The 56363-nt window shown below is 46.2% G+C and carries 33 protein-coding genes; 22 read left to right on the top strand and 11 right to left on the bottom strand.

Annotated features, from left to right (window positions below; all coding sequences use genetic code 11):
- Nucleotides 1–248: 248 nt before the first annotated feature.
- Nucleotides 249–641, bottom strand: coding sequence for a DUF1573 domain-containing protein (locus B5F78_RS04150; protein WP_022038991.1), 393 nt, complete (start codon nucleotides 639–641; stop codon nucleotides 249–251).
- Nucleotides 642–840: 199 nt separating this feature from the next.
- Nucleotides 841–3057, bottom strand: coding sequence for a RelA/SpoT family protein (locus B5F78_RS04145; RefSeq protein WP_087213018.1), 2217 nt, complete (start codon nucleotides 3055–3057; stop codon nucleotides 841–843).
- Nucleotides 3058–3261: 204 nt separating this feature from the next.
- Between B5F78_RS04145 and B5F78_RS04140 the strand changes: the two genes are divergently transcribed.
- On the top strand, nucleotides 3262–4785 hold the full coding sequence (locus B5F78_RS04140; protein ID WP_087247907.1) for a DUF4301 family protein: 1524 nt from the start codon (nucleotides 3262–3264) through the stop codon (nucleotides 4783–4785).
- A gap of 208 nt (nucleotides 4786–4993) precedes the next feature.
- On the opposite strand, the gene B5F78_RS04135 is transcribed toward B5F78_RS04140, so the two are convergent.
- From B5F78_RS04135 to B5F78_RS04110, 6 genes are all read right to left on the bottom strand, one after another.
- Nucleotides 4994–5482, bottom strand: coding sequence for a hypothetical protein (locus B5F78_RS04135; protein ID WP_087247909.1), 489 nt, complete (start codon nucleotides 5480–5482; stop codon nucleotides 4994–4996).
- Nucleotides 5483–5647: 165 nt separating this feature from the next.
- Nucleotides 5648–7279: an RluA family pseudouridine synthase gene (locus B5F78_RS04130; RefSeq protein WP_087406104.1), complete on the bottom strand. Its 1632-nt coding sequence runs from the start codon at nucleotides 7277–7279 to the stop codon at nucleotides 5648–5650.
- A 22-nt stretch (nucleotides 7280–7301) separates the two neighbouring features.
- On the bottom strand, nucleotides 7302–8126 hold the full coding sequence (ispE, locus tag B5F78_RS04125) for a 4-(cytidine 5'-diphospho)-2-C-methyl-D-erythritol kinase (protein ID WP_087397675.1): 825 nt from the start codon (nucleotides 8124–8126) through the stop codon (nucleotides 7302–7304).
- Nucleotides 8127–8248: 122 nt separating this feature from the next.
- On the bottom strand, nucleotides 8249–10597 hold the full coding sequence (locus B5F78_RS04120; RefSeq protein WP_087406103.1) for a glycoside hydrolase family 3 N-terminal domain-containing protein: 2349 nt from the start codon (nucleotides 10595–10597) through the stop codon (nucleotides 8249–8251).
- Between the two features lie 272 nt (nucleotides 10598–10869).
- The gene (locus B5F78_RS04115) at nucleotides 10870–13884 is read right to left on the bottom strand and encodes a glycosyl hydrolase family 95 catalytic domain-containing protein (RefSeq protein WP_087406102.1); all 3015 of its coding nucleotides are present in this window, start codon (nucleotides 13882–13884) and stop codon (nucleotides 10870–10872) included.
- The gene (locus B5F78_RS04110; protein ID WP_087406101.1) at nucleotides 13881–15443 is read right to left on the bottom strand and encodes a glycoside hydrolase family 43 protein; all 1563 of its coding nucleotides are present in this window, start codon (nucleotides 15441–15443) and stop codon (nucleotides 13881–13883) included. The genes B5F78_RS04115 and B5F78_RS04110 overlap by 4 nt, the downstream gene beginning before the upstream one ends.
- A gap of 196 nt (nucleotides 15444–15639) precedes the next feature.
- Here B5F78_RS04110 and B5F78_RS04105 point away from each other — a divergent pair, with 196 nt between their 5' ends.
- From B5F78_RS04105 to B5F78_RS04085, 5 genes are all read left to right on the top strand, one after another.
- Nucleotides 15640–16395, top strand: a complete 756-nt coding sequence (locus tag B5F78_RS04105) for an SGNH/GDSL hydrolase family protein (protein WP_022038983.1) — start codon at nucleotides 15640–15642, stop codon at nucleotides 16393–16395.
- 293 nt (nucleotides 16396–16688) lie between these two features.
- Entirely contained in the window at nucleotides 16689–19865 is a 3177-nt protein-coding gene (locus tag B5F78_RS04100; RefSeq protein WP_087406100.1) for a SusC/RagA family TonB-linked outer membrane protein, read from the top strand.
- 24 nt (nucleotides 19866–19889) lie between these two features.
- Complete coding sequence (locus tag B5F78_RS04095) at nucleotides 19890–21620, top strand: RagB/SusD family nutrient uptake outer membrane protein (protein ID WP_204428995.1); 1731 nt, start codon at nucleotides 19890–19892, stop codon at nucleotides 21618–21620.
- A gap of 119 nt (nucleotides 21621–21739) precedes the next feature.
- Nucleotides 21740–23545, top strand: coding sequence for a hypothetical protein (locus tag B5F78_RS04090; RefSeq protein ID WP_087406098.1), 1806 nt, complete (start codon nucleotides 21740–21742; stop codon nucleotides 23543–23545).
- Nucleotides 23546–23617: 72 nt separating this feature from the next.
- Nucleotides 23618–25405 carry a cellulase family glycosylhydrolase gene (locus B5F78_RS04085; protein WP_239473380.1) on the top strand — a complete coding sequence of 596 codons (1788 nt, stop codon included), beginning with the start codon at nucleotides 23618–23620 and terminating at the stop codon, nucleotides 25403–25405.
- Nucleotides 25406–25929: 524 nt separating this feature from the next.
- On the opposite strand, the gene B5F78_RS04080 is transcribed toward B5F78_RS04085, so the two are convergent.
- Nucleotides 25930–26895 (bottom strand): FimB/Mfa2 family fimbrial subunit, encoded by a 966-nt coding sequence (locus tag B5F78_RS04080; RefSeq protein ID WP_087406096.1) that lies wholly within the window; start codon nucleotides 26893–26895, stop codon nucleotides 25930–25932.
- Between the two features lie 244 nt (nucleotides 26896–27139).
- Between B5F78_RS04080 and B5F78_RS04075 the strand changes: the two genes are divergently transcribed.
- Entirely contained in the window at nucleotides 27140–28018 is an 879-nt protein-coding gene (locus B5F78_RS04075; RefSeq protein WP_087248009.1) for an Rpn family recombination-promoting nuclease/putative transposase, read from the top strand.
- Nucleotides 28019–28107: 89 nt separating this feature from the next.
- Here the strand turns inward: B5F78_RS04075 and B5F78_RS17940 are convergent, their stop codons facing one another.
- Nucleotides 28108–28239, bottom strand: coding sequence for a hypothetical protein (locus B5F78_RS17940; protein ID WP_255376587.1), 132 nt, complete (start codon nucleotides 28237–28239; stop codon nucleotides 28108–28110).
- A gap of 490 nt (nucleotides 28240–28729) precedes the next feature.
- Here B5F78_RS17940 and B5F78_RS04070 point away from each other — a divergent pair, with 490 nt between their 5' ends.
- The 15 genes from B5F78_RS04070 to glmM all read left to right on the top strand — a co-directional run bounded on the left by B5F78_RS04070 (nucleotide 28730) and on the right by glmM (nucleotide 55956).
- Entirely contained in the window at nucleotides 28730–32740 is a 4011-nt protein-coding gene (locus B5F78_RS04070) for a hybrid sensor histidine kinase/response regulator transcription factor (protein WP_087406095.1), read from the top strand.
- A 147-nt stretch (nucleotides 32741–32887) separates the two neighbouring features.
- Nucleotides 32888–35770: a glycoside hydrolase family 31 protein gene (locus B5F78_RS04065; protein ID WP_087406105.1), complete on the top strand. Its 2883-nt coding sequence runs from the start codon at nucleotides 32888–32890 to the stop codon at nucleotides 35768–35770.
- Between the two features lie 147 nt (nucleotides 35771–35917).
- Nucleotides 35918–38425, top strand: coding sequence for a glycoside hydrolase family 2 TIM barrel-domain containing protein (locus B5F78_RS04060; RefSeq protein WP_087406094.1), 2508 nt, complete (start codon nucleotides 35918–35920; stop codon nucleotides 38423–38425).
- A 19-nt stretch (nucleotides 38426–38444) separates the two neighbouring features.
- Entirely contained in the window at nucleotides 38445–40667 is a 2223-nt protein-coding gene (locus B5F78_RS04055; RefSeq protein WP_087406093.1) for a glycoside hydrolase family 3 C-terminal domain-containing protein, read from the top strand.
- 151 nt (nucleotides 40668–40818) lie between these two features.
- Nucleotides 40819–42381 (top strand): replicative DNA helicase, encoded by a 1563-nt coding sequence (dnaB, locus tag B5F78_RS04050; RefSeq protein WP_087209908.1) that lies wholly within the window; start codon nucleotides 40819–40821, stop codon nucleotides 42379–42381.
- Nucleotides 42382–42518: 137 nt separating this feature from the next.
- The gene (locus B5F78_RS04045; protein WP_022040175.1) at nucleotides 42519–44186 is read left to right on the top strand and encodes a formate--tetrahydrofolate ligase; all 1668 of its coding nucleotides are present in this window, start codon (nucleotides 42519–42521) and stop codon (nucleotides 44184–44186) included.
- Between the two features lie 189 nt (nucleotides 44187–44375).
- The gene (locus tag B5F78_RS04040; protein ID WP_087406092.1) at nucleotides 44376–45626 is read left to right on the top strand and encodes a peptidoglycan DD-metalloendopeptidase family protein; all 1251 of its coding nucleotides are present in this window, start codon (nucleotides 44376–44378) and stop codon (nucleotides 45624–45626) included.
- Between the two features lie 224 nt (nucleotides 45627–45850).
- Nucleotides 45851–46285 carry a BT0820 family HAD-type phosphatase gene (locus tag B5F78_RS04035; protein ID WP_022040172.1) on the top strand — a complete coding sequence of 145 codons (435 nt, stop codon included), beginning with the start codon at nucleotides 45851–45853 and terminating at the stop codon, nucleotides 46283–46285.
- A gap of 77 nt (nucleotides 46286–46362) precedes the next feature.
- Nucleotides 46363–47160, top strand: coding sequence for a polysaccharide biosynthesis/export family protein (locus tag B5F78_RS04030; protein ID WP_022040171.1), 798 nt, complete (start codon nucleotides 46363–46365; stop codon nucleotides 47158–47160).
- A gap of 33 nt (nucleotides 47161–47193) precedes the next feature.
- Nucleotides 47194–49635 carry a GumC family protein gene (locus tag B5F78_RS04025; protein ID WP_087406091.1) on the top strand — a complete coding sequence of 814 codons (2442 nt, stop codon included), beginning with the start codon at nucleotides 47194–47196 and terminating at the stop codon, nucleotides 49633–49635.
- Nucleotides 49636–49749: 114 nt separating this feature from the next.
- Nucleotides 49750–50997, top strand: a complete 1248-nt coding sequence (locus B5F78_RS04020) for a nucleotide sugar dehydrogenase (protein WP_022040169.1) — start codon at nucleotides 49750–49752, stop codon at nucleotides 50995–50997.
- A 70-nt stretch (nucleotides 50998–51067) separates the two neighbouring features.
- On the top strand, nucleotides 51068–52156 hold the full coding sequence (gene gmd, locus B5F78_RS04015) for a GDP-mannose 4,6-dehydratase (protein ID WP_022040168.1): 1089 nt from the start codon (nucleotides 51068–51070) through the stop codon (nucleotides 52154–52156).
- Between the two features lie 107 nt (nucleotides 52157–52263).
- Nucleotides 52264–53364, top strand: coding sequence for a GDP-L-fucose synthase family protein (locus B5F78_RS04010; RefSeq protein WP_087248021.1), 1101 nt, complete (start codon nucleotides 52264–52266; stop codon nucleotides 53362–53364).
- Nucleotides 53365–53708: 344 nt separating this feature from the next.
- Nucleotides 53709–54404, top strand: a complete 696-nt coding sequence (locus B5F78_RS04005) for a DUF4827 domain-containing protein (RefSeq protein ID WP_087397706.1) — start codon at nucleotides 53709–53711, stop codon at nucleotides 54402–54404.
- Nucleotides 54405–54570: 166 nt separating this feature from the next.
- A complete protein-coding gene (glmM, locus tag B5F78_RS04000) occupies nucleotides 54571–55956 on the top strand; it encodes a phosphoglucosamine mutase (RefSeq protein ID WP_087406089.1) in 1386 nt (461 codons plus the stop codon).
- Nucleotides 55957–56117: 161 nt separating this feature from the next.
- Here the strand turns inward: glmM and B5F78_RS17050 are convergent.
- On the bottom strand, nucleotides 56118–56363 hold a 246-nt coding region (locus B5F78_RS17050), incomplete at its 5' end, for a hypothetical protein (protein ID WP_162608479.1).

Raw genomic sequence — 56363 nt, 5'->3', positions numbered from 1 at the left:
CCTTTTCGCTCCTGTTCTTCGTCAGATAGCCCGCTATCTTCCTCATCACAGAAGCGAAAATGCCTCAAAAACTCATCCCAAATCATCGCACGATAAATTCAAAACAGCTAAATTATACAGATTGTTTTCTACAAGCACTACTACTTTGTGTTTTCCTCCAAAGGCTGCTTTGGGGTATTCCAAAAACGTATGTTCCGGGAACGGTGTTTTGCAGAAATCAGATACGTCTGCAAATACATTTGTAATATTTATTCGTTGTTGGAAGGAGTCATTTCGCCTTCTACGTAAAGGCGTACTACTTCTTGTTTAGCATTGGTTCGCAGGGTGATTGATTTGCGGAAGTGTCCGGGGAATTTGCCTGCTCCGTTATAAGTAATGATGATTTCTCCACTTTCACCAGGTTTGATGGGTTCTTTAGGATATTGTGGGACGGTGCATCCACACGATGCGATGGCTTGATGGATGACTAACGGACCGTTGCCTGTATTGGTGAATTTGAATTTACAGGTTACCTTCGGGCTATTTTCAGGAAAAGAACCGAAATTGTGTGTCGTTTCATCGAATTTAATATCGGCAGTACCTGCTGCAATGGCAACTATTACCATCGCTACAAAACATAAGGTGGTAAGAATCTTTTTCATGGAATTTGCTTTATTTAAAAACGTTACAAAGTTAGGTTTTTTTCTGTTATCTGGATGTGTGTTAAGCGTTATAAAAATGAAAAATGCATATCTCACTAAATTTGGGTCTCACTAAATTTGTGGGATTGGCAATTGAAAATGAATGCGGGACGGGAAACACAGAACCTGTTTAATGTCCTGTGTTTCCCGTTCCATGATGTTATCCGCGGCTGATTTGTTTTACCCCTTTTACCGTTTTTATTTTCTTGATGAGTGCCTCCAGTTTATTGGTGTCGTCTACCATTATTGTAAGCATTCCTGAGAACAATCCATCGTTCGAATCGATGCTGATGGAACGCAGCAGGATATTGTCTTCTTTGTTAATGATAGAAGTGATGTTGGTCACGATACCTATGTCGTCGTGCCCTACGATGCGCAGTGTGATAGGGTATTGTTTCCCTTGACTTTTTCCTGCCCATCGTGCACGTACGATGCGGTAAGGGAACCGTGCTTTCAGTTCAGGAGCGTTCGGGCAGTCGCACCGGTGTATTTTGATGCCTCCCGAGATGGTAACGAAACCGAATACCTCATCACCGTAGATTGGGTTGCAGCAGCGTGCCAGCTTGAAATCGATGCCTTTCAAGTGCTGGTCGATGACCAGAACATCATCTTTGTACACGTTCTTTTCGTCTGTAGCTTGCTGTATGTTGAAATTTTCGGCACTTCGGTAAATCACTTCTTCGCGTTGATCGGTTTCTTTCCGTTGCATTTCCAGATAGTGATCTATCAATGTGTTGATATCTGTCGTTTCGTTGGCTATGCTTTGATAGAAATCGGTCACGGTTTTGAACCCAGATTTCTTGATGAGGCGCATCAGGATGGCTTCATCGTATTCTATTTTCCGGTTTTTGAATTTACGCTCCAAGGTTTCTCGTGCAAATTCGGTTTGTCGTGCCACCAGTTCCTTCAAGGCTTGGCGTATTTTGTTTCGGGCTTTCGAAGTCGTGACAAAATTCAGCCAGTCGCGTTTGGGTGTCTGTGTGGTAGAAGTCATGATTTCTACCTGGTCACCGCTGTTCAGGCTTTGTTTCAGTTGTACATTCCTGCCGTTTACTTTTGCTCCTACACAATGGCATCCCAAGTTAGAGTGAATGGCAAAAGCAAAATCCAGCACAGTGGCTCCTTGCGGGAGTTTGTACAAATCTCCTTTAGGACTAAACACGAATACTTCATCCTTGTACAGGTCCAGTTTGAACTGGTCGATGGTTTCGGCATCGTTGTCAGCATTTTCCAGTGTTTCCCGGATGGAGTTCAACCATTCGTCCAGTCCGCTTTCACCTTTGATACCTTTATATCGCCAATGGGCAGCAAGTCCTTTTTCGGCTATTTCATCCATACGTTCGGTGCGTATCTGTACTTCCACCCATTTGCCTTCGGGTCCCATTACTGTAATGTGGAGTGACTCATATCCATTGCTTTTGGGCACGGAAAGCCAGTCGCGCAGACGTTTGGGGTTGGGAAGGTACATATCAGTTACGATTGAGTATACCTGCCAGCACTCTTGTTTTTCTTTATCCAAAGGTGAGTCGAGGATAATCCGGATGGCAAACAGGTCGTACACACCTTCGAATGGACAGCCTTGTTTCTTCATCTTCTGATAGATGGAGTGAATGGTTTTTGTACGTCCTTTGATGTGGAATTTCAGCCCGCTCTCTTCCAGTTTTTTACGTACCGGTTCGATAAATTGCTGAATATAACGGTCGCGTGCAGCCTTGGTTGCATTCAACTTTTCCTTGATATGATAATATATGTCGTGCTGCGTGTACTTTAATGAGAGGTCTTCCAATTCTGATTTCAGTTTGTACAAGCCAAGCTTATGTGCCAATGGTGCATACAGATGGGCAGCTTCGTTGGACACGGCAAGCCGTGCCTCTTCGTTGGGACTTTCTTTGATTTGTCGCATTAAGTTTACACGGTCGGCGATCATGATGAGAATGACGCGCATGTCTTCGGCAAACGAAAGCAACAGATTCCGGAAGTTTTCCGATTCGATAGTTGGACTTTTTTCGTAAAGTTCATTTATTTTTACCAGACCTCGTATGATTCCTGCTACGTCTTCTCCGTAATTCTTTTGTACGGATTCAAGTGTGCATAAGTGGTATTTTACAGATTCATGCAGCATGATGCCTAGAATGGAGGCACGCCGCATACCGATTTCTTCTGCAACAATGATGGCTGTCTGCATATCTTTGATAATCGGGTTCATATTGAATGCGTTGCGGGGAATGCTTCCTGCCGACATGCTTTGGATCAGTTGCTTTTTCACGTTGCGGCAGTCATCTTTCTGTAAAGTGTCGCCAGACAATCGTAAAAGTCGTCTGTAAAGTGGCACAAGTTGTTTGTGCTCTTGTGGGGTAAAGAATGCTTGCTCTTCCATAATTTTATTAACATTAAGGAGGGAGAATGAAAGATGAAGTGTGTCATTGCGTAACAGTTTCTTCATTCTTTATTCTTAAATCTTCATTATTTCTTCGTAAAGTTACTTTTTTTCTTTATTATCTGTGCATAGTTGATGGTTTTTTTATATTTTTGGGGTGTGAATGCTTTATGGCAACTTATTCATTACTTAAATTTATCATATATGTTAACACACGAAGACAAAGAATTGTTGGCGAAGAAAGGCATTTCTGAGCAACAGATTGAAGAGCAGTTGGCTTGTTTCGAACATGGGTTTCCTTTTTTGCGTCTTGCAGCCGCTGCTTCAGTAGAAAATAATGGTATCATGGTAGCCGATGAGGCCATGCAGAAAAAATATCTGGCTGCATGGGATGCTTATAAGGATGGTGACCGCAAAATTGTGAAATTTGTTCCTGCATCGGGTGCGGCAAGCCGGATGTTCAAGAATATGTTTGAGTTTTTAGGAGCCGATTATGATGTGCCTACTACTGACTTCGAAAAGAAGTTTTTCGATCATATCCATAATTTTGCTTTCTACAATGATTTGAATGCAGCGTGTCTGGATAACACGGGAAAAGATATCAACGCATTGCTGGAAGAAAAAAATTACAAGGTTATTGTTTCGAATTTGCTTGAAGCTGCCGGACTGAATTATGGTTCACTTCCAAAGGGCTTGTTGAAGTTCCATCGATATGCTGACGGGGTACGTACGCCATTGGAAGAACATCTGGTAGAAGGTGCTTTGTATGCTGCCGGAAAAACCGGTAAGGTAAATGTACACTTCACTGTTTCTACCGAACATCGTGCATTGTTTGCCAAACTGGTGGATGCCAAAATCGGTGAATATGCGAAAAAGTATGAAGTGGAATATAATATTTCGTTCTCCGAACAGAAACCCAGTACAGATACTATCGCAGCAGACATGGACAACAAACCGTTCCGCGATGATAAAGGGAAGTTGGTATTCCGTCCGGGTGGTCATGGAGCATTGATTGAAAACCTGAATGATTTGGATGCCGATATTGTGTTTATCAAGAACATTGATAACGTGGTTCCGGACCGGTTGAAAGAAGATACTGTGACCTACAAAAAATTGTTGGCAGGTGTGCTGGTGACGCTTCAAAAACAAGCATTCGATTATTTGGAATTGCTGGATAGTGGTCATTATAGCCATGAACAACTTGAAAGTATTATTCGTTTCGTCCAGCAGCAGTTGCGTTGTCGCAAGGAAGACATCAAGGATATGGAAGATGCCGACCTGGTAATTTATCTGCGTAAGAAGCTTAATCGTCCGATGCGCGTGTGCGGTATGGTAAAGAATGTAGGTGAACCGGGTGGAGGACCGTTTCTGGCTTATAATCCGGATGGTACTGTTTCGTTGCAGATTCTGGAAAGTTCGCAGATTGATATGAAAGATCCGGAAAAGAAGGCGATGTTCGAAAAGGGAACACATTTCAATCCGGTGGATTTGGTATGTGCTGTGCGTGATTACAAAGGCAATAAGTTCAATTTGTTGGAACACGTCGATAAGGCTACTGGTTTTATCTCATACAAGTCGAAGAACGGTAAAGACTTGAAAGCGCTGGAGCTTCCGGGACTTTGGAACGGTTCGATGAGTGACTGGAGTACGGTATTTGTAGAAGTTCCGCTCAGTACCTTCAATCCGGTAAAGACTGTGAACGACCTGTTGCGTGAACAGCATCAGTGAAATCCTGCAGTTAGGGTTTACAGGCAAGACGAAAGCGATGTTGTTGCGTGGATCTTTTTGTAATTTGTAAGAAATAAGAGGCATCAGGACACGTATGTATCTTGATGCCTCTTTGACTGTTTATGGAAACTTTGTATGGGAAATGACGTCCATATCATGTCATGTGGCTTGTTTGCAGGAGTGTCTGTCATTTCCCTTGATTTTGCTGTTAACGGATGAGCTTTTCGGCAGGCAATGGGGCTTTTATTGGAAATTTTTCCGGACTAATCCGATGATGAGGTTTCGGATTTGGGCGAAAACAGAAGACTTTCTCTACCTGACGCATTGTCAAGATTTCTTTGAATTTCTTGTAATAAGTCTCTTGAATCTCAAGACATTTCTTTCTGCATTCAAAACGTGATAGCATAAATTTGTCCAGTTCATCATCGTTCAATTCTTTTTCACGAGCTCCTTTGGGGGCAGGCATGTCTTGTCGGCATTCTGCCAAGGCTGTAAGGTATTCTTTGTATAAGGGAAGGAATTTGGCTGAAGTCTTATCGTCCAGTAGCAGTTGCTTATCCATTTTTTCCACCTGACGCTCAATGCGTTGTTCGGGAGTCAGTCGTTTCCCACGTTGGGGCTTTTCCTGAGCAAATAGAGAAGAACTGAAAAGTAGGGCACTTGTCAAAAGAATGTAGCAAAAATTAGTTGTTTTCATCTTGTCTGGGTTTTAAGTTATACATAACAACACGTATCAAGCATGAAGCCTCCCGGTACCGATTGAAAGCCGTACGCTTTTCGTGTCTTTATTTATCAGACAAGCTGTACAGGCAAAAGTTTACTGTCTGTTCAGTCATTTAAGCTTAAATTGTGTCATCGAGCTTTAAAATTCAGCTTCCTTGCAGAAGGTTATCAGTTGACCGGTTGCCGGATGCTCGAATGACAGTTCACTGGCATGCAGGTATAGGCGGTCGGCTTTTTTCCCATATAGCTCATCGCCTATGATGGGGCAATTCAGTCCGTCCGGATGAGCCGCATGGACGCGCAGTTGGTGAGTGCGTCCGGTGAGGGGATAGAATGCAATGCGGGTTTTTCCGTCTTTCCGTCCGAGCACTTTATAACGGGTAACGGCTGGTTTCCCGTATTCGGAATGCACCATTTGATAAGGACGATTGTCATAGTCGGGGCAAATAGGAAGGTTGATGATACCTTCATCTGTGGTTACGATGCCGTTCAGCCATGCTGTGTATCGTTTTTGTATCCGTCGGGAAGCGAACATTTTTTGTAGTGCATAATGGATTTCTTTGGTTTTGGCAACCAGCAACAATCCGGATGTAGCCATATCAAGGCGATGGACAATAAGTGGGCCTGTTGCGGTAGGATAAAGTGTATGCAGACGGGTATAGACCGAATCTGTGGTCAGTTTGCCAGGTGTGGAAAGCATGCCTTCAGGCTTATTTACTACAATTAGCCATTCGTCTTCGTATACAATTTCCAGTTCTTTTTTCTTTGTCTCTCTTCCTGCCAAGGGATTGGGCTCTACCTGTAATCCGATAAGCATGTGTTTCAGTATGGGTTCACATTTATTCTTGCACGAGGGATAGAAATGTCCTTCGTGTCGGATTTCTTCTTTGGGAGATTCGCCGATCCAAAATTCTCCCATGGCTAAAGGGTGAAAGTTATGTTGGTAGGCGTATTGCAGAAGTTTGGGCAAGGCACATTCGCCGGCTCCTGCAGGTGGTGTGCCTTGTGGGGTTTCATGAAAGATTTGGCAAAGGTCTTTTTCTTCTCCTTGAGCATTGAGCATGCGAAACTGTTCGAATAGTTTTTGCTGGAGTGCCGCCGAGCGGGTTTTCCGTTCGTGTTTCAGGGTTTGTATCTGATTCTCGAACACCACAAGCGAGTTTTTCTGTTCTTCTTCCTGCGCTTTCAGCCTTTTCTCCAAGCGTTTGTATTCGGCTTTTTGGAACTGGCTTTCCTTGATGAGTGCGACTTCTTCTTCGGGCGAAATCCCTTTCTTCCGCTTTTCTTCACGCAACGATTTGGCTTGTTTCATTTCCTCTTTGGCTTTTGCCAATATCGTCCGACAGGCTTCCGCACCGATTTGGTATGTGCGTTGCAGGTGCAGATAATCTTCGTCTGTTTCCAGCAATTCGATGCGTCGGTTGATGGCGGATATCTCACTTTCCTCTTGCTTGAAGAAACCGTCCGGACACAAAAGGTCATACACCGGAGGTACGAACCCACGGTGTAGGTTGCTTCCGTCAAGATTTCCGGAGAAAGCCGCCAAATAGCCTACATATCCTTCCGTATCTTCTATCAGAAGCACACCAAACATCTTCCCTTTCTTCAGTTCTTCTTCCCATTCGGGACGAGTGCGGAGATAAGCCCGCACTTCGTGTGCCGCCGTCTGCACCAATGGATGTGGGGTGTAATGAAACGGGTATGTGAAACCTGAAGGGAAGGGTATGTCCTCAACAGAAGATGCGAAACGATGGATATTGGGGTCGGTCATGGTTTGGTTTTCTGATAAAAAATCAAATCATTTCCCGCTGGCGGCAGAAGTATCCGCTGAAGATAGCATCGACGTTTTCAATCCGTTCGCGGAAGATACCATAGACGGCTGAGCCTGAACCGGTCATCGAAGCATATACGGCTCCCAAGTCGTACATTTTGTCTTTGATGGCGGCTATTTCGGGATAGAGGGCGAATACCGATTCTTCAAAATCGTTTCTTAATTCGTCTTTCCAAGTCTCTACGGGCTGGCGGATGATTTCTTTCACCGATTTTTCCGGATAATGCGGCTTGATGCGGCTATAGGCTTCGCTGGTCGAGATTGCGTTTTGCGGTTTGACCAATACCAGCCGATAATCGGCAAGTGTGCAAGTGACAGGTTCGAAGATATTTCCGATGCCGGTGGCAAATACGGGTTGGTTGCGCACAAAGAAAGCGCAATCGGCTCCGATGCGTGCGGCATATTCTTCCATTTCCTGAACGGTCAGTCCGATTTGGAATTTTTCGTTCAATAGCTTAATCATGAAAGCTCCGTCGGCTGACCCTCCTCCTAATCCGGCTCCGGTAGGGATATGTTTATATAAATGAATGTCGACAGGAGGCAACTGGTATTTTTCGCGAAGCAAAAGGTAGGCTTTTACTACAAGGTTATCTTCGGGGGCACCATCGAGCAGAGTGCCTTTGACACAGAGGCGGAAAGGTTCGCTTCTGTTCTCCAATCGGTTTACTTCGAGTGCGTCTTGCAGGTTAATCGGATAAAAGACGGTTTCGATATTATGGTATCCGTCGGCACGTTTTTCTACAACGTTGAGGCCTAAGTTTATTTTGGCGTTAGGGAATGTTATCATGATATGATGTTTTTGATTAATGTTTTGCCAAAGATACGATTTATTTAAACACAAAGACACGGAGACGCAGAGTTTTTTATTTTTTTTCTCCGTGTCTCCGTGCCTTTGTGTTCGATTATAGTTTATCGGTTAGGGGTATCCCACACCTTGGTTTGTGTGCATTGCAGGTCAATCCACTGGTCGCCGCACTTCACTTTGAAGTCGCCTTTTTCCAGCGTCCATTGCCCGTAATAGTTGACGAAAGCCAGGTCGCTTCCTTTCAATTTCATCGTGACGGTCTTGGTTTCGCCCGGATTCAGGGAAATCTTCTCGAAGTTGCGTAGGCGGATGTTGTCGGGCGTGCTGCTTGCCACCAGGTCTTTCGAGTAAAGCAATACGCTTTCCTTGCCTGCCACGCTTCCCGTGTTGGTCACATCTACGGTGAAGGTCAGTTCGTCATCGGCGGTGAATTGGGCTTTGTCTACCTTCAGGTTGCTGTATTTATAGGTAGTATAGCTCAGGCCGAATCCGAAAGGCCATTGGATATCCATAACCGAGTCATAATTGTAGTTCCCGCTCATTTGGCCGATGTTTTCGCACGGCTTGTAGTCGTAGGTAGCAAGGGCATTGATGTGTCTCGGATAGGTATAGGGCATTTTCGCACTGAAATTGGCATCTCCGGCAAGCAGGTTTGCCAAGGCATCTCCCCCGTAATTGCCCGGAAGCATTATGTTTATTACGGCTTTAGCCAGCGGCTCGATGTCCTTGATGAGACGCGGACGTCCTTCGTTCAGAATCAGGATGACAGGTTTCCCGGTCTCGGCCAATGCCTTTACCAGGTCCTGCTGGTTTGCGGAGAGGTTCAGGTCGGTCAGGTTTCCCGGAGTCTCGCAATAGGAATTCTCGCCGATGCAAGCGATGATGACATCGGCATTTTGAGCGGCGGCTACGGATTTCTCTATCTCCGGTACATTCTCTTCCCACCAGTTGTCGTTCTTGTAGGGAGCGTAAGTCACGCCCGGTTCGTAGAGGATGTTCTCCTTTCCGAACTTGTTGCACAGGGCTTCGTAGATGGTGTTGTATGCCTGGGCACATTCATCGGCACGGTGTCCCTGCCAGCTATACGACCAGCCTCCGTTCAGGCACCGCATGGAGTTGGCGTTCGGTCCGGCAAGCAGTATTTTCTTTCCTTTGGCAAGCGGAAGGATGCCCCCTTCGTTTTTGAGCAATACTTCCGATTCTTCGGCGGCTTGGAGAGCCACTTGGGCGAACTCTTCCGAGCCGAACTTCGGATAGTCTTCGGTGCTCCAATAAGGCTTGTCGAAGAGTCCGAGGCGGTATTTCAGGCGCAAGACGCGTGCTACGGCATCATCGATGCGGCTCATGGGCACTTCACCTTCTTCTACCAGTTCTTTCAGGTAATCGCAGAAGCTCACTTCGTAAGGCACCATCGACATGTCGATACCGGCATTGATGGCTATCTTGATGGCTTCTTTCTTGGTGGCTGCAATGTGGTCGCGCGTGCAGAGGTTATTGATGTCCGCCCAGTCGGTCACCACCAGTCCGTCCCAGTTCAGGTCTTCTTTCAGCCATTGGGTCAGGTATTCCTTGTTGGCATGGAAGGGCATGCCGTTGTCCACACCCGAATTGACCATGACGCTCAATGCTCCCTGGCGGATAGCGGCAAGATAAGGCGCGAAGTGCTTTTCGCGCATGTCGCTCCGCGAGATGGAAGAGGGCGTACGGTCCTTGCCCGAAACCGGAACGCCATAACCCATATAGTGTTTCATACAGGCGGCTACGTTATATTTGCCGATGTGGTTCGGGTCTTCGCCTTGGAAGCCGATGACCGACGCTTTGCCCATTTCCGCATTCACGTAGCAGTCCTCTCCATAGTTCTCCCACATGCGCGACCAGCGCGGGTCTCTTCCCAAATCTACTACGGGAGCATACGTCCAGGGGATGCATCCCGCTTTGGTTTCGTATGCCGAGATTTCAGCTTCACGCTTTACCAGGTCCCGGTTGAATGTGGCTCCCATGTTGACACCTTGCGGGAACAGGGTTCCATCAAGCGTATAAGTGGTTCCGTGTATCTGGTCTACGCCATAGATGCAGGGGATTCCGATTTCCTTCATCGAAAGTTCCTGAATCTGCCTGATGGCTTCCGCCCATTTCTCTTTCGGCTGGGCAATGCTCAGGGGAACGTTCAGGAGCGAGCCGACCTTGTATTTCCCGATAACGGTATCCAGCTTGGCTTTGTCCAGGGTGAACCCGTCCTTTTGGCTTGCTTCGAAGTCGGTCACTACATCAATGGTGATTTCACACATCTGACCTATCTTTTCCTCGATGGTCATTTTCTTGAGCCAATTTTGGATGTTGGCTTCGATTTCGGGGTCAGAAGGGATGGCAGGCGGGACGGTTTGTCCTTCTGCACTTAAACAGGTTCCTGCACACAAAACAGAAGCCAGTGCAATGTTTTTTAGATGTTTCATGATATATTTGTTTATTGGTGTTGTTCAAAGATAAATCGTTCTTTTGTTTTTTCCAAGTAATGTCATTAGGGGTATTATCTTTTGATAAGATAGTATTATTGTATATGAATGTCCGCATTTAGTCAATCTCTCTGAGTTGAAAACGCAGTAGTACTGCATCTGCCGATGAAGTATATATCCGTAAGCGAATGCAGTATATATTCAACCGCGTATGCAGTATATATTCATTTTTCAGGGGTATGCATTGGCTGTTTGCAGACATTCATTTGGTTTTAAAAGCGCAGTCTTGCTATTTCCCCTTCCGGCACCGTAAGTTCCACAAACTTTTCCGCTTTGCGTTTCTCTCCGTTCACCGAAACTTCGGTTATGCCTTCCGGCATCTTAATCTTGACATTCGGATTCCAGCCTCCGGTAAGAATAACTTCTATCGGCTTTCCTTCTTTCCATTTCATGCTGACCATAGCGCCTCCACGTACTTTGAATCCGTATAAGTTTCCTTCTTTCCACGAGTCGGGCAGGGCAGGGAGCAGGTTGATGAATCCATCCTGGCTTTGTATCAGCATTTCACTGATACCCGAAGTGCCTCCCCAGTTCCCGTCTATTTGGAAAGGCGGGTGCGAACAGAACAGGTTGGGAAAAGTCCCGCTTCCGTGTTCATTGGGGTTTTCTTGGGTATAGGCAGGATAAAGCAGGTTACGGAATAAGGTGTATGCCCGGTTTCCGTCACCCAGTCGTGCCCAGAAGTTTATTTTCCATGCGCGGCTCCATCCTGTTCCTCCGTCTCCTCTTCGTTCTAACGTAACTTTACATGCTTCTGCCAATTCGGGTGTATAATAAAGCGAGATTTGGTTTCCCGGATGCAAACCATACAGATGCGACACGTGCCGGTGATGTACATCCGTTTCTTCGTAGTCTTTGAGCCATTCCATCAGATATCCCTTCTTGCTGATCTGGTGTGGAGGAAGTTGGGCGCTTGCTTCTTTCAATTGATTGGCATAAAGAGAGTCTGTATGCAGGATGGATGCGGCTTCAATCACATGGGTGTAAAGTTCCCTTACCAATTGGATGTCCATCGTGGATCCCATGCATACGCTGATAGGGGTCCGGTCTTTCTTTGATACATAAAACTCGTTTTCGGGAGAGGAAGTGGGAGCCGTCACCAACCATCCGTGTTCCGGTTCACGTACCATGGTAGAGTAGAAGAACTCCGAAGCTCCTTTTAATAGGGGATAAATATCGGCAAGGTATTGTTTGTTGCCCGTATACAGATAGTGCTCCCACAGATGTGCGCAAAGCCATGCGCCTCCTGTATTGGTCGCTCCCCATGAAGGATGTTCGCCCGGTGCGGTATAGTTCCATACGTTGGTCATCATGTGGAGCACCCAGCCTTTTGCTTCGGGACCATAGAAAGCCTTTGCGGTTTCTTCTCCACTGGGTACCAGTCTTTTTATCAGGTCGACGAGCGGTTGATACAATTCCGACAAATTGCAAGGTTCTACCGGCCAGTGGTTCATCTGGACATTGATGTTGGTATGATAGTCTCCATTCCACGGAGTCATTACTCCGTTCGCCCATAGCCCTTGCAGGTTGGGAGGCAAGCTTCCGGGGCGGGTACTGCTAATCAGCAGATAGCGTCCGTAATTGTAATAAAGGGCAGCCAGAGAAGGGTCATCCTGCGTTTGGAAAGCCTCCAGCCGCTTGTCGGTGCTTAATTGGGACACGGTTTTATTTTCGGGTAATTCGATGCCGGCACGGTGGAAGAGCTGTTGGTATTCACCGGTTGCTTCTTGTTTGGCTTGTGTCAGGTCGGAAGCCAGGGCTTGGTCGAGCAGGCGTTGGGTTTCGGTCTGATAGATTCCGCCTTTCATATACGAAGTGTTCGCCGATACGATAATCCATGCCTCGTCAGCATCCGAAACTTCAATGCCATCTGCATGAGTATGCATCCGGCTTTTCTTGCCCGATAGTTTTACACCGGCTATGGCAGCATAGCGTATGCCTTCTTGCCGTTCATTTCCGCTATCCAGTGTTCCCGTTATTCCCAGTTTCCCTTCGCTCAGTTTCCGCACATGTCCCCGTTCGGGACGGCTCAAAGTTAAATGGAATCCAAGTGCGTCCGGACGGTCTGCCTGCAGGTGAATCAGCATTACATCTTTGTTTCTTGACACGAAATATTCGCGGATATAGCGCGTAGCGTTTTTCGTGAAGGTGGTATATGCCACACCTTCATCCAGATTGAGCCAGCGCAGGTAATCTTTCGCTTGGCTTATCGTATCAGGGAAGGTATAGTTGATGTACATATCGGCAAGCATTTGGAAACATCCGAATGTGCCTCCTTTTTCAGGCTTTTTGGGTACGAAGCTTGTGTACATCAATTCTTGTGCTTCTTTGTTTTTGCCTTCAAACAGGAGTTGGCGGATGCGGGGAAGGCTTTCGGCGGCTTCCGGGTTGCGGTAGTCTGCTTCCGAACCGCTCCACATGCTGATTTCATTCAGTACGATGTGCTCTTTCGTGGTGCCTCCGTCGGGCATCATGCCCAGACGTCCGTTGCCCAGCGGAAGGGTTTCTTCCCATTGTTTTGCCGGTTTGTCATACCATAGGGTCTGGTCGGCTCTGCCTGGTGCAGGCACGGGTTCTTTGCCAGTCAGTGCCTTGTAGATATTTTCGGCTATTACGATGGCGCCGTATTTGTTCGGGTGCACTCCGTCGGTATATTCTTTCGGATAATAAGGAAGCATCGGCGTGTGCAGGTCGATGACGGGCAGGTTACGTTCGTGTGCCACTTCGCGGATGCGTGGGATGATGCCGTCCACGATGGTACTGTCGTTGATGCCCCAGTCTTTCCGGTCGGACGGAATGGGCAGGCACAGGTAGATGCGCGGATGCGAGGGGAGTGCTTCGAAGGCATCTATCATCGTGTTCAAGTCTTTCTTGAAGTCTTCCTTGTGTGCCCAGTTCATGGGTTTTGAATCGTTGGTTCCCAGCTTGATGGTCACGATGTCGGGCAAGAAGGCTTGTGCGTCCTTGAAGGGTTGTTTGCTCATGTAGGGCAGGTTGCCTTTCATCATCAGGGTATGGGCGGTAAGTCCGAAGTTGCCTACTTGATACCCGTCTCCCAGCAGGCGTTGGAGTACGGCGGGATAGCTTTCTGTTTCCGGATGTGCCAGGGCAAATCCTTCGGTGATGCTGTTCCCTACGCAAGCCACCTTGATGGGCTTCGCCTCTTTTTGCGCAAGGAGCATCAGAGGGAAGAGCAGAAGTAAGAGAATGAATAGGTTTCTTTTCATGGTCGTTGGTATTTGAAGTAATCAAAATCGGCAAATGCTTTCGATTCGGGAGATGCTGATACGGCGTACAGTCCCAACATCACTCCCGTAAATCCTCCTGCGGTTTCCGAACTCAGGTAGCGTGTGTTCATTTTACCTAATTCGTGGTATTTACCGTCGATGGTATATCCGAAGCGGTAGACGTTTATGTCCGCTTTCAGGTTCAGTATCACAGGGCTTGTATCGGGAAGTGCCACCTCTTTTTCGATGTGCTTTAATTCACCCAATTGGTAGCGGAGCACGACGGATTGCTTTCCGTTTGCTTCCTGGCGCACGAATAGGTCATAATGGGATGTAAAATCCATGAACGCCGTGATGCCGGCTTCATCTCCTGGCTGAGCCTGCCGGAGTGCTACTTTTGTGGAGGCATCCATATCAAACTGATCTTGCCGGAGCGCGACGAATGTAGGGCTTTTCCCGTCGCTCAGGGTCGTGTTTGTTGCGCTCAGGCGTAGCTTTCCGTTTTCGAAGGCATAGTTTTCCGGTATCGGGTTTTGCAGGTATACCCATTCGGGCGATAGCTTTTCTTCTTCGAACTCGAAGGTATCGGGTTGTGGTTTGGAAGGAGTGAGAGGAAGTGTGGGCACGTCCATGTCTATCGCTATGGTACCGTTTCCGTTTACTACCGGCCATGCACCTTTGTCCCAGCGCACGGGTGCCAGATAGGTTTCACGCCCTAACGTATGGTGTGTGCCCGGCATGATGCGGTAAGCGAGACAGACCATCCACCACGAGCCGTCGGTTCCCTCTACCAGGTCGGCATGTCCCGTCCCTTGTATCGGGCTGGCTTGTCCTGCCACGCAGGCATGTGTCAGGATGGGGTTGGCAGGATTCGGTGTGTAGGGACCTTCAATGAAGGCGCTGCGTGCGATGGTGACGCTATGTCCTGTTTCGGTTCCGCCTTCCGAGATAAGCAGGTAGTACCATCCGTCTTTCTTATAAATATGAGGACCTTCGGGATATCTGCCTCCTGTGCCGCCCCATATCTTGCGCGAGGGAGAGAGTTGTTCTCCGCTCATCGGGTCTATTTCGCACAGGGTGATGTAATTGTCGGGGTTGCTCACCATGTAGCATTTCCCGTTCTCGAAGTAGAGCGAAGGGTCGATGCCTCCTTGCTTCAGCCATACGGGGTCCGACCATCCGCCGCGCGGGTCAGTGGTATGCACCAGAAAGTTTCCTTTTCCCGAAACGTTGGTGGTTATCATGTAAAATGTTCCTTCATGATAACGGATGGTAGGGGCATAGATGCCTCCCCAGGCATTGGCTCCTGTCAGGTCGACTTGTGAGGGTCTGTCCAGGCAATTGCCTATCTGTTCCCAATGGACAAGGTCCTTGCTATGGAACAGGGGGACACCGGGAAAGTATTGGAACGAACTGTTCACCAGATAATAGTCATCTCCAGCCTTGCAGACACTGGGGTCGGGATGAAAACCCGGGATGACCGGATTCTTGTATCCTTGTCCGAATGCCTGTGAAAATAAGGCAAGCAAAGCAAAGGTCAGTATGTTCTTGTTTCGCATGGTATGTGTGTTTAGATTTGAAGTTGGATTTTCTTTTTTGCAAAGATAATCTTTTTTCAGTCTCTTGAAGGGTATTCTCAGTATTTCCTATGGGCAGGATGTTTTTAAATGGGGTATGAAATGTTGTAGGATGCGATGGAAGTCTTGCGTGAAACAGGAGAATCATTACTTTTGCGTGACTTTAATCTGATAAGATATGAAACGAATATGGATTTGCCTGCTTTGGCTGGCTTGCCTTTGCCCCATGTATGGGCAAGGGCTTCGGATATTGTTTATCGGCGATTCTATTACCGACGGGAATTGGGGAAATAGCGATGGAAGTGCGATGCCTTCCGCCGGGCGGAACTTGTGGGACATGAACCACATCTACGGAAGCGGGTACATGTATCTGTGTGCCTCGTATTATCAGAGCAAATATCCCGGCAAGGGATACGAGTTCTTCAACCGGGGCATCAGCGGCAATGCGCTTGCCGACCTTGAGAAGCGGTGGGAAGAAGATGCCATAGCCTTGAAGCCCGATATACTTTCTGTATTGGTAGGTACGAACGATATACATTATTATATAGGAGGACCGCACGCCGAGCCTTTCGATACCTTGGGGTGGGAGAAGCGTTACCGTGCCTTGCTCGACCGTTCTTTACGTGCCAATCCCAACCTGAAGCTGGTGCTGGGTGCTCCCTTTACGGCTTTCACGGGTTCGATGAAGGAATCGGAAGGATTTGCCTTGCGTGATAGTCTGGTGCATACCCTTGCCCGCATCGTGAAGCGGATAGCCGTTGAGTACAAGGCGGTGTATTTGCCATACGATGAAATGTTCGAAACCCTCTTGCGTGAAGAACCTTCTTCGCGGGACACATATTGGATATGGGACGGCATTCATCCCACACCTGCAGGACACCGGCGCATGTCGGAGCTTTGGATAAAAGAAGTAGAGCGTGCTGGAATCTTGTGACAAGATGCCGTTTCCGTGCCGGTAAGTTCGCATATATAATCACCGGCTTGTGCAGGTATCATCATCGGCACTTGCAAATACGTGCGTGGGCGGATGCTTATATATGTGTTGTAGGGATTGAAAAGTTATTAAATAGGTGAAAAAACAAATCATATCCTATCGGGAAACAAATGCATCCCTCCGTTTTTCATAATATGCAATACATTTGTGGTGCTCTCGATGCAGAAAGCGTATGTGTGCGATTCTATCGGGGCATATAGAATAATGTAATTTTAACTATTAAACAAAGTACCATGAGTAAACACTTATTCAGAAAGTGCACATTCGTGCACATGTGTTTTCTTGCTATGGCGATGCTTCTATGCTTCCCTGCAAGTGGTGTGAACGCCGCTCCGGCTTCACAAGAAAATCTAACTGTTTCGGGTGTTGTTACTTCGGCTGCTGACCAGTTGCCGCTTATCGGCGTCAGCGTGCAGGTGAAGGGAACATCCAATGGAGCCATTACCGACCTCGATGGAAATTATTCGGTCAGTGTAGCTTCCGGCCAGACGTTGGTATTCTCTTACATCGGGTTCAAGACCCAAGAAATTCAAATTACCAATCAGAAAACCTTGAATGTGGTGATGGAAGAAGATTCGGAAACTTTGGATGAAGTAGTCGTAGTAGGTTACGGCGTGCAGAAAAAGAAGCTGGTCACCGGTGCCACGGTGCAGGTGAAAGGCGAGACGCTGGCGAAGATGAATACCAACAGCCCCTTGCAGGCGATGCAAGGACAGACGCCGGGTGTGAACATTTCGTCTACCTCTGGTCAGCCGGGCGAATCGATGAAAGTAAGTATCCGTGGTTTGGGTACGGTGGGAAATGCTTCTCCTCTGTATCTGATTGATGGAGTAGGCGGTGATATCTCTACGTTGAATCCGGCCGATATCGAAAGCATCGATGTGTTGAAGGATGCTGCATCGGCTGCTATCTACGGTGCACAGGCTGCCAACGGTGTGGTATTGATTACCACCAAGAGCGGTAAGGCAGGCAAGGCGCAGATTTCGTTTGATGCTTACTATGGCTGGCAGACCCAGGCACGTAAGGCGGACATGCTGAACGCACAGGAATATATGATGATTATGGACGAACAGGCGATTAATTCGGGCAATGCGCCTTACGACTGGAGTTCGTTCGAAAGCATCTACGACGCGAACGGCAATGTGTATGATACTGACTGGGTGAACTCGATGTTCCAGAACAATGCCCAGACGCAAAGCTATACGCTGGGCATTACCGGAGGTTCGGAAACTTCTACTTACGCGATGTCGTTGGGCTATATGAGTCAGGAAGGTATCGTAGGCGGTAAGGACGTATCGAATTACGAACGTTACAACTTCCGTATCAATTCCGAACACAAGCTTTTCAAGGATTCCGACTTGTTGAAGGTAGGAGAGCAGGTCAGCTTCGTTTATAAGATGAACAACGGTATTTCAGTAGGTAATCAATATAATAATACATTGCGTGGTGCGTTCGGTACTTCCCCGTTGGCGCCTATTTATAGCGACAACAACATTTATGATTCACCTTATAACGATACGACCAACTCGGATTGGTATAATGCAGATGGCAACCCTTACGGAAGCATGATGACCAACAGCAATAACGAGAATAAGGACGTGACTTTCTCGGGTAATGTGTATGCCGAATTGCAACCCATTAAGAACTTGAAGTTCCGTACCGTATTCGGTGCTGTATATACAACGAACGAATACCGCAGCTTCTCTCCGTTGTACCAGTTCTCTATTTATAGTTTCAACAATACACGTACCAGTGCTGCCCAAAACATGTCGCACGGCTTGACGATGACATGGACCAATACGGCAACCTACGACTGGACGGTGGGCGAACATGCGTTCAACGCTTTGTTGGGTATGGAAATGAGCCGTTATTCAGGTACTTACCTGAGAGGAACTACCGGTATGTTGCGAGATGGGTTTGATGATTGGGATCATGCGTACCTCGACAACGGTACAGCTACCAGTGCGGATAACGGTTTGGGTGCGGCAGGTCATCCGAATGATGAGACACGTACGGTTTCTTATTTCGCCCGTTTCGGATGGAACTGGAAAGAAACGTATATGATTAACGCTACGGTACGTACCGATGGTTCTTCCCGTTTCGCTCGTGGAAACCGTTATGGCGTGTTCCCTTCAGTATCGGCAGGTTGGACGATTTCAAACGAAGCTTTTATGGAAGACACACACGATTGGCTGGACTTCTTGAAACTCCGTGTCAGCTGGGGTCAGGTAGGTAATCAGAACATCGACAATTACCAGTACACTGCTCCGATTACTTCCAGCAACACGCATTACATTTTCGGTAATCAGGTAGGTGCAGATGCGCAATCCGGTTTCTGGGGAGCTTATCCCAGCCGTCTTGCCAATGAAGACGTTACATGGGAAACATCTGAACAGACCAACATCGGTATTGATGCACGTTTCTTGCGGAGCCGCTTGAGTTTGACCGCCGACTTTTATATCAAGAAGACTAAAGACTGGCTGGTAGAAGCTCCGATTCTTGCTACGGCAGGTACGGGCGCTCCGTATATCAATGGCGGTGATGTAAAGAATACCGGTATCGAATTAGCATTGACTTGGAACGACCAAATCGGAAGTGATTTCCAGTATAATGTAGGTGTCAACGGTGCGTATAATAAGAATAAGGTGGGAAATATACCGACTGAGGACGGTATCATTCATGGCGATGTGAATATGCTTTATGACAATACTCCAGAATTTTATCGCGCTTCTAACGGTCATCCGATAGGTTATTTCTGGGGATTTGAGACAGCTGGCATATTCCAGAACCAGCAACAGATTGATGATTGGCTTGCAGCCGGAAATGGCGTTTTACAATCGGATCCGCAACCGGGTGATGTCATTTATGTAGACCAAGACCATAACGGAACTATTGATGATAACGATAAAGTGGATTTAGGTAATGGTACTCCCGACTTTACGTATGGTTTCAATCTCGGTTTCAGTTATAAGAATTTCGACTTTGCATTGAATGCGTACGGTGCGGCAGGTAATCAGATTGTACAGTCATATCGTAATCATGCCAACAGCAAGGCGAACTATACGTCGGCAATCTTGGGGCGTTGGACCGGTGAGGGTACCAGCAACCGCATTCCGCGTGTGACGGATACCAATATCAACTGGCAGTTCTCTGACCTGTATATTCAGGATGGCGACTATTTGCGCATCAGCAACATCACCATCGGATACGACTTTGCGAAACTCATCAACCTGAAGGCTATTAGCCAGGCCCGTTTGTACTTCCAAGTACAGAATGCCTTTACTTTTACCAAGTATGACGGCATGGATCCGGAAATCGGTTACGGTACTTCTGACTGGGTATCGGGCATTGACTTGGGCTATTATCCGCGTCCGCGTACGTTCTTGGTGGGCGTAAACTTGAAATTCTAACGAATCATCTTAAAATCGAAGAATATGAACAACTATAAAATCTATATAATGGCATTGGGATTGGCTGCTACGAGTTTGGCTTCGTGTACAGCCGATTTCCTGGATGTGGAGTCGAAAGTAGAATCGACAACCGATAATTTCTATCGGACAGAGAGTGATGCCTATCGTGCCTTGATAGGATGTTATGACGGTTGGCAATGTACTTCTTCCAACCCGGGCAATATCGGAGGCTTTTATATGGCATCCGAGCTGATGGCAGATGAATGTTTCGGAGGTACAGGTATGTCGGACGTTGGTAATTATCAGGTAGTGGACAGGTTCGACCAGTCACAGGCTCCTTCCGAATTGAATATCTATGAACAAGATTGGATTTCGTATTATGCGGCTGTGTACCGTTGCAATGAACTGATTGCGCACGAAGACCAGATAGCATGGAACAGCGAGGAGACACGAGGCACGTATATGGGTGAATGCCGTGCGTTGCGGGCATTGTGCTATTTTGATATGGTCCGTTTGTGGGGGAATATTCCGTTGTTTACCGAACCGGTGAACGAGAACCGTCCGCAAGTCGATCCGGATGAAGTGTATAATGTCATCTTCAGTGACCTGCTGTATGCTGCCGAAAACATTCCGGCTTCAGCTTATCCGAAGAGCGATGCGGCAAACAATGACGGACATATCACGAAGTATGCGGCGGAAGCTTTGCTGGCTCGTGTGTATCTGTTCTATACAGGCTATTATGGCAAGGAACCCAGTGTGGAAGGTGTGACTCGCCAATCCGTGTTGGATGGTCTGGAAGATGTCATTGCTTCGGGTGAGTTCAGCCTGGTTCCGCAATTCAAGAACTTGTGGCCTGCCGCTTCCACTTCGTGGGAAGGCAATGCTACTACAGGATATACCCAAACTTCTACTTATGCCGGACGCGGCAATGCAGAAACTGTGTTGGCGATGAAGTTCAATTATACTTCCGACTATAACGGCAATGCAGATGGCAACCGTTGGCTGGTGAATATGGGTATCCGTAGTATCAATGTTTATTGGACTCCTTACGGAAGAGGTTGGGGAGCTTGTACCGTAAATCCGAATATGTGGATGGCTTACAATACTGGAGATACACGCCGCGAAGCATCTATCATCAATTTGGTAAGTGAAGGGATAGCTGATGACCCTAATTATGAAACAGGCTATTTGGAACAACGTGACTATACGGGATATACGGTCAAGAAATACACTACCTTGTCGAAATGGGAACAGAATGAAACGACTGGTGAATGGGCTTTGACCGATGAAGTGACCGGACTGGGAAGTGGCGGTGACTACATGATTTCGCAATACCAGGACTTTGTGGTGATGCGTTATGCCGATGTATTGCTGATGGCAGCCGAATTAGGAAGTTCCAATGCCCAGGAATATTTCAATCAGGTGCGTGAACGTGCCTTTACAGAAGAAGATGAAGAAGGCAATTTGACATTGTCTACTTATTATCGTGAATTGACGGCTACCCAAACCAATATCATGAACGAACGGCGTTTGGAATTTGCTTTCGAGGGCCAGCGTTATTGGGACTTGCTCCGTCAGGGAGTGGATTATGCTGCTTCGCAAATAGCCGGCAACACTTCGGTAGAGAATGGAGGAAACCCGGGTACGGTAAGTATCACAGCTTCGAACATTACGAGCAAGCAGGGCTTGTCGCAGATACCGAACAACCAAATTACTTTGTCTAACGGCGTATTGGTGCAGAACGAAGGTTGGTAATTTAGTTAGTTTTTAAGTTCTTCAGTTCTTTCGTTTTTAAGGTGAGCATATCCATAAAGAACCCAAGAACTTAAAAACTCAAAAGCTAAAAAACATACGAACTTAATAAAAGAAACATTATGAATAAACTGATACATACATTGCAAATGGCGCTGCTGGCGATGCTGATGGGTATGACAGCTGCCTGTACGCCCGATTCATACGACTTGGAAGCTCCGGATGTAGCTTCTGAAGATTTGGTAGAAGGCATTGCCTATACCATTACTCACGATTCGGAAAATCCGAATATCGTTTATTTGAGAAGCCTGATGCCTTCCAGTTATCAGGTATGCTGGGAACATCCGCAAGGGCGTGCACAAGGAGCCGAAGTGACTTTGCAGATGCCTTTCGAAGGAGAATACGAAGTGCGTTTCGGTGTGCAGACCCGCGGTGGTGTGGTTTATGGTCCTACTGCGACTTTTACCATTGACGACTTCTATGCCGGCTTTGTGAATGATGACCTGTGGACGTATCTGACCGGAGGGGTAGATCAGGAGAAAACCTGGATTTTCGATAACGGAGAATACGGATTTGCAGCCGGTGAACTGACATACGCTGACCCTTCGGGTACGGTGACTTGGAACAACTGGACTGCCAATTGGGATCCGGGAGTGGGACATACGGGCGATGATGCCATTTGGGAAAGCACCATGACGTTCAACTTGCAAGGCGGTGCAAATGTAACGGTGTATAATTCTTCATCGGATGAGACTCAGACCGGTACATTTATGTTGAATACCGACTCGCATACCATTACCTTTACCGATTGCGACTTGTTGCACACGCCAAGCTGGAGCGACCGTACGACCAACTGGCGCAGAGACCTGCAACTATTGGAACTGGACGAAAACCACCTGCGTATCGGTGTGATGCGTGACAACAGTGAAGGACCCTGGTGGCTGATATGGAATTTCGTATCGAAAGAATATGCTGACAATTATGTGCCCGAAGACCAGCCCGACCCCGAACCTACTTTGCCCGACGGCTGGCAGGATATGGTTTCAGAAGTGGTTACAAGCGAAATCAAGTGGACCATGTCGCCTGATGTGCCGTTTGACTGGGCTAATCTGGACGGAAGTCTGATGAACAACTTTACCGCAGGCAATTATCCCGACTGGGCTACGGTAGTAGACGGATTGGAAAACCTGAGTATGACACTGAACTCGGCGGATATGACTTATACGTTCGAAATGCCGGACGGAACGACTACCAGCGGTACTTATACCTTGGATGAAGACGGTATCTATACGTTCAGTGCCGGTGTGCCGACTTATCATATCGGTGGCGGTGACATCATGTTCAGTGCTACGGCAGAAAACCAATTGCGTATCTTGAGCATTGAGACGGCAGGAAACAGCGTGATGGGTATGTGGTTAGGCAACCGCAGTACGGAGAAAGACGAATACTTGGCTTACCACTTCTTGCCGAATGCCGGTAGCGGAAGCGGTACGCCGACGGCTACGGAGATTGCCGTAGACAATAGCAAAATTGTTTGTGGGCATCTGGAAGAAGCTACGAATAATTTCCGTATCGAATTGTATAACATGTATGGTTCCACGGCTTCCAACCAACCGTTTGACCCAGCTTCCATTGTGTTCGATTATTCAATGGAGCTGACGTTTACAATCAGTGGACTGACCGGTGCGGCTGCAACCAATGCCTATACCGCCCAACTGATGTGTACGGCTGACGGCTGGTGGCCGTCGGTAGGCGAAGGTCAAGGTACGACAACCGTACAGGGTGACGGTACTTATACGATTCGCTACAGCCCTTCGGCAGCTTACAATGGTGTCATTGTGTTCTGCATTGATTTTCAGGAGATGTTCAGCGATATAGAAAATCCGGATGCCGTAACGGTTACGATTGATAATCTTTCTATTCTGTAATATTTGTGGGCGCAGGTGTATGCGGATAGAACTGCATGGGCCTGCGCCTTTCTACTAATCAATGATTAACCTATGAAAACTATGCGAAATTATCTGACATTATTCTTTCTGTTACTGACGGGGATAGCCTTGTTTGCTTCTTGTTCGGATGACGAAGGCAGAGGCTATACGGGAGAAACGCAAATTTCTGCTACGGAAATGACTTTCCCTAAATCCGGTGACACACTCACGCTTTCTGTCTTGTCTTCGGTTGAACCACAAGTGATCAGTAATCAGACTTGGTGCAACGTGTCATTCGTGAGTGTAACCGAAAGAGGGACTTATACCTACAATGTAACGGTAGATGCTAATTCGGAAACCGATGACCGCGTGGCTACGCTTTCGGTGGTGGCAGGAAGCTTTACGGCTTCGGTGCAGGTGACACAGACTGCCGGAGACGGTTTGATTGTGGCACAGACTGCATACGATATGCCGGCGGCAGGAGGTGCGCTGAGCATTACGCTGACCACCAATGGCGATTATGCCTATACAATCAATGACTCGTGGATAGCTGAGGCAGAAGTGACCGATGCGCGGGCAATGACGGAATATACCTTGCATTTTACCGTATCTGCCAATCACGGCGCGGAACGCACCGGGACTATTACGTTTACGTTAGGCGACTTGACGGAAACCGTTACTGTAACACAGGCTGCCGGACAGGCTGCAGCCGTGTCGGGAGAAACACCGTTGGAAATAGCAGCCAGTCTGGGACTGGGATGGAACTTAGGCAATCAGTTGGATGCACATAATAATGGAGTGGCAGATGAAACAGCTTGGGAAAACCAACCTGCTACACAGGCCTTGTTTGATGCTTTGGCAAATGCCGGTTTCACTTCTGTCCGTATTCCGGTTACGTGGCTGGGACATGTGGGCGAAGCTCCCGATTATACCATCGACGAGACTTATTTGAACCGGGTGGCAGAAGTGGTAGGCTATGCCGAGAGTGCCGGACTGAATGCCATTATCAACATTCACCACGATGGTGCGAACAGCCAGTATTGGCTGGATATCAAGGATGCGGCAACGGATGAGACGGTCAATAGTGCGGTAAAGGCACAGCTGGCTGCCATGTGGACCCAAATAGCCAACCGATTTGCAGACAAAGGAAACTTCCTGGTGTTCGAAGCCATGAACGAAATCCATGACGGAAGTTGGGGCTGGGGAGACAACCGTACGGATGGCGGCAGACAATATGCCGTACTGAATGAATGGAATCAGGTGTTTGTAGATGCCGTGCGTGCTACGGGTGGAAACAACCAGACCCGTTACCTGGGCGTGCCGGGGTATGTGACAAACATCGACCTGACGGTAGAAAACTTTGTCTTGCCGCAGGATGTGGTGGATAACCGGCTGATGGTAGCCGTTCACTTCTACGACCCGATAGACTATACCGAGAATGCCGACAATATTTATTCGCAATGGGGGCATACCGCAGACCCGTCGCTGAAAGCGGATTGGGGCGATGAAGACAATGTGACCGGACAGTTTGCCAAGATGAAAGAAACGTTCATCGACCAAGGTATTCCTGCCTATATCGGCGAGATGGGATGCGTACACCGTGCGGATGACTTGTCGGAATCGTTCCGTTTGTATTACTTGGAATATGTATGTAAGGCAGCGAAAGAGTATGGGATGCCTCCATTTTATTGGGATGCAGGAGGAGACGGAACCGGAACACAATCATGGGCACTTTTCAATCACGCTACAGGCGAGATGCTGAATAATGCTCAGGAAGTGATTGACGTGATGAAACGGGGCATCTTTACCGAGGATGCATCATACACCTTGCAGTCGGTATACGACAGTGCGCCGCAATGAGAAGTTTGCTGATTTTATACTTGCGTGTTTCAGCATAGATATGCTGAGATTTATAGGCAGAGGCAGATTGTGCAGTCTGCCTCTGTTTTTTATGTCCGTATTCAATGGGCATGCATAGAATAAAAAATTTGAATATCCGCATTTCACCCAATTGCCTTGTAGGGGCGTATTGCATACGCCCCGAAAACATCCACGTGGATTAGTTGGCGTATTCGGGCGTATGCGATACGCCCCTACATGGGATGTTTGCGGATATTCAACATGAATATATGCTTTGTCGGGTAAGTGTATTCCTCATCCGTTTTTTATTTCTCCCCGGAACAGTCGTTTCCGTATTTGGATTACATTATCGTTTCATCCAGCTTCTATTTATGGTTTTCATATGAAAACCGTACGGTTTCCATATCGAGAACGTACGGTTTCCAATTCAAAACCATACGGTTTTGATATCGAGAACGTAAAAGTATGCTTTCTGGAAAAACGATATGACTTACATGCAAAACCAAATGGTTCCTTCATATCGTTCATTCTAAGATAGGGACATTGATTTCTTCGTTTGATTCGTTCCATTCGTCAACGGTGAAACTGCCCGAATCTTCTTCTTCCAGGATATTGCCGATGCTGATATCAAGTGTCAACTTATTGTTGGCTTCCAGTGGGGCATTCAGTGTTTGTTTGAACGTCTTGGTCTTTCCGTTGGCAAGTGTGATGAAGACTTGGAGTTCGGGGGTGCCGAAAGAAGGAAACATCATCACTGTGCCGTTACTCATTTCTTTGTCGTCGTCAGAGCGGACCAGCGGGAAAGCTACAGTGCAGGCTTTTCCCTCAGGCTGGGCGGTGTAAAAGTTCAGCTTTTCCGCAATGTGTGTTACCCGTACTTCTACGTTTTCGATAGTATTGCTCAAAGCATTGCCTTTGTTGTCTTTTAACGTTACTTTCAGTCCGCTCACTACCCGGTGCAGGTCTGCGTCCAGGTCTTCTGTTCCGACATTTACCGGGCGGCGGGCATGTACGAGGTCGAAAGTAGGATAATAGGTCGTGTCATTGGAAATGGCAAGCAGGCTGAAGTCTTGTTGGGCAAAGTCTTCACCGATGCTGTAGTTGGGTTCCCGTACATTCGGATAAGCGTAAATGGGTTCGGTATACTGGGGTGTGCCCCAATAAACCATGTCGTATGTACCGGCAGGCAGGCTCACTTCCTGGTTGTTTGCATTGGGATAAACAGAACCGTCTTTGATGAAATAATATCCATGGAAAGGTGTCAGTTTCTGGTTTACATAATTTCCATAATAAATGGATGTGCTTTCGTTGCAGGGGGCTACGCTCAGTACTCCTGTAAAAGGTTTGTTCCCGTCACGGGTAGATATGCCCATGTACATGGCAGGACTGATCAGGTCGGATGCCGGGTTTTCGGGAGCTACCGGAGTGTCATCGTTGTGGCAGCTTGTCACGAATAGGGCAAGTACTGTCAAGAATGCTAATTTTTTCATTACTTATTGGTTTTTAATTGGTTCTATAGATATAACACGCCGGTTGTCCCTTTTGTTCTTACAGCAGGAAGAAAATGTCCGAAAGCCTGTGTCTTTTGCTGTTGCCTTCATGTCTGTGGACTATGATACGCTCCTGCAAAAAACGCTTTGACGATATTCACAGTCCATTTCTGGTTGGCTATAATCTATTGCATTTTATAAAATATATCATTACCTTTGTGGCAAACCCTAATTAACTACGTACATGAGATATTTGGACCCTAAAGCCGACCTGACTTTCAAGAAAGTTTTCGGCGAACACCCCGACTTGGTCATCAGCCTGCTCAATGCCTTGCTGCCTTTTGATGAGCCCGAAGAGGAGATTGCGGAAATCGAATACCTGACACCGGAACTGGTGCCGGAAACGCCGCTGAAAAAGAACAGCATCGTAGACGTGCGCTGCAAAGACAAAATGGGCAGGCAGTTTCTGGTAGAGATGCAGATGCTTTGGTCTCCTGCATTCATGCAGCGCGTGTTGTTCAACGCTTCGAAGGCATACGTGCGCCAGCTTGGAGGTAGAGAGAGCAAATACGAACTGCTCCAGCCCGTGTATTCGCTTAACTTGGTGAATGACATCTTCCTGCCGGATGTGCCGGAGGCTTACCACGACTACAAAATCGTGCAGGTGGAACATACTGACAAGGTGATTGAAGGGCTGAGGTTTATCTTCGTAGAACTTCCAAAATTCAAGCCACAAGATTTCAAAGGCAAGAAAATGGCGGTACTTTGGTTGCGGTATCTGACGGAAATAGACGAGCATACGCGGCAAGCCCCCAAAGAGTTATTAGAGAATCCGGAAATCAGTAAGGCGGTGACGCAAATCGAAGAATCCGCCTTCAGCGATGCCCAACTGTGGTGGTACGATGACTTTTGGGATGCCGTGCGTGTGGAAAATACCTTGATAAGTGATGCTTTGCGGGAAGGCAGGCAAAAGGGCATGGAAGAAGGCAGGCAAGAAGGCATACAGGAAGGCATCCGACAAAACAACATCCAAAATGCCCGTGGCATGAAAGCAGAAGGTATCCCGACGGGAACCATCGCTAAAATCACCGGACTTTCGCCGGATGAAATTGAGAAATTGTAATCAATCTAAACTTACGCGGCAATACCTGCCACACATAAATAAAGCAGCTAATCCGCAAGGGCTGGCTGCTTTATTTTGATGTAAGAAGACTATTTCTTTTGATAGATATTCATCACACATGCCGCATAAAATTCTCGCCCCAGAAATGATATGCTAACTTCTCTAGTATATTGTTTACCGACGCCAAAATTTCCGGTAGCAGGTAAATCTTCTATTTCCATATTAAACTTATGTTCTGGCCAATATTCTGAAAAATCAATACGCCGTCCATCTATAACCAAAAATTGATCATAACATCTGATGAACACTCTTACTCTATACAACGGTTGGTACTGATTATTGTAACACTAAAATATTATTTAGATTTTCTACTTCTACTGTTGAAGTCAAGATTTTAAAACCTTCAAAATTTCCACCTTCTGTTGCTCCTTCTATGGAAATAAGCACTACTACCATCAGCAATATGTATCTTCTACTTCTTCAACAGGAGAATTTTTCTGCGAGGTCTGTGCTCCATAATTGGTAAATAGCAGATGTGCGTGTAGCCCAATAATAATCCGTAAATTGGCTGGTTGTAAGTGCATGTCAGCTGTATATGTTTTAAATGAAAGAGCCGTGGCTTCTTATTTAGAAAAAAACGGGTGCGCTTGCTTTTTTCTCGTTTTTTTGTTTCTTTTGTAATCGAAAACAAACAAAGCCTTTCATCTTATTATGCTGAAAAAACAGATTCTTATTGCATTGTTTATTATACTGGCATGTGCCGGAGGTCGTGCACACCGCTATATGTTCAAGCATTTGGAAGTAGCCGACGGGCTTTCCAGCAATACGGTTTATTCTATTTATCAGGATCAGGACGGATTTATGTGGTTCGGTACGCGGAACGGGTTGAACCGCTATGACGGGTATACTTTCCGCGTGTTCCGGCATTTGAATAATGACCCGTATTCGTTGCCCGATAATGTGGTAGCGAATATTTGTGAGAGTCCCGAAGGCATGTTTTGGGTAAAGACTGAGCGTGGATATGCTTTGTTTGAGAAAGATAAGGGGGTTTTTGTCAATGATTTGAGTGGTTTCATGAAACAATTGGGCAGCAACGCTAAAAATCCAATGTCTGTCTATGTGGACAAGAAAGGATATACGTGGTTGTATGTTGCCGGAGAGGGGTGTTACCGGTATAAGCAGGGAGAAAAGCCGAAAGTCTTTGTATTGCGGGAAAACGGCTTGCCTGTATCGGGAATCACTGCGGTGGGAGAGTGCCGTGACGGCATTTTGTTGTTGTATGATACAGGGCTGCTGGTCTGCATCGGGCGTGACGAACTGGACCTGAAATGGAAAAGAGATGATATACCGGCTCAACTTCCGAAGGGGAAATACGTTCAGTTTTCGCTTTTTACGGATGCTGATGACTGTGTGTGGATATACAGCGTGTTGGGGCTGTGGGTATATGATGTGCCAACCGGACGCTGGCGTGATGATTTGGCCGCTCCCTGGAAACATCAGACAGACTTTGTACATGCGATGGCGCAGGATAAGACCGGACGCATTTGGCTGGCAAAGGAATATAAAGGCATTGACGTGTTCGACAAAAAGACAGGTGAGGTCGTAAATCTGACAAATCATGAAGACGACGAACGTAGCTTGTGCCACAATACGGTGTATCAGCTTTATGTCGACCGTAACGGTTTGGTATGGGCAGGTACTTACAAGAAAGGCATTTCGTATTACGGAGAAAGTATTTTCAAGTTTCATTTCCAGTCTTTGGGCGATATTACGTGCATCGAACAGGAAGATGCGCATCGGTTGTGGCTGGGAACCAACGATGACGGGTTGCTTTTATGGAATGTCAAGACACGCAAGTTTGAGGAATATGGTTCCCGTCGGATGGGTTCGAATCCGATTGTTGCACTGCTGAAAGCACGTGACGGGAAATTATGGGCTGGCACTTTCAACGGTGGGTTGTATTGTCTGGATAAAGGAAATATTATCCGGTACACGATGGCAGATGGCTTGTCGAGCAACAATGTTTGGGATTTGGTGGAAGACCGGGAAGGTAATCTGTGGATTGGTTACTTGGATGCAGGATTGCAATGTTTTCATCCGCAGACAGGAGAAATGGAGACTTATACAACTGCCAATTCGGATTTGCCCGATAACCTGATTAATTCGCTTTGCCTTTTACCCGATAATACCTTGGTGATTGGTACGGTAGGAGTCGCATTTATGAACTTGCAGGACCGGAAAATTCGCAAGATGCCATCGGCAGCTGGAAACAGAAACGATTTTGGGGTCAATCAGGTATTTGGAGACAGCAGGGGACTGGTATGGATTGCTACTCTCGAAGGATTGAAGATGTATGACCCGAAATCGCAGGTATTGAAAGAGTTTTCCGATATTACAAGGGAAGAAGGGGAGATGATTTCGGGGATTGCTGAAGACCACAGACATAATCTGTGGATTTCGTCAACCCGGAGGATGGTTCATATCAACGTGTTGCAGCAGGGCGAGGAAGGCTATTCGTTTGAACCGCATGTGTATGGTAATGCAGACGGGCTTCAGAATTGCGATTTCAACTTGCGTTCCATCAAGACTCTGAAAAACGGAACGATTGTGGCGGGAGGACTGTATGGCTTGAATATTTTTAATCCAAGTGAAATCAGTTACAATAAGCAGTTGCCCAATGTCTTGTTCTCCGGCCTGTCCTTGTTTGACAAGGAGGTGGAGGTAGGCAAAACGTATGACGGCAATCTGATATTGCCCGAAGACTTGAACAAGGTCCGTAAGGTGGAATTGGATTACAGGCAGAATATTTTTTCCATTGAACTGGCTACGGATAATTTCATCTTGCCGGAAAAGACCTTTTTCCGGTATAAGCTGGAAGGAATCGGTAATGACTGGTTATCGCTTCCACCAGGTATCCACAGGCTTGTATTCACCAATCTGAATCATGGCGTTTATACACTAAAGGTGAAGGCGGTCAATAGCGATGGCTATGAAAGCAAGGAGATGGCACAACTGAAATTGATTGTGCGTCCTCCCTTTTGGTTGTCGTGGTGGGCTTACCTGCTTTATATAATTATAGGTGTAAGTGCCTTGTTGTTTGCCCGGCGTTTGACTTTGAAGCGTGAACGCGAAAAGTTCCGCATGCAGCAGATAGAGCAAGAAGCAGTCCGGAAGGAGGAAATCAATCAGATGAAGTTCCGTTTCTTTACCAACATCAGCCACGAATTGCGTACGCCATTGACTTTGATTATTGCCCCGCTGGAAGAGTTGTTGAAGAAAACGGCAGAGGATGAATCGCAGCGTAATGTGTTGCAGCTGATGTATCGCAATGCGCAGCGTCTGCTGATGTTGGTCAACCAGTTGCTGGACTTCCGAAAGGGAGAGATGAGCGGGCATCACTTGTCGTTGTCGGAAGGGGATATTGTGGGATATATCCGTGAGGTCTGCAATTCGTTTTTGTCAATGGCAGACAAGAAGCATATCCGGTTTTCTTTCTTTTCGGGGGTGGATGCGTTTTCGATGGCTTTCGATGCCGACAAGATAGGGAAGGTGGTGATGAACCTGCTTTCCAATGCCTTTAAGTTTACTCCTGAGGGCGGACGTGTCACCGTGATGCTGGAGTATGTGGAAGGCGATTCGAATGTATTCGAGATAAAGGTTTCAGATACAGGCATCGGCATCCCCGACGGTGAAAAGGAACATATCTTCGAGCGTTTTTACCAGACAGAGCATAAGGGGCAGGATGAAATGACGGGAAGCGGCATCGGCTTGAGTCTGGTGCGGGATTTTGTCAGGCTGCATGACGGTACGGTGGAAGTCTTTGACAACATCGGTACGGGAGCAGTATTTGTGGTGTGCTTGCCGGTAAGACATGTCGACGTAAAGGCAGAATTGCCTAAACCGGTATGTGTGCCTATGGATGAAGGGCAGGAGACGGCAATGGCGTCAACCGACCGGAAGGATTTCCCGCTTTTGCTTGTCGTGGATGACAACGAGGATTTCCGTTTGTTTATGCGGCATAGTCTGGAATTGCAATACCGGGTAGAGGTTGCCTCGAACGGGCAAGAGGCTTTGTCTAAGATACAGGAGTTACAGCCTGATTTGGTCATCAGTGATGTGATGATGCCTGGTATGGACGGAAACGAATTGTGCAGGCTGATAAAAGGAGACAAGCGTACGGCACACATCCCGGTTATCCTGCTGACGGCGCGTCAGGCGGTGGAATCGAAAGTAAAAGGACTGGAGACGGGAGCGGACGACTATGTGACCAAACCTTTCAACATGACTGTATTGGTGTTGCGCATCCGGAAACTGATAGAATTGAGCCGTTATCATCGGTCTGCACAAACATCGACCATAGACCCGGCTCCGAGCGAAATACTCATTACGTCCTTGGATGAAAAGCTGATAGAGAAAGCAGTGAAATATGTGGAAGAAAACATTTCGAGAAGCGATTTGTCGGTAGAGGAATTGAGCCGTGAACTGGGGATGAGCCGTGTGCACCTTTATAAGAAGTTGTTGCAGATTACCGGAAAGACTCCCATTGAGTTTATCCGGGTTATCCGGTTGAAAAGAGCAGCCCAGTTGTTGCGTGAAAGCCAGCTGCATGTATCGGAGATTGCCTATGAAGTAGGTTTTAATAACCCCAAATATTTCAGCCGTTACTTTAAAGAAGAATTTGGCGTTTTGCCTTCTGCTTATCAGGAAAAAGAGGGTAAATAACAAATGATACCCCATACGGAAACAAATGAAGCCCGAATGGATGATATACGTTCCTTGTATAAAACATTTGAAATCATTTGTTGAGAGAACAATGATTATCTTTGTAATCAAAGAATTTTATTGTTTAACTTTAAACATGGGTATATGGTGAAAATGAAAAACATTTCTTGTTGCCTGCTCGCCGGATTATTGTTTGGTGCATGTTCCGGAAACGTTTATGAAGAGACAGACAAGGGTGTAATCGTAAAAGTACAGCAAAAGGGTGACACAGATGTGCGTCTGGTCCGTTTTCAGGTGATGGGTGAAAAACTTATCCACGTGTCGGCGACTCCTGAAAAGAAATTTGCCGACCGGCAAAGTCTGGTTGTTGTTCCTCAAACGGAGCAGACTCCCTTTACGGTAGCGCAACAAGGCGATACCATTACGGTATTTACCGATGAGGTGCGTGCTTCGGTGCTGGCGTCTACGGGTGAAGTATGGTTTACCGATGAAGACGGTAACCTGATTCTGCAAGAGAACAAAGGAGGAGGGAAGACCTTTACCCCGATTGAAGTGGAAGGAACCAAAGGATATACCATTCGGCAGGTGTTCGAGTCGCCCGATGATGAGGCGTTCTATGGTTTGGGACAACATCAGGCGGACGAGTTCAACTACAAAGGTAAGAATGAGGAGTTGTTCCAATACAATACGAAGGTGTCTGTGCCTTTTATCGTATCGAACAAGAATTACGGTGTGCTGCTTGACAGTTATTCGCTCTGCCGTTTCGGTAATCCCAATGATTATTCACAATTGGGGGAAGTGTTCAAACTTTATGACAAGGATGGAAAAGAAGGTGCCATCACCGGTACATACGTGCCTGCCGAAGGTTCAGGTGCGGAGACCTTGGTACGCCGTGAGGATTCGCTCTATTTCGAGCATCTGGTAAGAGGCGATTTGGGACATGTGGTGAACTTGCCTAAAGATTTTCCTTTCTATGGTTCGAAGGTGACGTATGAAGGTTCTATCGAACCGTCGGAAAGCGGAGAATTCAAGTTTATTCTGTATTATGCGGGATATACAAAGATATACATCGATAACCAGCTGGTGGTACCTGAACGTTGGCGTACGGCGTGGAATCCGAACAGCTATAAGTTCTCGGTCAATCTGGAAGCCGGAAAGCGTGTGCCGCTCAAAGTGGAATGGATTCCCGACGGAGCCGTATCTTATTCCGGGCTTCGTGTATACAGTCCGGTAGACCCGAAAGAACAGGGCAAGCAATCGTGGTGGAGCGAAATGACGCAGCAACTGGATTATTATTTTATCGCGGGTGACGATATGGACGAGGTCATCAGCGGCTACCGTACGCTGACGGGCAAGTCGCCGATTATGCCGAAATGGGCGATGGGGTATTGGCAAAGCCGTGAGAAATACAATACGCAAGCCGAAATGCTGGGTGCCTTGAAAGGGTTCCGCGACCGTCGGATTCCTATTGACAACATCGTGCTTGACTGGAATCACTGGCCCGAAAACGCTTGGGGAAGCCATGAGTTCGACAAGGCACGTTTCCCCAATCCGAAAGCGATGGTAGATTCTATTCACGCCATGCACGGACGGATGATGATTTCCGTATGGCCGAAATTCTATACGACAACCGAACATTTCAAGGAATTTGATGAGAAGGGCTGGATGTACCAGCAATCGGTAAAGGACAGCCTGAAGGACTGGGTAGGTCCGGGTTATACGTACGGATTCTATGATGCCTATAGTGCCGATGCACGCAAGTTGTTCTGGATCCAGATGTACGAGCATTATTATCCGTTGGGCATTGATGCCTGGTGGATGGATGCCAGCGAGCCGAACGTGCGCGATTGTACTGATTTGCAATACCGCAAGGATTTGTGCGGTCCTACGGCATTAGGCTCCTCGGCTGAATACTTCAATGCTTACGCTTTGATGAATGCCGATGCTATCTATAACGGCCAGCGTGGAGTAGACAACAATAAACGTGTATTCTTGCTGACCCGTTCGGGCTTTGCCGGATTGCAGCGTTATTCTACCGCTACGTGGAGCGGTGACATCGCTACCCGTTGGGAAGACATGAAGGCACAGATATCAGCCGGACTGAACTTTGCCATGAGCGGCATTCCATATTGGACGATGGACATTGGTGGATTCTGTGTAGAAAACCGTTACGTGGCAGGTCAGAAGCAATGGAACGAGACAAAGACCGAGAATGCCGACTATAAGGAATGGCGTGAGCTGAATACGCGTTGGTTCCAGTTCGGCGCGTTCTGTCCGCTGTACCGTGCCCATGGTCAGTATCCGTTGCGCGAGCCGTGGGAAATTGCTCCAGAAGGGCATCCGGCTTATAATTCCATTGTTTATTATACGAAGTTGCGCTACAACCTGATGCCGTATATCTATTCTCTGGCAGGCATGACCTGGTTTAAGGATTATACGATTATGCGTCCGCTGGTGATGGATTTCACATCTGATACGAATGTAAATAACATCGGTGACCAGTTTATGTTCGGTCCTTCCTTTATGGTATCTCCGGTATATGAATACGGTGCCCGTTCGCGTGAGGTTTATTTCCCGAAAGCGGAAGGTTGGTATGATTTCTATACCGGCAAGTTCCAGCAGGGTGGTGTGAAGGCAGATGTGAAAGCTCCTTACGAGCGTGTACCGCTTTACGTACGTGCCGGTTCTATCGTTCCGTTCGGTGAGGATATGCAATATACCGATGAAAAACCGGCAGATCGCATTGTACTTTATGTATATCAAGGTGCCGATGGAGAGTTTACGCTGTACGAAGACGAAGGTGTGAACTACAACTACGAGCAGGGCAAGTATGCCATGATTCCGATGGAATACGATGAGGAAGAACAGACTTTGACCATCGGCAAGCGTGAGGGTTCATTCCCCGGTATGCTGGAGAAACGTACCTTTACCGTGGTAAAGGTGAATCCCGATAAGGCACAGCCTTTCGACTTGAATGCTAAAGGTGTAACGGTGGACTATACGGGCGAAGAAGTTTCGGTGAAATTATAAATGTGATGATTGTGTGAAACGCAGATTAGCGCGGATTTCCTCAGATTAATTATAGTCAATCTTTCGCAAAACAATTTTGTTCTACTATAATAATGATATCTGCGTTAATCTGCGGGAATTTGCGTTTCAATAATTAATTAAGATAAAATGGTGAAGAAATTAGCTTCTCTTTTATGCGGAGTATGTTGCCTGCTTTTAGCTTCGTGTGCGGCATCTCCGGAAGAACTCCGCGAGAAGATAGACTTCAACGACGGCTGGCGTTTCCTGTTAGGAGACGAACCGCAAGCGGAAGAAGTCGGTTTTGCAGATACGGCGTGGCGTGCGCTCGACTTGCCTCATGATTGGGCGATAGAGGGCGACTTCAGTCAGGATAATCCGTCCGGTACAGGCGGAGGGGCTTTGCCCGGAGGCATCGGATGGTACCGTAAGACTTTCGTTCCCGATAAAGCCGATGCGGATAAGAAGTTCCGTATCGTGTTCGATGGGGTCTATATGAATTCGGAAGTATTTCTTAACGGTGTATCTCTGGGGCATCGTCCGTATGGATACATTACTTTCAGTTACGACCTTACCCCGCATCTCAAGTGGGGCGAAAAGAATGTGCTTGCCGTGCGTGTGGACAATTCCGAACAGCCTAATTCACGCTGGTATTCGGGATGCGGCATTTACCGGAATGTATGGCTGGTGAAGACCGGTGCAGTGCATGTGGCTGAATGGGGAACGTATGCTACGGTGAGTGAGGTGAGTGATGCGCAGGCGGATTTGGATATTCAGACCCGTGTGGCAAATGAATCAGCTATGCCTGCTCAGGTGAAGGTGCATTCTTCTTTGCTGGATGCGGAAGGGCTTATCGTTGCAAGTGGAGAAACGGACTGTTTCGTAGAAGCCGGGAAGGAAACCGAGGTCTCGCAACAGCTAAAGGTCGGGAATCCCGAACGGTGGGATATTGATACACCTTATTTATATACCTTATTGACCGAAGTGGTACAAGAAGGGAAACAGGTCGACCGTTATGAAACGCCTGTAGGTATCCGTTCGTTTTCTTTTGATGCCGAAAAGGGATTTATCCTTAACGGAAGACCGATGAAGATAAACGGGGTATGCATGCATCACGATTTGGGATGCTTGGGAGCGGTGGTCAATGTGCGTGCCATGGAACGCCAGCTGGAAATCCTGAAAGAGATGGGATGCAACGGCATCCGGTGTTCGCACAATCCTCCTGCGCCCGAATTGCTCGACTTGTGCGACCGGATGGGGTTCATCGTCATGGATGAGGCGTTCGACATGTGGCGCAAGAAGAAGACTTCGCACGACTATGCCCGCTATTTTGATGAGTGGTATGAACGGGATTTGCGCGATTTCATCTTGCGCGACCGCAACCATCCCTCCATATTTATTTGGAGCATCGGCAACGAAGTGTTGGAGCAGTGGAGCGATGCCAAAGCCGATACGTTAAGTCTGGAAGAAGCGAACCTGATTCTGAACTTCGGGCATTCGGCGGATATGTTGGCAAAAGAAGGGGAGATGAGTGTCAATTCATTGCTGGCGAAGAGGCTGGCTGAGTTTGTAAAGGCACTCGACCCGACACGTCCCATTACGACCGGATGCAATGAACCGAATCCGGCAAACCATTTGTTCAAGTCGGGAGCTATGGACATTATCGGGTACAATTATCATAACGCGAATATTCCCGATGTGCCTAAGAATTTCCCTAACAAGCCTTTTATAATTACCGAAAGCAATTCGGCTCTTGCCACACGCGGGTATTACCGGATGCCGAGCGATAAGGTTACCGTTTGTCCCGACCGTTGGGACAAGCTGTATTACGACCCGACTTTCGCTTGCTCGGCATACGACAATTGCCATGTGCCTTGGGGAAACACGCATGAGGAAACCATAAAGCTGATTCGTGACAATGCTTTCATCAGCGGGCAATATGTGTGGACGGGATTCGACTATATCGGCGAGCCTACTCCTTACGGATGGCCTGCACGCAGCTCGTATTTCGGCATCGTCGACCTTGCCGGATTTCCGAAGGATGCCTATTACCTCTATCAGGCGGAGTGGTCGGACAAGCCTGTGCTCCATCTTTTCCCGCACTGGAACTGGACGCCGGGACAGGATATTGATATGTGGTGCTATTACAACAATGCCGACGAGGTGGAACTTTTTGTCAACGGCAAGTCGCAAGGCGTGAAGGCGAAGACTCCTGATTGCCTGCATGCGGCATGGCGTGTCAAGTTCGAGCCGGGAAGCGTGAAGGTGGTGGCACGTAAAGAAGGCAAGGTAGTAGGCGAGAAAGAAATCCGTACAGCCGGAACTCCTGCCCAAATCCGCCTGACTCCCGACCGTTCCAACTTGTATGCCGATGGGCGTGACTTGAGTTTCGTAACGGTAGAGATTTTGGATAAGGATGGCAATCTGTGTCCGAACGCCGACAATTTGGTCCGTTTTCAGGTAGAAGGCAATGCCTTTATAGCCGGAGTGGATAACGGAAGCCCCATTTCGATGGAGCGGTTCAAGGACAATAAGCGCAAGGCTTTTTACGGCAAGTGCCTCGTGGTATTGCAAAACACGGGAGATGCCGGAGGTGCTCGCCTGAAGGTGGTTTCCGATGGCTTGCGTGATGCAGAAGTATCGATAACAGCAGAATAAAATTATAAAACAGAAAACCATGAAAAAACAATTATTGACAATATGTGCAGGTGTGGCGTTATCCCTGTCTGCACCGATGGCGCAAACGGTGGAAACGCTTCCGGTGTATTTGGACGACAGCCAGCCGATAGAAGCGCGCGTGCAGGATGCCTTGAGCCGGATGACGGTAGAGGAAAAGGCACGCCTGAGTTATGCGCAGGGAAAATTCAGTTCGCCCGGATGTCCGCGCCTGGGCATTCCTGAACTGTGGTATTCCGACGGCCCTCACGGGGTACGTGCTGAAATCAATTGGAACGACTGGGGATATGCCGGATGGACCAGCGACAGTTGTACGGCTTTTCCGGCATTGACATGCCTTGCTGCTACATGGAATCTTGAACTTTCGGGCAAATACGGAAAAGCATTGGGCGAAGAAGCCTTATATCGTGGCAAGGACGTGCAGCTGGGACCGGGCGTAAACATATACCGCACGCCTTTGAACGGACGTAACTTTGAATACATGGGCGAAGACCCTTACCTCGCCGCCGAGATGTGTGTGCCTTACATTCAGGAGTTGCAGAAGAACGGAGTAGCGGCTTGCGTGAAACATTACGCGCTCAACAATCAGGAATTGTGGCGCGGGCATATCGATGTGGAGGTGAGCGACCGTGCCTTGTACGAAATCTATCTGCCTGCATTCAAGGCGGCGGTAGAACGGGGCGGGGCATGGAGCATCATGGGAGCTTATAATAAAGTACGCGGTACGCACGCCACGCATCACAAGCTTTTGAATAATGACATTCTGAAAGGCGAATGGAAGTTCGACGGGTGTGTGGTGACCGACTGGGGAGCGGCACACGATACGTACGAAGCCGCCATGTACGGGCTTGATCTCGAAATGGGCTCTTACACCAACGGATTGACCTCGGAGTCGGAGTTCGGTTATGATGACTATTATTTGGGCAAAGCTTACTTGAAGATGATAAAAGAAGGCAAGATTCCGATGGAGGTGGTTGATGACAAGGCAGGGCGCGTGCTCCGTCTGATTTTCCGCACGGCGATGAACCGCAAAAAGTCTTTCGGCTCGATGGCTTCGCCGGCGCATTATCAGGTGGCATACGAAGTGGCAACCGAGGGGACAGTGCTCCTGAAGAACGGAAACGGGAAAAAACAGGCAGGTTTGCTTCCGGTTGTCCCCGGCGCGTATAAAAACATCCTTGTGGTAGGCGACAATGCGGTGCGCAACCTGATGCAGGGAGGAGGCTCTTCGGAACTGAAGCCCAAAGATTTCATTTCTCCCTTGGACGGTCTGCGTAAAAAGTACGGCAATGTGACGTATGCGCAAGGTTATAAGGCAGGGCGTCCGATGTATGGCAATGTGGAAGAGATTCCGCAGGCGGTGATGGATTCGTTGCGTGAGGATGCCGTGGCAAAGGCGAAGGAAGCCGACTTGGTCATTTACGTAGGCGGACTGAACAAAAACCATCAGCAGGATTGCGAGGCGGGCGACCGCATTACCTATAACTTGCCTTTCGGGCAAGATGAACTGATTCGTTCGTTGCTCGGAGTGAATAAGAATATGGTAGTCGTTTTGATAAGCGGGAATGCGGTGGCGATGCCGTGGCTCGATGACGTTCCGTCTGTGGTGCAGACTTGGTATTTGGGTACGATTACCGGAAACGCGTTGGCAGATGTGCTGAGCGGCGAAGTCAATCCCAGTGGGAAACTTCCTTTCTCTTACCCTGTGAAACTGGAGGACTGCCCAGCCCACGCTTTCGATGCGCTTTGCTATCCGGGCGACAGCATCCGCGAAGTATATAAGGAAGACATTCTTGTGGGGTACCGCTGGTATGACACCAAGAAAATTGAACCGATGTTCCCGTTCGGCTATGGGATGAGTTACACGACTTTCGAATACGGCAAACCGGCGGTTTCGACTAAGGCGATGAATCAAGACGGAAGCCTTACGGTTTCGGTAAAAGTAAAGAATACGGGAACGGTAGCCGGCAAGGAGATTGTCCAGCTTTACATCGGCGACGAGAAGTGCTCCGTGCTTCGTCCTGTAAAGGAGCTGAAAGGCTTCCGAAAAGTGGCTCTTCGTCCGGGTGAAGAAAAAGAAGTGACTTTCACCGTTACTCCCGATGCCTTGAAATTCTTCGATGATAAGCGTCACGAATGGGTAGCGGAGCCGGGTAAGTTCAAGGCGTATATCGGCGCATCGTCTGCGGATATACGCGGTACGGTTTCGTTCGAACTGCTGTAAGTCTTTTGAGGATAATAGATCGGACGCAAAATATAAAGTCAAGGATGTTATGTTTTTTGGCTTTTGCAGAAGCAAAAAATAAAAACTCTGTGTCTTTGTATCTTTGCGTTCGATTTATTTTTCTAACTTTGCATCCTCAAAAAAGAAGATAATGGCAGAAGTACGAAGAACGACGCGCATCCCGAAGGCTGTAAAGACCAAGCCGGTGGATGAATATGGACATCTCCAGCCTCAGGCACCCGAGCTGGAAGAAGCGGTATTGGGGGCATTGATGATTGAAAAGGATGCTTATTCACTGGTGAGTGAAATATTGCGTCCTGAATCATTTTATGAACATCGTAATCAGCTGATTTATGCAGCTATAACTGACCTTGCTATCCAACAGAAGCCGATTGATATTCTTACGGTGACCGAGCAGCTGCGTTCAAGAGGCAATCTGGAAGAGGTGGGAGGACCTTTTTATATCACCCAGCTTAGTGGTAAAGTGGCTTCGTCTGCCCATATCGAATACCATGCACGCATTATCGCTCAGAAATTTCTGGCACGTGAATTGATATCATTCACCAGCGCCATTCAGACCAAAGCTTTCGATGAAACACAGGATGTAGACGACTTGATGCAGGAGGCCGAAGGAAAGCTCTTTGAGATTTCCCAGCAAAATATGAAGAAGGACTACACACAGATTAATCCTGTCATTCAAGAAGCATATGAAATGTTGCAGAAAGCAGCAGCACGTACAGATGGTCTGAGCGGTTTGTCCAGTGGCTTTCACCAACTTGATAAAATGACGTCAGGATGGCAGAATTCCGACCTTATCATTATTGCAGCCCGTCCGGCAATGGGAAAGACGGCGTTTGTACTTTCGATGGCGAAAAATATGGCGGTCAATAATAAAGTTCCTGTTGCTTTGTTTTCGCTCGAAATGAGTAACGTACAGCTGGTGAACCGTTTGATAGTGAATGTATGTGAAATACCTGGTGAGAAAATCAAGAGCGGGCAATTGGCTCCTTATGAATGGGGGCAGCTTGATTATAAAATAAAAGAATTGTATGATGCCCCGCTTTATGTGGATGATACACCTTCGCTTTCTGTTTTCGAATTGCGGACTAAGGCACGGAGATTGGTGCGTGAACACGATGTGAAAGTGATTATTATCGACTATCTTCAGTTAATGAATGCCAGTGGTATGTCGTATGGAAGTCGACAGGAAGAGGTGAGTACAATCTCCCGTTCGCTTAAGGGACTGGCAAAGGAATTGAATATTCCTATTATTGCATTGAGTCAGCTGAATCGTGGTGTAGAAAACCGTGAAGGCATTGATGGTAAGCGTCCTCAGTTGAGCGATTTGCGGGAATCAGGAGCTATCGAGCAGGATGCAGATATGGTGTGTTTTATCCACCGCCCTGAATATTACAAGATTTATCAGGACGAGAAAGGTAATGATTTGCATGGAATGGCAGAGATTATCATTGCCAAGCACCGTAACGGTGCCGTCGGAGATGTGCTTCTCCGTTTCCGGGCAGAGTATGCACGTTTTCAGAATCCTGATGATGACCTGATTGTGCCTATGCCAGGAGAGGAACATACTTCGCCAGTACTTCGTTCGAAGATAAATAGTGGTGGAAGCCAAGGATATATGCCTCCTACTCCTGCTGATATACCTCCTCAGTCGGAGAATCCCTTTGGTGCTCCTATGCCTGATGTCCCGTTTTGAAAATTGGAATGAATCCCCCAATTGTCCAAAGCACACACGAAAACGGAAACATCAAGATGGGAAAAGCTTTTTGTAGAGATTCAAAACAGTTTCTAGGTCTTGGATAATTTTGATGAAAAAGAATATATGATATAAATATGAAGTCGGATATAGAAATAGCACGCAGCATCGAGCTGAAGAAAATCAAGCAGGTGGCTTGGAGTTACGGGTTACCCGGAGATGAGATTTTGAACTACGGGCGATACATTGCCAAAGTGCCCGAAACATTGATAGATGAAGAGAAGGTAAAGCGGAGTAACTTGATACTGGTGACAGCCATCACGCCCACCAAGGCCGGTATCGGAAAGACTACGGTTTCTATTGGACTTGCCTTGGGGTTGAATCGCATTGGACGGAAAGCCATCTGTGCCTTACGTGAGCCATCGCTTGGTCCTTGTTTCGGAATGAAAGGCGGTGCTGCTGGAGGTGGCTACGCACAGGTGCTCCCGATGGACAAAATCAATCTTCATTTTACGGGTGATTTCCATGCCATTACCTCGGCACATAATATGATTGCTGCCTTGTTGGATAACTATATGTATCAGAACCGCGATAACGGCTTTGCCATGAAGGAAGTGCTGTGGAATCGTGTGTTGGATGTGAACGACCGCGGTTTGCGTTATATCGTGACGGGATTGGGAGGAAAAACCAATGGCATTACCCGGGAGTCAAGTTTTGATATCACTCCGGCATCTGAAATCATGGCTATCCTTTGCCTGGCAACAGATGAGGCGGATTTGCGTCGTCGTATCGAGAATATTTTGCTGGGTTTCACCGTTGATAACAAACCTTTTACGGTGAAAGACTTGGGAGTGGCAGGAGCTATTACCGTATTGCTGAAGGATGCCATATCCCCCAACTTGGTGCAGACCACTGAGCACACACCGGCATTTGTTCATGGGGGACCTTTTGCCAACATTGCTCACGGTTGTAATTCCATCTTGGCCACCAAGTTGGCGATGACCTTCGGCGACTACGTGATTACGGAAGCTGGATTCGGTGCGGATTTGGGAGCAGAGAAATTTTACGATATCAAGTGCCGTAAGTCGGGCTTACAACCCAAGCTGACCGTTATTGTAGCTACGGCGCAGGGATTGAAAATGCACGGCGGCGTGAGTCTTGACAAAATCAAGGAGCCAGATTTGGAAGGATTGGAAAAAGGCTTTGCCAATCTTGACAAGCATATTGAGAACCTGCGCTCGTTCGGTCAGACGATTGTAGTGGCATTTAACCGTTACGCCAACGATACGGAAGAGGAAATTGAAGCTATCCGTCGCCATTGTACCACGATGGGTGTGGGTTTTGCCGTTAACAATGCTTTTACCGAAGGTGGAGCCGGAGCTATGGAATTGGCAGAGCTGATAGTGGACACCATTGAGAACAAACCTTCACAACCTCTGCGCCTTGCATATGAGGACACCGATAGCATCGAGGAAAAGATAGAGAAAGTGGCTTGCAACTTGTATGGTGCCGCTGAAGTGACTTACAGCATCACGGCGCGCAAGAAAATCAAGATAGCTGAAGCACTGGGTTATGAGAAATTCCCCATCTGTATTGCCAAGACTCAGTATTCGTTTTCCACTGACCCCAAGCTCTATGGTGTGGCGAAGGACTTTGAGTTTCATGTGCGTGACATTGTTCTTAATGCCGGTGCTGAGATGCTGGTGGTGATAGCTGGCGAGATTATGCGTATGCCGGGATTGCCCAAAGAGCCGCAAGCCCTACACATTGATATTGTGAATGGGGAGATAGAAGGATTGTCGTGAGTGTCTTATTTATGACTATTGTTTTTTCCTTGTGAATGTCCTATTCCGCCAATAAATATGTCTGCAAAACGAAGATATACTTCATCGGCAATTTCAAATAACTGCTACAGCCCACGAAGATAACTGAAAAGGCAAAGTAAGATATCTTCATTGGGCGTGTCATTATTTTACCTGCAATCTGTATAAATTATGAACAAACGAAATATATTCATAGCCGGAGTCGTAGCTGTTGTGCTGGCGGTTGGCGGGACTTTTTATTATATGCATCATATGGCGCAACCGTTGGACGAAGTTGCGGTAACTGATTCGGTAGAAGTCGACAATATCGTGCGGAAATATGGGATACCTGTTTCGCTTTACGACATTAAGTACGGACTTGTAGAACCGGGACAGAACCTCTCGATTATCTTGCGGAAGCATGGTTTTTCGGTAGGTGAAGTACACCGGCTTACCAAGAAAGCAGAAGGTGTATTCGATGTCCGTAAGGTAAAAGATGGGCAGGCATACGCCGTTTTTACGACCCGCGATAGCATTCCACAGACGGTGTACTTTGTTTACGAGGAAAGTCCGAAGTCATATATCGTCTTTGACCTGAAAGGTGATTACGGTGTGAAGCGCGGTGAAAATCCAGTGACGTGGGAGCGTAAGACTGTAGGAGGAAGGGTAAAAACATCGTTGTGGGTGGCGATGCAGCAGTGCGGAACCTCCCCGCAGCTTGCCCTTGACCTTTCGAATATCTTCGGCTGGAGCATTGACTTTTTCGGGTTGCAAAAAGAAGACGAGTTCCGTGTGTGGTATGAACAGGAAACCGTAGAAGGAAGGGAATTGCAGAACTTCCGTGTGCTGGCAGCCTCATTTTCGCACGAAGATAGTGTGTATTATGCTATTCCCTTTGTGCAGGATGGTGAGGAATTGTATTACAATGCTGACGGGAATAGCCTGGAGGGTGAGTTCTTGAAGGCTCCGTTGGATTATTATCGCATCTCGTCACGCTTTTCGAATAGCCGATTCCATCCGGTATTGCGCCGTTATCGTGCCCATCATGGTGTGGATTATGCTGCTCCGAAGGGTACGCCTGTGTATGCTATTGGCAAGGGAAAGGTGATAGCTAAAGCTTACCAGGCGGGTGGGGCAGGAAACTACCTGAAGATTCGTCACAATAGCCGCTATACTACCACTTATATGCATCTCTCGGGATTTGCTAAAGGAATCCAGGTGGGCTCGGAAGTAAAGCAGAAAGAAGTGATTGGCTACGTTGGGAGCACGGGGTTGTCTACTGGGCCACACCTTGATTTCCGTGTTTATGATAATGGTACCCCCGTTAATCCTCTTACTATCAAGTCGCAACCTAAAAAGCCTGTAAGTGAGGATAATAAGGAACAATTTGCCGTTGTGCGCGATTCGTTGCTGCAAATACTTGATGGGATAAAAGTGCATTGAAAGTAACAGGCTCTAAAAGATTGATAGGATATTGGAAGCGAGAGATTTGATTTGATACTTCAATTATTATTGTTTGAAACTTTTGTCAATAATGAAAAAAGTTGTATCTTTGCGCACACGTGTCATATTGGTTGATATGCAGGGACAAATTAGATTAAAAAGTAATGTTTTGAATAGGTAAGGAGTCAGAACTTTTTATACAAATTAAATAATGAGTAATTGATATGCTTATAGCTGTAGATTTTGATGGAACTATTGTAGAGCATAAATATCCCGCCATTGGTGCAGAGATACCTTTTGCTATTGAAACTCTAAAAAAGCTGGCTGCGGAAAAGCATAAGCTGATTCTTTGGAGTGTGCGTGAAGGGAAGCTTTTGGATGAGGCCGTTGAATTTTGCCGCCAGCGGGGATTGGTCTTTTATGCAGTCAACCGTGACTATCCGGAGGAAGAAAAGCAACAGAACAATCATTATTCGCGCAAATTGAAAGTGGATTTGTTCATAGATGACCGTAATTTGGGAGGATTGCCTGATTGGGGCACTATTTATGAAATGGTAACCAAGCGTCTTTCGTATGAAGATTTGTTGGACCGCTACGAAACGGACGAACAGGATGACAAGAAATCACGAAAGAGCTTTTTGAAAAGATTGTTTACTTAAACAATAATGTCGGGCTGATACAGTGACTAAGTATTATTGGAAAAATAGAGGCAATTAATATTTTTAAAGAACATAAGATGAAACTCAAACAAACACTTTTCGCATTTGCTATTATGGCATTGCTGGCAGGATGTACCTCTTATAAAAGTGTACCTTACTTGCAGAATCCTGAAATTGTAAATGAACTGGGAACGGAAATCCCCCTTTATGATGCGAAAATCATGCCTAAAGATTTGTTAAGTATTACAGTGAATACGACCGATCCTCAGGCGGCTGCTCCATTTAATTTGACTGTGCAGACTCCTTTGAATGCGGCGTTGACTAATATCAACACGACTACCCAGCCAACCTTGCAACAATATCTTGTAAGCAATCAGGGAGAAATTGATTTTCCAGTCCTCGGAAGGTTGAAAGTAGGAGGGTTGACTAAGAATGAAGCGGAGAATATGATTCGCGAACGGTTGAAACCTTATCTGAAAGAAGCTCCGATTGTAACCGTCCGTATGGCAAATTATAAGATATCAGTGTTGGGTGAAGTTGCACGCCCTGGTTCTTTTACGGTTAGTAACGAAAAGGTTAATGTGTTGGAAGCTCTTGCTATGGCAGGGGATATGACGGTTTACGGTGTACGTACGAATGTGAAGCTGATTCGTGAAGAACCCAATGGCAAACGGGAAATCGTAGAGCTTGATTTGACGAAAAGTGACATCGTCCTTTCACCTTATTTCTATCTCCGGCAAAATGATGTCATTTATGTTACTCCCAATAAGACAAAGGCGAAAAACTCAGATATCGGTAATACGACCACTACGGTTATATCGGCAACTTCAATCTTGGTATCTATCGCAAGTTTGCTAGTCAATATTCTCAATTAATTCAACGGATAAAAAAGTTAGAAAAAAACATCTATGGAAGAACAAAACATCAATGAACAAAACAATGAAGAAAATGCTATCAATCTATATGCTATTTTTTTCAAATACCTTGCTTATTGGCCGTGGTTTGTCATAAGTGTAATTGTCTGTTTGATATTGGCTTTCCTTTATCTGCGCTATCAGGCGCCAGTATACAATGTTACGGCGGCTGTTTTAATTAAAGAAGAAGAACAAAAAGGTAGTACTTCTGCTACATCGCCTTTGGCTGCTATACAAGACCTTGGAATGTTTTCCATGACTAATAATTTTGATAATGAGGTGGAAATTCTGCATTCACGTACTCTTATCAAAAAGGCAGTAAATGAATTACGGTTGTATATCAGTATAGCCGAAGACCGCATGAGCGGTTATAATATTCCTTTGTATAAGACTTCTCCTGTCAATGTTTTCATGACGCCTGAAGAAGCTGATAAATTGGAGGCACCTGTTAAGCTGAAAATGAAATATACGCTTGATGGCAAATTGAATGTGGAGGCCGAATACACTCTTGAAGAAGAAGAGGAAGAAATCAGTAAAACATTTGATAAACTTCCGGCTGTACTTCCAACTCCTGTCGGAGTGGTGAACTTCGTTAAAAACGACTCGCTTCCAGAGCCTATGGAAGAAGATATGAGACTGGTTGCGTATATTAATGCTCCGACGTCTACCGCGAATGGATATATGGAGAACCTGACCGTGGAAGCGACTTCGAAAACCACAACAATAGCTCAAATCGGAATACAGAATACGGATAAACAACGTGCTGTGAATTTTATCAATTGCCTGGTGGCTTTCTATAACCGCGATGCAAATGATGAAAAAAATGAAGTGGCACAGAAAACAGCTGAATTTATTGAAGAACGCATTGGAATTATCAATCGCGAATTGGGTACTGCAGAGACAGAATTGGCTGATTTTAAACAGCGTTCGGGATTGACAGATCTTACCAGTGATGCGCAGTTGGCTTTGGAAGAAAGTTCTAAGTATGGACAGCAGCGTGTAGAAAATGCTACGCAAATCCAGCTGGTAGAATTCTTGAAGAATTACATAAATGATCCTCAAAACAATGGAGAGGTTATCCCTTCAAATGTCGGGTTGCAGGATCAGAACCTTTCATCGGTAATTGACCAGTATAATACGATGATTATCGAACGTAACCGTTTGCTACGTACTTCTTCTGAAAGTAACCCTGCTGTTATTAATATGAATGCGGGGATAGAAGCCATGCGGCATAGTGTTCAGACTACTGTTGAAAGTGTATTGAAAGGTCTGAATATTGCAAAAATAGACATAGACCGTCAGGCACGTAAATTTGAAGGACGCATCAGTAATGCTCCTTTGCAGGAGAAAGAGTTCCTGAGCATTGCCCGTCAGCAGGAAATCAAGGCGGCACTTTATACGATGCTTTTGCAAAAGCGTGAGGAAAATGCTATAACCCTTGCGGCTACAGCCAATAACGGGCGGATTATTGAAGATGCTTTGGCAGATAAGGATCCTGTTTCTCCGAAAAAGAAAATCATCGCACTTGCCGCATTGATTTTGGGATTGGGAATTCCTGTCGGAATTATTTATCTGCGTGACATGTTGAAGTACAAAATTGAAAACCGTGAAGATGTAGAACACTTGACAGATATTCCTATTATTGCAGAACTTCCACGCTGTAAAAAACCGGAAAAAGGAGCGATTGTTGTACGGGAGAATAAAAACGATATTATGGAAGAAACATTTCGTGGCTTGCGTACCAATTTACTCTTCATGTTGCCTAAAGATAAAAAAGTGATTCTCTTTTCTTCTACTCAGCCAGGTGAAGGTAAATCGTTTGTTGCCGGCAATACAGCTGTCAGTCTTGCTTTCTTAGGAAAGAAAACGATTATTGTAGGTATGGATATCCGTAAGCCGGGATTGAATAAGGTATTCAATCTTTCTCGTCGTGCAGAAGGTATTACTAATTATTTGGCGGATCCGGATCATGTGAATATTTTCGATATGATTCAACATTCGGATATTAGCGAGAATTTAGATATCTTGCCAGGTGGTCCTGTTCCACCCAATCCGACAGAACTGGTGGCTCGTGATGTTCTGGACCGGGCTATCGAGCAGTTAAAGCAGCGTTATGATTATATAATTCTGGATACTGCGCCGATTGCCATGGTTACTGATACTGCGATTATCGGACGTGTGGCAGACATGTGTGTGTATGTTTGCCGTGCAGATGTGACCCCGAAGGCTGGGTATCGGTATATTAATGTTTTGCGTGATGAGAAGAAATTCCCTGTACTTGCCACTATTATTAATGACATAGACATGAGCAAACGGAAAAACAGTTATGGTTATGGATATGGTGCAAAGTACGGATATGGTGGCAAGGCATATGGCTATGGTTATGGATACGGATATGGATATTCCGAAGCCCAAAAGCAAAAAAGCAACAAATAATTAAGAATTATAATCAACACTTATACGCATGTCGCATCAGTTTACACTTTTCTGCATGTATTCTTCGCAGAGTAATGTAAACTGGTGCGATTTTGTCTTTAAATCGTTATTATTATGAAAGATTTGAAAATAGCTGTGGCCGGGACAGGCTATGTAGGCCTTTCTATTGCCACACTGCTGAGTCAGCACCATCAGGTCACGGCGGTTGATATCGTTCCGGAAAAAGTGGAATTGATTAATCAGCGGAAATCACCCATTCAGGATGATTACATAGAAAAATACCTGTTAGAGAAAAAACTGAACCTTACTGCTACATTGGATGGGGTTAAAGCATATAGTGATGCTGATTTTGTGATTATTGCAGCTCCGACCAATTATGACCCGATAAAGAACTATTTCGATACCAGCCATGTAGAAGAAGTCATTAAGTTGGTTATGCAGGTCAATCCGGATGCGATTATGGTCATTAAGAGTACGATACCAGTAGGATATACCGAAAACATCCGTAAGAAGTTGGGAAATAATAACATCATATTTTCTCCCGAATTTCTGCGGGAAAGCAAAGCGCTTTATGATAATCTTTACCCTAGCCGCATCATTGTGGGACGTCCTGAAGGAGACGCCCGTTTGGACAAAGCTGCACATACTTTTGCCGCTTTACTTCAGGAAGGTGCTCTTAAAGAGAATATTGATACATTGTTCATGGGATTGACAGAGGCGGAAGCCGTGAAACTGTTTGCCAATACTTACCTGGCTTTAAGGGTATCATACTTTAATGAATTGGATACTTATGCTGAAATGAAAGGATTGGATACAAAGGCGATAATCAATGGGGTCTGTCTGGATCCGCGCATTGGAAGTCATTATAATAATCCAAGTTTTGGCTATGGAGGTTATTGCCTGCCTAAAGATACCAAACAGCTTCTTGCCAACTATGCGGATGTGCCTGAAAATTTGATACAGGCAATAGTGGAAAGCAATCGTACACGTAAGGATTTTGTTGCCGATAGAGTCTTGCATAAGGCAGGATATTACGATTATTATAACCGGAGTGATTATAATCCTGATGAAGAACGGCAATGTACAATAGGTGTTTTTCGTCTTACAATGAAAAGCCATAGTGATAATTTTCGGCAAAGCAGTATCCAAGGGGTCATGAAACGTGTGAAGGCTAAAGGTGCAATTGTAATAATTTATGAGCCGACCTTGAAAGATGGGAGCACTTTTTTTGGAAGCCGGGTTGTAAATGATTTGGAACTTTTCAAGCGCCAGAGCCAGGCTATTATTGCTAATCGCTATGATACATGTCTTGACGATGTCCGGTATAAAGTGTATACCCGTGATATTTTTCGGAGAGACTGACTGATAGTAACACATCTGTTTGGCTTTTACAGAAATAAAGATTACCTTTGCCCGAAAAGATTTTGGAATTATGAGAAAAGTAGCATTAATCACCGGTATAACAGGACAAGACGGTTCTTACCTTGCTGAGTTTTTGATAGAGAAAGGCTATGAAGTGCATGGTATTTTACGCCGTTCTTCGTCATTCAATACAGGACGTATCGAGCATTTGTATTTGGACGAATGGGTACGTGATATGAAGAAAAACCGTTTGGTGAATCTTCATTGGGGCGATATGACAGATTCCAGTTCGTTGATTCGTATCATCAGTGACATTCATCCTACGGAAATCTATAATCTGGCAGCACAGAGCCACGTAAAGGTCTCTTTTGATGTACCTGAATACACAGCCGAGGCTGATGCCATCGGCACGCTTCGTTTATTAGAGGCGGTTCGAATCTGCGGACTCGACAAAACTTGCCGTATTTATCAGGCTTCCACATCTGAACTTTTTGGAAAGGTTCAGGAAATTCCCCAAAAAGAAACGACTCCTTTTTATCCGCGTTCACCCTATGGAGTGGCAAAGCAGTATGGTTTTTGGATAACGAAAAACTATCGTGAAAGTTATGGTATGTTTGCTGTAAACGGTATCCTGTTCAATCATGAAAGTGAGCGGCGTGGAGAAAATTTCGTGACACGTAAGATTACGCTTGCGGCTGCACGTATCAAGCAAGGGTTCCAAGATAAACTGTATTTAGGCAATCTTGACGCGAAACGTGATTGGGGATATGCTAAAGATTATGTAGAGTGCATGTGGCTTATCCTCCAGAATGATAAACCAGAAGACTTTGTGATAGCAACCGGTGAGATGCATACGGTACGAGAGTTCTGTACGCTGGCATTCCATTACCTGGGTATTGATTTGGAATGGCAGGGAAGTGGTGTTGACGAAAAAGGTATTGACCGGGAAACAGGACGGGTATTGGTAGAAGTTGATCCGAAGTATTTCCGCCCGTGTGAAGTGGAGCAGCTTTTAGGAGATCCGACCAAGGCCAAAGAAACATTAGGCTGGAATCCGACAAAAACATCTTTCCCTGAGTTGGTACGTATAATGGCTGAGCATGACATGAAGTTTGTAAGGAAACTTCATCTGAAAGCAGAAATGGATAAAGAAGAATAATTTTAAGTTGACAAGGTGTCAGATAACGAATTGACAAGGATGTAATGGTATTTGACAGGTAATGCCTCGTTTTCTGATACTTTGTCGGCTTGTCAACAAAAAAGAATATGTTGGACAAATCATCAAAAATATATGTTGCCGGACATCATGGATTAGTTGGATCGGCTATTTGGAATAATCTCCAACAACGGGGGTATATGAACTTGGTAGGGCGTAGTCATAAGGAACTGGACCTGTTGGATGGAGTGGCTGTAAAACGTTTTTTCGATGAAGAACAGCCTGATGCTGTAGTATTGGCTGCCGCACATGTAGGAGGCATTATGGCGAACTTGCATTACCGTGCAGACTTTATTTACCAGAATCTTCAAATACAGCAGAATGTCATCGGCGAAAGCTTTCGTCATGGTGTCAAGAAGCTTCTGTTTTTGGGTAGTACCTGTATCTATCCGCGTGAAGCTCCCCAACCGATGAAGGAAGAAGTGCTGCTCACTTCTCCTTTGGAATATACGAACGAACCTTATGCCATTGCTAAAATAGCCGGCTTAAAGATGTGTGAAAGTTTCAACTTGCAATATGGTACGAATTACATTGCCGTTATGCCTACAAACCTTTATGGACCGAATGACAACTTTCACTTGGAAAACAGTCATGTGCTTCCGGCAATGATTCGCAAGGTCTATCTTGCAAAGTGCCTGAATGAAGGCAAGTGGGATGCTGTGCGTAAAGACATAAACTTGCGCCCTGTAGAAGGAGTAAATGGAAATAATACGGACGAAGAAATCTTAGGAAAACTGGCAAAGTTTGGCATTACGCCCGAAGCTGTAACTTTATGGGGTACAGGCAAGCCTTTGCGTGAGTTCCTGTGGAGTGAAGAGATGGCAGATGCCAGTGTACACGTATTATTGAATGTAGATTTTAAAGATACTTACAAGAATGGCGAGACAGAAATCCGTAATTGTCATATCAATGTAGGTACGGGCAAGGAACTGTCCATCCGGGAACTGGCTGAGAAGATTGTAAAAGAAATCGGCTTTAAGGGTGAGTTGCGTTGGGATTCTTCTAAGCCAGACGGAACGATGCGTAAGTTGACGGACGTAACGAAGCTTCATAGCTTGGGGTGGCATCATCAAGTGGAGATAGACGAGGGAATTCATCGTTTGTATGAATGGTATCTGAAGGGGATTTGTATCAACCATCAGACAATTTGATGTAATGGCATAACGATATAACACTTATTGCTGTCTGCTAACGCTTTTATCAGTGTTTGGCAGGCAGCAGTTTTTTGTAACGCAAAGATTACGGATTTCTGATGCTGACCGTATGTCTTTACCTTCTGCTTTAAAAAGAGAAAAGCTACAGCTTCCCTTTAATGCATTGGAATGCCTCCAAGAAAATGAATGACCCGGTTCGCATGCAACGGTTTCTATGCTGATGTGATATTCATGTTCTGAAATAAGTTTAAATCACTTCATTTAATGATAAAATCTCTTTGAATTTTCGTTTATTACTGCCATTTTATTAAATTTGCCGCCACAAATTTATAGCAAGAAGAATGAAAAGGATAAGATTGTTTGTAACAGTATTGGCTATCGGGACTTTGTTATTCCAAAGTTGTGACGATAGCAAGACGTATGCTGAACTGAGAGATGATGAAATTGATGCAATCAATGCATGGATTAGTACGCACGATTATGAAATAATAAGCGAAAGCGAATTCTATGCCCAAGATACAATGACCAACGAGAATCAGTTTGTGCTTTTTGATGAAAGCGGTGTGTATATGAATATCGTGAAGAAAGGACAGGGTACTTCTGTCTTGGCAGATGGGTCGTATTCCATACTTTCCCGTTATTTTGAGATTGCGATGCAGGATCGTGATGAACTGTTCAGTTTGGGTGATACGCTGACTGGTAATACGAATCTGTACAATTATCCGCTTTATTCAGTAAACTCATCGTGGTCGCTTCCAATGTATATGCTTCATCCCGAAGAATATAAGCTTACCATTGATGGTGATTCTTATTCGGCAGCTTTTACGCAGAGTTATATTATGTATTCCATTTACCAGACAACTTCGGTACCGACGGGCTGGTTATTGCCTTTGCGGTATGTAAAACCTTCGCGTACATCTTCGTCGACTGATGTGGCTCGTGTACGTCTGATAGTTCCTCACGCTGAAGGGACTAGAAATGCGAGCCGTTATGTATACCCGTGTTATTACGAGATTACTTATAATTTAGGTAAATAAGAAGGCAGGTGTGTCAGAATGGAATGGGATTATCAAAATGAACGTTGATTTTTGTTTTGGCACATCCGCCTTATGTTGTAATGTCTGTTCCGTTTGTCAGGGAGGACAACCCAAGACATTGCCTGAATGTTGGTGAGAAATTATAAACCCAAAAACTTAATAAACGATGACTTTGATAAAATCAATCTCCGGTATCAGGGGAACTATCGGGGGAAAAGCAGGAGAAGGGCTGACCCCGTTGGATATCGTAAAATTTACTTCTGCATACGCTACACTGATTCGTCGTATTTCTTCTTTACAAAGCAATCGCATTGTGGTGGGACGTGATGCCCGTGTATCAGGTGAGATGGTGCGGAAAGTGGTGTGTGGCACTTTGATGGGTATGGGTTTTGATGTCGTTGATATAGGATTGGCTTCTACTCCTACTACCGAATTGGCTGTGACGATGGCAAAAGCCTGTGGTGGAATTATTCTGACTGCCAGCCACAATCCGAAACCGTGGAATGCACTTAAATTGTTGAACGAACGTGGTGAGTTCTTGAATGCTGAAGAGGGGAAAGAAGTGCTCCGCATAGCCGAAGCAGAAGACTTTGAATACGCCGATATTGATTCGATAGGGCTCTATACGGAGGATTTGAGTTATGGTGAAAAGCATATCGAGCACGTCTTGTCTTTGCCTTTAGTAGATAGCAAGGCTATCCGTGAAGCAGGTTTTCGTGTCGCAATTGATTGTGTAAATTCGGTAGGTGGTATCATTCTTCCACAATTGCTGGAGCGTTTGGGAGTGGATTATGTAGAGAAATTGTATTGCGAACCTACAGGAATTTTCCAGCATAATCCTGAGCCCTTGGAGAAAAATCTAGGTGATATCATGCAGTTGATGCGGAAAGAAGAATTGGATGTGGCTTTTGTAGTAGACCCGGATGTGGATCGATTGGCTATGATTTGTGAAGATGGAACAATGTATGGCGAGGAGTATACGCTAGTTACAGTTGCCGATTATGTATTGAAGAATACACCGGGCAATACGGTATCCAATTTGAGTTCGACTCGTGCATTGCGGGATGTAACTGATAAATACGGGATGAAATATTATGCTTCGGCAGTAGGCGAAGTGAATGTGGTAGCAAAAATGAAAGAGACACATGCCGTAATCGGCGGTGAAGGTAACGGCGGTGTTATCTATCCGCCTGCCCATTATGGTCGGGATGCACTGGTAGGCATAGCTTTGTTCTTAAGTCATTTGGCTCATGAAGGCAAGAAAGTGAGTGAACTGCGTGCTTCTTATCCTACTTATTATATGGCGAAAAATCGTATAGATTTGACGCCGGATACTGATATTGATGCTATTTTGGAAAAAGTGAAGGAAGTTTACCGTAATGAAGAGGTAAACGATATCGATGGGGTGAAGATTGATTTTGCTGACGGGTGGGTACACTTGCGTAAGAGCAATACCGAACCCATTATCCGTGTATATTCGGAAGCCCGCACTGCAGATGAAGCCGACCGCTTGGCGAAAACTGTTTGTGCAATCGCCTGTGAGAAAAATTGAAAAATGAATGTCCGTAAACAGTCAATACATACCCTTGAAAAATGAATATATACTTCATCGGCTGATGAATATATACTGCATTCACGGTTGAATATATACTTCATCGGCAGATGCAGTACTACTGCGTTTTCAACTCAGTCGAATTGGTTTATTACGGACATTCATAACTTGAAGTGCATTCGTTGCCCTATCGGCAGATATAATCTGATTTGAATACGGTCGTATAGTTTTTGTACGGCCGTATGTTTTTTCATAGACAATAAAAACGCACCTTTACAGGAGATATTTCTTGTCTGCGTCTTAGAAGCTGTTTTGAATTTCTCCAAAAAGTTTTTCTTGGCTTGATGTATCTGTTTTCGTGTGTGCTTTGGGCGATTTTTTGGTCCTTTTCGCTCCTGTTCTTCGTC

Source organism: Bacteroides sp. An279, from assembly GCF_002159615.1.
GTDB lineage: Bacteria > Bacteroidota > Bacteroidia > Bacteroidales > Bacteroidaceae > Phocaeicola > Phocaeicola intestinalis.
This window is presented reverse-complemented; position numbering and strand designations above follow the sequence as displayed.

Excerpts from the sequence above, each read along its gene's own strand:
- B5F78_RS04045 (WP_022040175.1), top strand. The coding sequence starts at position 42,519 with ATGAAGTCGGATATAGAAATAGCACGCAGCATCGAGCTGAAGAAAATC.
- B5F78_RS04010 (WP_087248021.1), top strand. The coding sequence starts at position 52,264 with ATGTTGGACAAATCATCAAAAATATATGTTGCCGGACATCATGGATTA.
- B5F78_RS04030 (WP_022040171.1), top strand. The coding sequence starts at position 46,363 with ATGAAACTCAAACAAACACTTTTCGCATTTGCTATTATGGCATTGCTG.
- B5F78_RS04060 (WP_087406094.1), top strand. The coding sequence starts at position 35,918 with ATGGTGAAGAAATTAGCTTCTCTTTTATGCGGAGTATGTTGCCTGCTT.
- B5F78_RS04095 (WP_204428995.1), top strand. The coding sequence starts at position 19,890 with ATGAACAACTATAAAATCTATATAATGGCATTGGGATTGGCTGCTACG.
- B5F78_RS04040 (WP_087406092.1), top strand. The coding sequence starts at position 44,376 with ATGAACAAACGAAATATATTCATAGCCGGAGTCGTAGCTGTTGTGCTG.
- B5F78_RS04115 (WP_087406102.1), bottom strand. The coding sequence starts at position 13,884 with ATGAAAAGAAACCTATTCATTCTCTTACTTCTGCTCTTCCCTCTGATG.
- B5F78_RS04145 (WP_087213018.1), bottom strand. The coding sequence starts at position 3,057 with ATGGAAGAGCAAGCATTCTTTACCCCACAAGAGCACAAACAACTTGTG.
- B5F78_RS04100 (WP_087406100.1), top strand. The coding sequence starts at position 16,689 with ATGAGTAAACACTTATTCAGAAAGTGCACATTCGTGCACATGTGTTTT.
- B5F78_RS04135 (WP_087247909.1), bottom strand. The coding sequence starts at position 5,482 with ATGAAAACAACTAATTTTTGCTACATTCTTTTGACAAGTGCCCTACTT.
- B5F78_RS04005 (WP_087397706.1), top strand. The coding sequence starts at position 53,709 with ATGAAAAGGATAAGATTGTTTGTAACAGTATTGGCTATCGGGACTTTG.
- B5F78_RS04020 (WP_022040169.1), top strand. The coding sequence starts at position 49,750 with ATGAAAGATTTGAAAATAGCTGTGGCCGGGACAGGCTATGTAGGCCTT.
- glmM (WP_087406089.1), top strand. The coding sequence starts at position 54,571 with ATGACTTTGATAAAATCAATCTCCGGTATCAGGGGAACTATCGGGGGA.
- B5F78_RS04035 (WP_022040172.1), top strand. The coding sequence starts at position 45,851 with ATGCTTATAGCTGTAGATTTTGATGGAACTATTGTAGAGCATAAATAT.
- B5F78_RS04150 (WP_022038991.1), bottom strand. The coding sequence starts at position 641 with ATGAAAAAGATTCTTACCACCTTATGTTTTGTAGCGATGGTAATAGTT.
- B5F78_RS04130 (WP_087406104.1), bottom strand. The coding sequence starts at position 7,279 with ATGACCGACCCCAATATCCATCGTTTCGCATCTTCTGTTGAGGACATA.
- B5F78_RS04025 (WP_087406091.1), top strand. The coding sequence starts at position 47,194 with ATGGAAGAACAAAACATCAATGAACAAAACAATGAAGAAAATGCTATC.
- B5F78_RS17940 (WP_255376587.1), bottom strand. The coding sequence starts at position 28,239 with ATGGAAATAGAAGATTTACCTGCTACCGGAAATTTTGGCGTCGGTAAA.
- B5F78_RS04120 (WP_087406103.1), bottom strand. The coding sequence starts at position 10,597 with ATGAAACATCTAAAAAACATTGCACTGGCTTCTGTTTTGTGTGCAGGA.
- dnaB (WP_087209908.1), top strand. The coding sequence starts at position 40,819 with ATGGCAGAAGTACGAAGAACGACGCGCATCCCGAAGGCTGTAAAGACC.
- B5F78_RS04080 (WP_087406096.1), bottom strand. The coding sequence starts at position 26,895 with ATGAAAAAATTAGCATTCTTGACAGTACTTGCCCTATTCGTGACAAGC.
- B5F78_RS04105 (WP_022038983.1), top strand. The coding sequence starts at position 15,640 with ATGAAACGAATATGGATTTGCCTGCTTTGGCTGGCTTGCCTTTGCCCC.
- B5F78_RS04070 (WP_087406095.1), top strand. The coding sequence starts at position 28,730 with ATGCTGAAAAAACAGATTCTTATTGCATTGTTTATTATACTGGCATGT.
- B5F78_RS04055 (WP_087406093.1), top strand. The coding sequence starts at position 38,445 with ATGAAAAAACAATTATTGACAATATGTGCAGGTGTGGCGTTATCCCTG.
- B5F78_RS04090 (WP_087406098.1), top strand. The coding sequence starts at position 21,740 with ATGAATAAACTGATACATACATTGCAAATGGCGCTGCTGGCGATGCTG.
- gmd (WP_022040168.1), top strand. The coding sequence starts at position 51,068 with ATGAGAAAAGTAGCATTAATCACCGGTATAACAGGACAAGACGGTTCT.
- B5F78_RS04110 (WP_087406101.1), bottom strand. The coding sequence starts at position 15,443 with ATGCGAAACAAGAACATACTGACCTTTGCTTTGCTTGCCTTATTTTCA.
- B5F78_RS04075 (WP_087248009.1), top strand. The coding sequence starts at position 27,140 with ATGAGATATTTGGACCCTAAAGCCGACCTGACTTTCAAGAAAGTTTTC.
- B5F78_RS04140 (WP_087247907.1), top strand. The coding sequence starts at position 3,262 with ATGTTAACACACGAAGACAAAGAATTGTTGGCGAAGAAAGGCATTTCT.
- ispE (WP_087397675.1), bottom strand. The coding sequence starts at position 8,126 with ATGATAACATTCCCTAACGCCAAAATAAACTTAGGCCTCAACGTTGTA.
- B5F78_RS04085 (WP_239473380.1), top strand. The coding sequence starts at position 23,618 with ATGAAAACTATGCGAAATTATCTGACATTATTCTTTCTGTTACTGACG.